This window comes from Pirellulales bacterium (genome assembly GCA_036267355.1).
Lineage (GTDB): Bacteria > Planctomycetota > Planctomycetia > Pirellulales > DATAWG01 > DATAWG01.
Genome location: DATAWG010000037.1, coordinates 1 through 45,758 on the forward strand (window position 1 = coordinate 1; position 45,758 = coordinate 45,758).

General features: G+C 62.0%; 23 protein-coding genes and 1 pseudogene. 11 read left to right on the top strand and 13 right to left on the bottom strand.

The genetic code is table 11. The annotated features are described in order from the left end of the window. Positions 1-473: 473 nt before the first annotated feature. The 3 genes from VHX65_06390 to VHX65_06400 form a co-directional block, all read right to left on the bottom strand. Entirely contained in the window at positions 474-1,532 is a 1,059-nt protein-coding gene (locus tag VHX65_06390; protein ID HEX3998159.1) for an EAL domain-containing protein, read from the bottom strand. A 289-nt stretch (positions 1,533-1,821) separates the two neighbouring features. Further along, a complete protein-coding gene (locus VHX65_06395) occupies positions 1,822-2,358 on the bottom strand; it encodes a hypothetical protein (protein HEX3998160.1) in 537 nt (178 codons plus the stop codon). Between the two features lie 36 nt (positions 2,359-2,394). After that, positions 2,395-3,177, bottom strand: coding sequence for a sugar phosphate isomerase/epimerase family protein (locus VHX65_06400; GenBank protein HEX3998161.1), 783 nt, complete (start codon positions 3,175-3,177; stop codon positions 2,395-2,397). A gap of 265 nt (positions 3,178-3,442) precedes the next feature. On the opposite strand from VHX65_06400, the gene VHX65_06405 reads away from it, so the two are divergent. The 3 genes from VHX65_06405 to VHX65_06415 all read left to right on the top strand — a co-directional run bounded on the left by VHX65_06405 (position 3,443) and on the right by VHX65_06415 (position 8,611). After that, positions 3,443-6,160 carry a hypothetical protein gene (locus tag VHX65_06405; protein HEX3998162.1) on the top strand — a complete coding sequence of 906 codons (2,718 nt, stop codon included), beginning with the start codon at positions 3,443-3,445 and terminating at the stop codon, positions 6,158-6,160. A gap of 161 nt (positions 6,161-6,321) precedes the next feature. Beyond that, entirely contained in the window at positions 6,322-7,143 is an 822-nt protein-coding gene (locus VHX65_06410; GenBank protein HEX3998163.1) for a Nif3-like dinuclear metal center hexameric protein, read from the top strand. A gap of 511 nt (positions 7,144-7,654) precedes the next feature. After that, complete coding sequence (locus VHX65_06415; GenBank protein ID HEX3998164.1) at positions 7,655-8,611, top strand: hypothetical protein; 957 nt, start codon at positions 7,655-7,657, stop codon at positions 8,609-8,611. Between the two features lie 132 nt (positions 8,612-8,743). On the opposite strand, the gene VHX65_06420 is transcribed toward VHX65_06415, so the two are convergent. After that, the gene (locus VHX65_06420) at positions 8,744-11,131 is read right to left on the bottom strand and encodes a PDZ domain-containing protein (protein HEX3998165.1); all 2,388 of its coding nucleotides are present in this window, start codon (positions 11,129-11,131) and stop codon (positions 8,744-8,746) included. A 258-nt stretch (positions 11,132-11,389) separates the two neighbouring features. Beyond that, positions 11,390-13,840 carry a VIT domain-containing protein gene (locus VHX65_06425; GenBank protein ID HEX3998166.1) on the bottom strand — a complete coding sequence of 817 codons (2,451 nt, stop codon included), beginning with the start codon at positions 13,838-13,840 and terminating at the stop codon, positions 11,390-11,392. A gap of 350 nt (positions 13,841-14,190) precedes the next feature. On the opposite strand from VHX65_06425, the gene VHX65_06430 reads away from it, so the two are divergent. Continuing rightward, a complete protein-coding gene (locus VHX65_06430) occupies positions 14,191-14,940 on the top strand; it encodes a hypothetical protein (GenBank protein ID HEX3998167.1) in 750 nt (249 codons plus the stop codon). Positions 14,941-15,050: 110 nt separating this feature from the next. On the opposite strand, the gene VHX65_06435 is transcribed toward VHX65_06430, so the two are convergent. Continuing rightward, the gene (locus VHX65_06435) at positions 15,051-15,908 is read right to left on the bottom strand and encodes a hypothetical protein (GenBank protein HEX3998168.1); all 858 of its coding nucleotides are present in this window, start codon (positions 15,906-15,908) and stop codon (positions 15,051-15,053) included. Between the two features lie 745 nt (positions 15,909-16,653). Between VHX65_06435 and VHX65_06440 the strand changes: the two genes are divergently transcribed. The 4 genes from VHX65_06440 to VHX65_06455 all read left to right on the top strand — a co-directional run bounded on the left by VHX65_06440 (position 16,654) and on the right by VHX65_06455 (position 32,031). Beyond that, complete coding sequence (locus tag VHX65_06440) at positions 16,654-24,369, top strand: hypothetical protein (protein HEX3998169.1); 7,716 nt, start codon at positions 16,654-16,656, stop codon at positions 24,367-24,369. 206 nt (positions 24,370-24,575) lie between these two features. After that, positions 24,576-29,834 carry a protein kinase gene (locus tag VHX65_06445; GenBank protein ID HEX3998170.1) on the top strand — a complete coding sequence of 1,753 codons (5,259 nt, stop codon included), beginning with the start codon at positions 24,576-24,578 and terminating at the stop codon, positions 29,832-29,834. Positions 29,835-29,970: 136 nt separating this feature from the next. Then, positions 29,971-30,768: an indole-3-glycerol phosphate synthase TrpC gene (gene trpC / locus VHX65_06450; GenBank protein HEX3998171.1), complete on the top strand. Its 798-nt coding sequence runs from the start codon at positions 29,971-29,973 to the stop codon at positions 30,766-30,768. A gap of 72 nt (positions 30,769-30,840) precedes the next feature. Continuing rightward, positions 30,841-32,031: a hypothetical protein gene (locus tag VHX65_06455; protein ID HEX3998172.1), complete on the top strand. Its 1,191-nt coding sequence runs from the start codon at positions 30,841-30,843 to the stop codon at positions 32,029-32,031. A 112-nt stretch (positions 32,032-32,143) separates the two neighbouring features. Here the strand turns inward: VHX65_06455 and aroE are convergent, their stop codons facing one another. The 6 genes from aroE to VHX65_06485 form a co-directional block, all read right to left on the bottom strand. Further along, positions 32,144-33,631, bottom strand: coding sequence for a shikimate dehydrogenase (gene aroE, locus VHX65_06460; GenBank protein HEX3998173.1), 1,488 nt, complete (start codon positions 33,629-33,631; stop codon positions 32,144-32,146). A 137-nt stretch (positions 33,632-33,768) separates the two neighbouring features. After that, the gene (locus tag VHX65_06465; GenBank protein ID HEX3998174.1) at positions 33,769-34,530 is read right to left on the bottom strand and encodes a PHB depolymerase family esterase; all 762 of its coding nucleotides are present in this window, start codon (positions 34,528-34,530) and stop codon (positions 33,769-33,771) included. Between the two features lie 627 nt (positions 34,531-35,157). Further along, on the bottom strand, positions 35,158-36,228 hold the full coding sequence (locus VHX65_06470; GenBank protein ID HEX3998175.1) for a DUF1559 domain-containing protein: 1,071 nt from the start codon (positions 36,226-36,228) through the stop codon (positions 35,158-35,160). 45 nt (positions 36,229-36,273) lie between these two features. Further along, a complete protein-coding gene (locus VHX65_06475; protein ID HEX3998176.1) occupies positions 36,274-37,293 on the bottom strand; it encodes a DUF1559 domain-containing protein in 1,020 nt (339 codons plus the stop codon). An 836-nt stretch (positions 37,294-38,129) separates the two neighbouring features. Then, positions 38,130-39,146 carry a lipoyl synthase gene (gene lipA / locus VHX65_06480; GenBank protein ID HEX3998177.1) on the bottom strand — a complete coding sequence of 339 codons (1,017 nt, stop codon included), beginning with the start codon at positions 39,144-39,146 and terminating at the stop codon, positions 38,130-38,132. Next, complete coding sequence (locus tag VHX65_06485; GenBank protein ID HEX3998178.1) at positions 39,136-39,876, bottom strand: hypothetical protein; 741 nt, start codon at positions 39,874-39,876, stop codon at positions 39,136-39,138. Before VHX65_06485 ends, lipA begins: the two co-directional genes overlap by 11 nt. A gap of 288 nt (positions 39,877-40,164) precedes the next feature. Between VHX65_06485 and smpB the strand changes: the two are divergent. Further along, a pseudogene (gene smpB, locus VHX65_06490) lies at positions 40,165-40,611 on the top strand (SsrA-binding protein SmpB). A gap of 168 nt (positions 40,612-40,779) precedes the next feature. Here the strand turns inward: smpB and VHX65_06495 are convergent. Beyond that, complete coding sequence (locus tag VHX65_06495; GenBank protein HEX3998179.1) at positions 40,780-42,924, bottom strand: M28 family peptidase; 2,145 nt, start codon at positions 42,922-42,924, stop codon at positions 40,780-40,782. A 436-nt stretch (positions 42,925-43,360) separates the two neighbouring features. On the opposite strand from VHX65_06495, the gene VHX65_06500 reads away from it, so the two are divergent. Both VHX65_06500 and VHX65_06505 read left to right on the top strand, forming a co-directional pair. After that, positions 43,361-43,840: a response regulator gene (locus tag VHX65_06500; protein ID HEX3998180.1), complete on the top strand. Its 480-nt coding sequence runs from the start codon at positions 43,361-43,363 to the stop codon at positions 43,838-43,840. A 125-nt stretch (positions 43,841-43,965) separates the two neighbouring features. Then, positions 43,966-45,758 (top strand): ATP-binding protein (locus tag VHX65_06505; GenBank protein ID HEX3998181.1); only part of this gene is annotated, 1,793 nt, incomplete at its 3' end.

The following is a 45,758-nucleotide window of genomic DNA, read 5'->3' on the forward strand; positions in this document are numbered from 1 at the left end:
ATAGCGGCCGCAATAACCTGCGATTGACGCCGTTGGCGACCTCGCTGTCTCCGCGTGGTCCAAGTCCGCGCCACAATTACACCGCGGACGTACGGCCCCGCCGCCCCGTGACCGATTTTTCACGCTTGCCGGAAGGACACAGTGCATCCAATCGGCACGCTGATTCCAAGCAGGAGGTACATTGGGCACAAGTACATTCTCCCTGCGACGCTTTTGTATCACGCGATGGGGTCCGAATCACGAACCAGAACGACTCAATCGGTGCGGCGCTTCCGTGCCAGCAATCGTTGGTGATTGGCAGTTAGTCTCCGTCTGGGGTGCCCCCAAATGAATTCGTGGCTAAGCAGAGACGTGCCGAAGACCTATTCGGCCATGCCGTTCACGACCAAAGACCGTGCAACGGGTAAACGCATTGCCCGTGCTTTTCAGCTTTGGATCAAATTCGAAAGCACCTAGCTTGCCCACGAGTGTGCTTACGTCCCCGGGAAGAACTGCGGTTGCGGAGGCATGGCGGCGGGGCGGGCGAATAGGTAGCCCTGGGCGAAATCGGCGCCGTGGTCGGCGGCCCATTGCCATTCGGCTCGTTCTTCCACGCCTTCGACCACCGTCGCCACCTTCAGATCGCGGGCCATCTCGAGCAGCTTCGCGGCGACACACGATTTATACGGATCGCGGTGTACGGCGCGGATCAATTGCATGTCGAGCTTGATGAAGTCGGGCTTGATTTGCGTCAGCGAATTCAGCGAGGCATAGCCGGAGCCCAGATCATCGAGGGCCACCCGAAAGCCCATCTGCCGATAGCTGGCGAGCACTTGCTTGAGCCGGTCGGAGTCTTCGATCTTATCGCTTTCGGTGACTTCGAAGACGAACCGCTCGGCGGGTATTCCCGACGCGTGGATCGCTGCCAGTGTTTTCGCAAGGCAAGCGTCGAAGTTGTGCGTGGCGCCAAGATTGAAATTGATGAAGATTTGCGTGGAGAGTGAAAACCGGGCGGCCGACTCGATGTGCGTGATCTTCGCGGCCTGGTCTAGCAGATCAAGCTGGTCCACGTCGCGAGCGGTCGAATAGAGGCGGTCGGGAGAAACGAATTGGCCATCGGTCCGCCGGCCGCGCAGCAAGCATTCATGCGCGAACACTTTCGACGGATCCCGGCACTCGACGATCGGCTGGAAGAAGGTCGTCAGCCGGCGGTCGCGAACCATGCCGGTAAGCCATTGGCCGCGCACCCAGGCAAAGAAGCTTTGCAACGATTCGGTCTGCATCAACTCGGCTTGCGAGGGCTCGGCCCCGAGGCGGCCGACGCAGCATTTCGTGTCTTGCAGCTCTTCGCGCGAGAGCACGGCGGCCAGCGGATCCGAAAGTTTTTCGAACCTGGCCGGGTGAAAATGGATCGCCAGAACACCTCGATACGGTTCGGCGGCGGCAAGTTCGTTTTGCTCGAACAACGATTCGAGTGCGTGCCGGGTCTGCGGCAACCGCGGCGCCACATACAGCACGTTCGAATCCGACAACGTTTCCAAATCGTTCAACATCTGAGGCTGCCCCCTCGATCGTTCTGCGAGGCGATTGCGCGGCAAACCGAATGGGAAGATCCCGAAGAATCGTCCGTTCGATTGCGGGATGCGAATCGCCGGTATCCAAGCTACATACAACGCTAGGACAGGTTTGGCAGAAACCATCGTTGAGGCCGAGCGAACTACACCCCCCGACTTAGTGAGACGCCACGCGGCGCGCGGGCAAAATCGCTACCACCCGCTCATCCTGACCGTATGGACGAGCGAGTTTGGAATGTTAAGGAGGTGGCGGCCGCGATTTGAACGGCTATTTCTGCGGCTTGGCGTCGGCTTTCGTTTCCGTTTTCTCGATCCGGCCGAACATCTGGCCCCCTTCATCGCCGTGGCTCCAAGTGCCGGCGTAGTTGTGGTTGTGGATCAAGACGCGGGCGGAAAACGTTCCCAACGCGGGGATCGAGATCTCCTCGACCGTGATCACCGGAGTGTCGCCGGCCCACAGCACCTTGAGCGGGATCGGCAGCGTCAGGTCTTGGCCCTCGACTTCGATGCGGGCGTTGAAGATCCAGGTGTCGTCCTTTTCCTTCGTCACCTTCGAGATCTCGTAGCGGTCTTCGGAAAGGTCTTTGCTCTTGTCGAGCGAACCGGTGATATAGTGGCCGATCATGGTCACGCCGCTCATCGAATCGGCAAACCGCTTCTCCAATTCGGCTTTCGTCGGAGTCTTTTCGGCCGGATCATCAGCCGACGCCGCGGAGACGGCTACGGTCGCCATTGCGATGCCAAGCGTCAACAAGGTGGAGCAGCAAACCCAGTTTGCAATCGGGAAAGCAATGGTGCGTCGCATGGCAAGCTCCTTCGAGAAAAATGGATCCGAGGAAGTTTACAGGCTTTGCAAGTATTGTACCGCAGCGCCGATCTCGGCGACGGGGTCGGCGGCCGCGCGGCGAAAAATCGTAAACCAGCCGCGATAACCCGATTCCTCGAGCCGGCTCAAAATGGCGGGGTAGTCCGCCGAGCCGCGGCCCAGCGGAACTTCCAGGCCTCGACCGCGCGCCAAATCCCGAACACCGTCGGTGGCATGCACATGAACGACATGTGGCCCGAGAGCTTCGACCGCCTCGATCGGCGAAAAATCGTTTGCGAGCAAGCTGCCGGGATCGAGATCGACGCCGATCGATGCGGCCGGCAATGCGGCGATCAGCCGGGCCAGATCAGCGCCGCTTTCGGTGCCGGTTTGCGCGGCAAGTTGGGCGCCCGTGTGTTGGCCAAAACGCCCCAAATCGGTGAGCGCTTCGACGAGCAAATTCCACTCCTCGCCGCTCGATTCGGCCGGAACGCGGCCCACTTGATTGACCACGACCGACGTGCCCAGCGCATACGCCAGCTTCATGGCCTCTTTGGTGCCGGCCACCCGGGCTTCGAGCTGCTCGGCGATCTGATAGCCGCGGCGAGTGGGATACGCAATCGCCGAAACCCGCAGCCCTCGATCGTCGAGCATTTTTCGCAATTGTCGAAGGCCGGTTTGCGATAATTCAGCCGGCTTTAGATCGGTTCGGGCGTCGATTTCGACGGCCGTTGCCCCTAAGCTAGCGGCGGTAAATAGCGCTTTCGCAAAGGGTTGACGCAAGCTTGCGATCGCGATGCCGATTTTCAGGGCTGGCACGGTTGTGGCCTTTGGGTCGTGACGGACGGCAGTGTGGTAGTGTTTGACGGCAGGCCGCGGAGACGATGTAGAGATGGTGTGGTGGCGATGGAGAGCAGGGGCCGCGGTCCGCGGGGTCATTATCAGACACGTGGTGGTAACGAGAGGACGAGAGTTGCCAAACGCGACGGGTTATTCCAGGCGTCGAATTGCGCATGCTGCGTCAAGCGCCGGTGTTTGCATGCGCGCCGCCGTCGGCTCTGGAAAAGCTCCTAAGTGGGCGAGTTTGCTCCGTCTGCTCATTGTAGCGAGCGTTGCTGCCGCGCCCACGGGCAGTAGCGCCGCCGGCATCGCAGACAAGGACCCCGCGGCGGCAGGTTCTCCGAGCGCGATCGCGGCGCGGGGCGGCGGAGCCACGAAAACCAGCCCGGCCGGCACAGCCGCCGTTGTCTCGGGCGAAAATCATTCCGACGCCGTCGAGGTGTTTCATTGCGATTTCGGTCCGCAATGGGACACCAATTTCGACCGCTGGCCCGATCTATGGACTCGCGAGTTGTCGCCCTCCTATCCGCATTACTTGCCGATTCGCATCACCGACGAGCCGGTTCCCGGCCAAGGGCGGCCCTTGCGGATCGATCTCGATGGCGGGGCGGCGGCCATGTTTGGGCCGCCGTTCAAAGTAAATACGATTTTCAGCTATATCGTCGAAGCCTACGTCAAGACCGATGGGCTGGTGCGCGACGAGGCATTCGTGACGATCACGTTTTACAACGCCAAGAAAAAGCCGCTCGACACGTTCACCTCCCCCCGGCTGCGGTTGAACAACGATTGGACGAAAGTGTGCATCGGCCCGATCGCTCCGCTCGGCGAGGCGGTCGATCATGCCGTGATCGGCCTGCATGTCGAACCGACCAAACGGGCCGACGTGCACGGCACGGCGTGGTTTGCGAGCGTGTGGGCCGGCCGGCTGCCGAGAATGACGATCGCTTCGGATCGGCGCGACAACCTGTTTGTCGAGCCCGACCTGCCGACAATCACGTGCACCGCCGCGGGCTTTTCAACCGAGAATTCGCGTGTGACCTTCGAACTTTCGGATGTGAATGGCAAAGTGATCGCTCGAGAAGACCAGGATTTGGAAGTCGCCAAGGGTACGGCGTCGGACCAGGATTCCGAGGCGGGCGGTTCATCGACTACCACCGAATTGCTGGGCACGGCCACCTGGAGCCCGCCAATCTCCGACGTCGGCTATTATCGCGTGCGTGTGTCGATGCCGGGGCGGGCGGGCGTCGTGCATCAGCGCGAGTTGTCGTTGGCCGTGATCCGGGATCAACCGAATCCGGATCGTGGCGAATTCGGTTGGACGCTTCCTGACGGCGAAAACCCACTCACACTCAATCAGTTGATCGATCTGGTGAACCATGCCGGCATCAATTGGGTGAAATTTCCGGTGTGGAACGGCTCGCAGGACACCGCGCGCAGCGAGCGGCTCGCCTGGCTTGCCGAGCGGTTGCACTTCCAGCACATCGAGATGGTGGGGCTGCTGCACCAACCGCCGCCGGAGGTGCAGCACAATCTAGGCGATATCACGCATCCCTGGGCGGCACAAATCTTCGCCACCGACCCCGACCGCTGGTATCCTTCGCTGGAACCGATTCTCACCTCGCTCTCGCTGAAAGTGCGCTGGTGGCAGTTGGGCTTGGATAAAGACACGAGCTTTGTCGGCTATCCCAGCGCCGGGGAAAAGATCGCGCAACTCCGCAAGCTCACCGCTCGATTCGGACAGAAGGTTTTTTTAGGAATCGGCTGGTCGTGGCTGAACGAACTACCCCCCACGCCGCAGGCTTGGGATTTCGTCTCGCTCTCGGCCGATCCGCCGCTCACCGCCCAGGAACTGAAAACGTATCTCGATGCCACCGCCGGCTGCAAAACCCAGCGCTGGGTGGTGCTCGAACCGCTGCCGGCCGACGAATATTCGATCGAAACCCGGGCCAGCGATCTGACTCGGCGGATGTTGGCCGCAAAAATCCGCGGCGCCGATGCGGCATTCGTCCCGCAGGTGTTCAACAGCCGGCAAGGATTGATGAACGACGACGGCACGGTCGGCGATCTGCTGCTCCCCTGGCGCACGACCGCTCTGACACTCTCGGGAACCGAATATCTGGGATCATGCGATCTGCCGAACGGAAGCGTCAACCATATCTTCAGCCGCGGCAAGGAAACGATGATGGTCGTGTGGAACGATCGGCCGACCCAAGAACGAATGCGCCTGGGCGAGGATGGCCGGCAAATCGATCTCTGGGGCCACTCCACCGCGCTCCAGACCGTCGATGGCGAGCAGGTGATCGAGGTCGGGCGAGTGCCCACCTTCGTCACTGGCTTGCAGGGCTCGTTGATTCGCTGGCGGATGTCGGTGCGGTTCGCCGAGACCCAACTCCCGGCCCGGTTCGGCGTTCGGCAGGAGAACATGCTGCTTGTAAAAAACGATTTTGGACAAGGCGTAAACGGCAAAATTCTACTGAATGTGCCGGACGGCTGGCGCACCATCCCGCGCGAATTCACCTTCAAATTGGCCGCCGGCGAAACTCTGCGCCAGCCCCTGGAGTGGACGCTCCCCCTCGATGCCGCGTCGGGAAAGCAGGATGTGCGCGTCGATTTCGATTTCAACGCCGACAGGCGGTATCAATTCAGCGTCAACCGCCAAATCGAAATCGGGCAGGACGACGTCACGGTGCAAGTGAACACGCGGCTCAACGAACACGGCGAACTCGAAATCGAACAACGCCTCACCAACGAGACCGACAAGGTGGTCAGCTTCAAATGTTATGTGTATATTCCTGAACGGCAACCCCTGGTCACGCAAGTCGTCGAACTCGGCCGCGGCACCGACACGAAGATGATGCGGGTCGCCAACGGATCGCAACTGATCGGCAAGCCGATGCTGCTGCGGGCCGACGAAATCGGCGGCGAACGAATCATCAACCACCGCTTCAACGCGCAACAATAAAACCACGGATCACACGGATTTACACGGATGAAAAGAGAAAAAAAGAGCGGGTAAGTCCGGCGCGTCGATCAACCTTCTTTTTTATCCTTGTAATCCGTGGTTTCTCTTGAACCGCGGCGGCAGCAAACTGTGCCGCACGCCCACGACCGTGTGGTCTCCGCATGACGACTGTCGCCACGATCGCCGAATTTCTCGAACACTTCGCTCCGCCGCGCTTGGCCGAGGAATGGGACAACGTCGGACTGCTGGTGGGGAGCAGAGACGCGCAAGTTTACCGCGTCATGACTTGTCTCACTCTCACTGCCGAAAGCGTCGCCGAAGCGGTGCGGGATCGGGCCGAACTTATCGTGACGCACCATCCGTTGCCGTTTCGTCCTTTGCGGCGATTGACGAGCGAAACGGTCGAAGGCCGCCTATTGCTCGAATTGATCGCGGCGCGCGTGGCCGTTTACAGCCCTCACACGGCTTTCGACTCGGCCGGCCGCGGGATCAATCAGCGACTCGCCGAAGGGCTGGAACTGCTGGATATCGCCCCGCTTGGGCCGGATGCATCCGACCCGACGATCGGCAGCGGCCGCTTTGGCCAACTCGATCCGCCCACGCCACTCGGCGAACTCGCATCGCGAGCCGCACGATTCTTGAAGATCGATGGAATGCATCTCGTCGGCGATCCGCGGCAGGCGATCCGTCGAGTGGCCGTCGCCTGTGGTAGCGCGGGCGAATTGCTGGGGCGGGCAATCGCTTGCAAGTGCGATTGTTTCGTCACCGGCGAAACCCGTTTCCACACCTCACTCGAGGCCAGGGCCGAGAAAATATCGCTCCTGTTGGTGGGCCATTTCGCCAGCGAACGATTCGCCGTCGAGCAGCTAGCGGAGTTGCTCGGGGTGCAATTTCCAGATCTGAAGATTTGGGCAAGCCGTGCGGAACGCGATCCGTTGCAATGGTTCTCGCCAAGCTGTCCGGCGAATCAGGCAGGCTGTTGAAAAAGGGGAGAGGCACCACGCGGCAGAGCGAGTTGAAGGAGGGATGTTTTGGCGGCGTCTGATCGCGCGCGAGGGCGAATCGGCATCGCCGCCGGCACACGGAGTGTGCCTACTACGTAGCAGGCATACTCCGTATGCCGTCGGCCACTTGAAACGCCTGCCATCATCCTGTTTGAGCGTTGTTCAAGCCTTTCGACCGCCAGCAAGCATGAGCGACGCGAAGGGGTGAAGGAGCAGCGATTTAGCGGCGTCTGATTGCGAGCGAGAGCGAGTCGGCGTCGCCGCCGGCACACGGAGTGTGCCTACTACGTAGCAGGCATACTCCGTATGCCGTCGGCCACTTGAAACGCCTGCCACCCTCATGCACGCTTTTCGCTCGGAGGTTGGCCATTCAGGTCGGACCCAGCGGCCGTGTGCCTTGCGTGTTGGCCGCCTGGCAATCAGACTGGTTCGAAACGCCGTCGGCGTTGTGACCAATGAAATTTAACGACACCCATCGGAGGTCCGTCCCTTGATCGCGAATGGCCGCTTCATGCTATTGCTCGGGTTATTTTCAACCTTGCCAGCCGCGATGGCGGCCTTGGTGCCTTCGGCGCCGGTCCAGGCTGCCGTAGCCGACCAGCCGGAAACCAGAATTACGCACTCATTTCTGGCAACGGGTCAGGAAACTTACGTGCTCGACGACGCCGGGAAGGTCACCTGGCGCTACCCGCGCAACACGCGCGACGGCTGGATCCTTCCCAGTGGCAATGCGCTTTTGGCAGTCACCAAATGCGGCGATTATCCGCACGGGGCGGTGGTCGAAGTCACGCATCAGGGCAAAACCGTCTTCGAATTCAAAGGAACGCAGTCGGAAGTGAACACCGTCGAGCCGCTCGAAGGCGATCGTGTTCTACTGACCGAAGCCGGCGATCATCCGCGGCTATTGGAGGTCGATCGGGCGGGCAAGATCGTGGTCGAGGTGCCGCTCTCGGCCCAAACCAAAGACCACCATTTGCAAACGCGCATGGCTCGCAAGCTGGCCAATGGCAACTATCTTGTGCCGCAGTTGCTCGATCGCGTGGTCCGCGAATATACGCCGAAGGGAAAGGTCGTTTGGGAAGTGTCGGTGCCCAGCCCGAGCATGCCCTTCACGGCGATTCGGCTCGACAACGGCAACACGCTGATCGACTGCACGCATGGCGACCGCGTGATTGAAGTCGACTCGGCGGGCAAGACGGTTTGGGAATTGACCAATGCCGATCTGCATGGCCCGTTAATTCACGACGCATGCGGCGGGCAGCGGCTTCCGAACGGCGACACGGTGATCACCAGCTATGCGATCGGCAAAGACCACCTGCATCTCTTCGAAGTGACACCGCAGAAGAACATCGTTTGGACGTATTCTCCGGCCGATAAGCCCGGCGTGCATGAATTGCAGATTCTTACCACCAACGGCAAGCCGCTCACAGGCCGGCCGCTGCGCTGACGAAGGCAGGTTCACGCGGAGTCGCGAGGGCACGGAGACGAGCAAGCAAGTGAATCGAGCGAGATCACAATTCGTCTCCGCGGCCGCGCGCGACTTCTTTGGCTGCCGACCATTCCCGCAGTCCGACGGGCCTTACTGGCTTACTCGTTTCGTTGGCGGAAGCGTCAGCTTGACTACGCTCTGATTTCGATACACTTCGACGACGAGCGGCTGGTCGTGGGAGGCGGACTTCCAGAGGTGTTCGAGGCCGGTCGCATCGGCGACTGTTTTGCCGCCGAGCGCGAGCACGACATCCATTCGCCGCAAGCCGGCGTTGGCGGCTGCACTCGGATCGGCCACTTCCAGCAGCAGCACTCCCTCGGCTCGCGGCAGACCCGTGGCCGACACTTCCTCGGGCGATTGCACGCTCTTGATCTGCGCTCCGAGCCAAAGCCGTGAAGACTCTGGCGCGACGGTTGCCTCCCGGCCGTTGCCGATCTGCGGCTGCCGCGCCAGTCGCCGCAGCTCGGGGCTCTCGACTCCGAAGTCGTTCATCGGAAAATTCTTGAAGCCGATTTTCAGCGCGGGCGAATCGGGTTTGACCTGGAAATCGCCGGCGGCCGCATCGACAAACAGCGGATCGCCGGCGATCGAATGGGCGTCGCCACCGAACTTTTGCGCCTGCTTCAGGGCCGCCGCATTCGGAAACAGATTCTCGTCGACTTTCTTGCCCCACACCGCCGGCATGCCGATCGGGCGATATTCGGTCATCACGATGTTGTGCGTAAACACGTCGCCGCTGTGGGCGTACCAGACATGCGGATGAAACGAATTGCCGACCATGATGTTGTTCGACACAATCCGCCCGTAGCCTTCGCGGTTTTTGAGGCCGCCGTGCAGGCACAGATTGTCGTAGATTTCGAAATTCGACGAGCCATCGTCGAGATCAATGTCCCAGCCGTGATCGCAGCGCCAGCGGTTATTGCGCAGCACCACCGGCGCGACGGCATCCATGAAAACGAATGTCGGTTTGCCGTCGATGGTCCTTGTTTCGGGCGGATGGGCGGCGTCCCAATTTCGATCGCGGCCCCAGGAGTTGAACGAACCGTGGTCGCCCGTCTCGCGCACCGTGTCGAACACGTCGCAACCCTCGACCACATCGCCGCCCCAGCAGCCGTCGCCGATATTGATTCCGGCCCGTGGTGTTTCGTAGATCGAGCAATGCCGGACGGCGATCTTGGAAGACATCGATATCTCGACGCCCGCCGCTTGTTTTTCGATCCGGCCGATGCGGTGGATCAAGCAATCTTCGACCGTGCATTCGGCGGGGTAGTTGTCGGTCTTCGGCCCGGGCGTTTTATCCATTGCCTGATAGTCATGGCCACGGCCATAGTCGAACACCGCTTCGCGCACCGCCGCCGGATCGCCGACAAAGGCCACGCCGCTGGCGCCGACCTCGTGGATATGGCAGGAGCGCACGGCAACGCGGCGGTTGTAGTCGCTCAGGAAAACGGCATTGCCGCCCAAATTGGCGAGCGTGCAATGCTCGAGCGCGCAATCTTCGCAGCCGGTGAACAACACCGCTCCGCCGCGGTAGATTCGCCAATCGCTGCGCAACAGCGGCTCGCGGGTTTCCATGAAGGTTCGCCGCGCATGCTCGAACGTCAATCCGCGGAAGGTGACGAATCGCACCGGCCGTTGCGGCGCGCCGCGCAGTTCGATCAAGTGCCGCAGCCGCACGCTTTCGATCCGCGCCTTTGCCGGATCGATGCCCGCGGGCGGATAGAAATAGAGCGTGTGGGTCTTGTGGTCCAGAAACCATTCGCCGGGGGCATCGAGTTCTTCGAAGATATTTTCGACGAAGCGATATTCGCCGTGCATCCCCGTGGGACGATTGTTTTGCCAGCCCCCTTCGTAGAGCAACTTGCCGCTTTTATCTTTGCCGGTGATGCGATAGTGCAGGCTGCCCCACATCGCGCCATGCGAGGCGTGGATGAAGCCGCCGGCGGGGTCGCTCCAACGGGCAACTCGCGCGGGGCTAAGTGCATCGGCTGCAAACCCGTTCCAATACTCGGCCGCTGCGTTGTAGTTTGGATACCGGGCCATCGGCTGCGGCTTGCCGTCGACGAAGAGCTGATCGGTGTCGAAATCGGCGGCAACCGCGGCTTGCAGGATATGATCGCGATAAGGCTTCCACGTCAGATGCAACTCATCGCCGCCGCTGATCACGGCATCTTGTCCCGGCGCCGCGGCATAGACGACCGGCCGATCCGCAGTTCCCGAATCTTCCGGCTTGAAAACGATCGTCTCGGGCAACGAATATGTGCCGGAGAGAAACCAGACGTGCACCGCTGCGCGGGCTTCCTTGGCGGCCGCTCGGGCGGCACGCTGCGCTGCGGCAAACGAGACGAGCGGCTGCTGGCGCGTGCCGGGATTCGCATCATTGCCGCTTGGAGCGACGAATATCTCGGCCCCGTGGAGCAACGAGCAAAGACAAAAGATCAGCGGCAGAGACAGCAGCGCGGCGGGCCGGCGAAGCATAATCGAGGTTCCAGGCGGGATCGAGGAGGGCGGGAATGCACTCACTTTAATCAATCATCGCCGGCGATCAACCACATTACGAAGGCATTCTCACGCGGAGACGCGGGGGACGCGGATACGAAGAAGGGAATTCAAATAAATGAAATCATTTCTTTTTCTTCTCCTCCGTCCTCCGCGTGAGTTCTTTGTTTGCCGAAAAACCCTCGCTTGCGGTGCGGGCAACCGGACAACCGCGAGCCCTCGCTTGCGCTGGGGGCTCTAGAAGGAATACGCTTTGCCGTCGATCTCGACGATCACGGGGTCGTCGAACGTCATGTATTTCGCCACGTCGTGGCCGAAGCGGTCGACCAAGTCGAAATAGTCGTGGCTGTAGCGCTCGATTTTGATCGGGTGCTTTTGCTGCTCTTCGCTGAGCGCCGAATCGACCCATTCCTTGCCGCGGCGATAGAACACTTTTGCGCCGACGTGGCGCACGTTTTCGGCGATATTCTGGGCGTCTTTTTCGACCGCTTCTTTCGCCTCGCCGCCGGCGACCGGCATCGCCGGCGCAGCGGAGGATTTTCCGCCCCCGAATGCGAAGCGCGACGCGGGCGCGAATGCTGCACCTCGGCCACCGCCGCCGTTGTACGTTCCCGAACCGCTCAACGTCAGGGTGCCCGCGTTTGCAGTAACGGGCCCGCTGTAGGATTGGGCGGCGTCGGCCGCTGCCGCGGTCTGTGCGTTTTGCAACGACGATTTCGCGGCGCGTTGCTCGACGCCGATTTCGCCATCCGTTTCCTTGAGCGCGTCGAGGCGGCGGTCGGCGGCTCCCACGTTTTCGCTGAAGGTGGAATGGCTTGCCGTTTCGTCGGCCAGAAACGACGTGTAGGGCGTGATGATGCCATGCTTAGTCGACAGCATCACCAATTCTTTCACCAGTTCTTCGTTCTTCCCTTTCAGGTCCAATTCGTCGAGGATTTCGCCGACCCGGCGCACGGCCCACAGTTTTTCGATAAACGCCAGGCCTTCATCGCCGCTGCGATCGACAAGGTTGGCCGCGAAACTGAAGCTCTCGGGTTTGCCGTCGACGGTACCTGAGATTTTCACTTTTGCCGCCCCGCCGTGCTTATACCGCCCGACGATCACCAATTGCTCGCCGGCAAATAGATCGTGGGCCGCGCGCGGATAGACACGGTTGACCGGCTTGCCGTATTCCGATTTGTCGGCGTCGAGATCCCAGACGATTTTCAAATCGCTGAGCACCGGCGCGCTGATGCGGCGATATAGTGCGCTAACAGTCGTTTCGATGTTTTCATTCGGTCGGACGAATTCGCTCTGGCCGAAATTCTCGCTCGATAGCCGATCCAAGAGCCGGCTATTCAGATCGAAACCGACGCCGAAGGTGAAAATCCGGGCATGCACCTTGTTGTATTCCTTCGAGTTGGCCACGATCTTGGCTTCATCCTGCTCGCCGTCGGTCGGCAAGCCGTCGGTCATGAAGAGGACGATATTTGGCCGGCTGGGATCTTTTAACTGCGTCAGCGCGGTTTTCAACGCCCCGTCGATATTCGTGCTTCCTCCGGCGTAGATGCCGTCGACGAAGCCGAGGGCCTTCTTGCGTGTCTCGTCGTTGAACCGTTGCAATTCGGGGCGCCAGCTTTCCACTTCGCTGTCGAAGGCGATGATGTTGAATAGGTCGCCTTTGTGCAGGTTATCGAGCACGAATTTCACCGCTCCCTTGGCCTGCTCGATTTTCGGACCGCTCATGCTTCCCGAGCGATCGACGACGAACACGACCGTCTTCTTCTGCCGCTCGGCGTCGGCCGCTTTGATTTCCGGGCTGGCGAGGAGCAGAAAATAGCCGTCCTTCTCGCCCTTGCCGTGTTCCTCGGGCCGATAGCTCAACACACTCGCTCCGACCGAGCCGCGGCCGATGTCGTAAAACAGGCGGAAATCGGAGTTCGGAATTTCATTCTCGGCGCGATAATCGACGACCGCATGTTCATCGTCGGGACGCTTGATATCGATCGATTGTGTCGGGCTATAAACATTCTTTATGGGGTTGATGCTTTCAATGGCGACATGAAATTTGATCGATTCGACGGGCGTCGAGGTGTATTTCGCGGTGCTTAGCGGGAACAAGAAATCGGTGACGCCGTCCGTTTTTCGGCAAAGTTGCGTGTAGCGCAGCGTAACCTTGCGTTCGCCGCCCGGCGGCACGGGGAAGACGCTCGTCTGAAACATTCCCGTTCCGACCCATTCCAGAAGTGCCGGATCGCGGTTCTTGCGCACGATTTCTTCGTAGCGAGAGCGAGCTTCCTTGGCGGGGAGCAGTTTGGCCGCCACTTCCTTGCCGTCGATCAGGAGCGTGAGTTGGTCGATGGCTCCGTCGTAGGGGAGCGGAAATACCAGCGACACTTCGATCGGACGGCTGCCGGTGTTCACAAACGCCTGGCTCACCTGCACCTTCGCCACTTGCTCGGTTAGGCGAACGTTGACCTCGAGCGATTTGATTTTGTAGCAATGCTCCTGCACGGGCACCGGCCAAGGGTGCGGATGCGGCCAGATAATGATCGGCCGCGGCAGGCGCACCTGCTCCGTGGGATTCACATTCACCAAGATGCCTTGCCCCCGGGCTGCGATCGGTGCTAGCAGCAGGCTCCCGAAGACCAAGCCAAAAACCGACAGCGGAATCGCGGCGGTTCGATAATAAGCGCGCGAGTGAGACATGGCGAGCCTCGGGAAAAGAGTGGGTTGCGAACGAGGGGACGACAAGAAAGCGACTAGCGCCGGTAATAGTTGGCGGCTATCCAGAATTGTTAGACGCTCCACCGGCCGCCTGAGTTCCGCCAAGCGTCGAAACAATTAAAAGCCGGCAATCTGCGTCGATTCGGCAATTCAGGCGGCGCGTCTCGCGCGTCCCGTCGCCTAGAATACCTCATTTCTTCATCCCCGCCTCTCTTGCATCACCGGCCTCATTTCGCGACACTATCGCCCCATTTCCATCGCCGTTTCGGCAAGTTCGAATTTCTTTTTCTCGGCAGGTGCTTGCGAGCATGCGGTCGCCGGTTTGTATCGCGATGTCGGTCGCCTTGGTGAGTTGCGGCTGCGCGCTTGGGCCGAGCGCTCCGGCGGAAAGCATTCAGCCGGCTCCGCCGGCGGTGCAGCAGGGCGCGGCATGCCCGTCGCCGGGAGTGGTCTACTCGTCGCCGTTCGGGTCGGGGGCGCCGGTCGTGCCGATTGCGAATCCGCTTCCCGTGCCCGTGGTCGATCTCGATTTCGCTTGGGAACAGATTGTCGCGGTGATCGAAGAGAATTTTAAAATCCAGCATGAAGAGCGGGTTCGGATGGCGGGCGATGTTCTCACGGAAGGCCGAATCGACACCATGCCGCTGGCTGCGTCGACATTGCTCGAATCGTGGCGGACCGATTCAGTCGGTTTTCACGATCGGCTGCTGAGCACGTTGCAATCGCGCCGCCGCCGCTGCTATGTTCGCGTGATTCCCGTGCAAGGTGCGTTTTTGGTCGATCTGCAAGTGATGAACGAACTGGAAGACCTGCCGAAGCCGACAACGGCCGTCAACGGGCTAGCGGTGTTCGATCAAATTCAGGGGGTGGATCGGACATCGGATCCGCTGCCGAGCCTGGCCAGCCCGCCGGGCGTGCCGCCGCGCCCGGCGCCGCCGGTTCCCGGCTGGATTCCCGAGGGGCGCGACGTTCCGCTGGAGCAGGTGATGCTGGCGAAGATTCAATCGCGGCTGGCCCCCTTCGCGGCCCCGGCCTTCGTCGCGCCCGGCGGCACGTTTGGCATTCCGCCCGCGAAGCAGTAGCCGGGCGCGCACGCGCTCCGACGCGCGAAACCGCAAGCGAGCCTCACTATCAAGCTTGACTGTGGGCCGCGCTTGCGGTTTCGCGCGTCTGCGAAATTCGGCCGCGCGCGCTACGGCAGAATGATCACCATTCCGACGATAAACGCGGCCTCGGCCACGCCGGCGGGAATGTTGATCGGCTCGACCTGCAATACCGGTGGGGCCGGGTCGCCGGGACGGCAGTAGCCGAGCGGATATTGGATTTCCTTCGGCGGGTGGGCCACGATGTGGTAGGGCAAGAAGATCACGTTGAGATAGAACCGCCCGCCCGAGATCCACGGCTGCAAGATACCGTGCGAGTAGCCGTAGCGTTCGAGGTTCACGTCTTCGAAGTACAATGGATTGTGGCCAACCGCCGAGGCGTTCCAGGAGTAGGAAAGCGTCGGCCAGTTGTGGCTTTCATTGATCGGCGCCGCCGCCACGCCTGCCCGCGCGAACACCGGTGCGGCCAAGTTGGCAGGCAATTCGCCGGGGGGCATCATGATTGACGCGCCCACCGCGCCGATCGGCTTCCAGCCGGTCGAAATCTTCTCGTAGCTGCCGGGGGGCGTGCCCGACCCGGGGGCCAACTGCGGCGTATCGGTGTGATTGCCCTGCGCGAGGCCCGGACCAATCGGTTCGGTTTGGGGAGCGGTGTTTTGCAACGCAATAGTTTGCAGCGCCGTGGCTTGCGATTCGCTCGCTTCGACAAATCGGATTCTGACGGCCTTCGCGACATCCGTGGATTCGGTGTCGACCAAGCGAAGCATGTTTTCGCGGCAGGCCGGATTCAGCGGCAAGGTTTGCACCGCTGGCGATGGAAATGGCGGCAAGGGGCTGATTGCCGGCCAAGGGCCAGCGGATTGGGCCACAACGTGTCCGCCGGTCCGAAGGCCGATCGCCAACACTCCGACGGCGGCAAGAATCCGAATCCCCGTGACGCGATCCATAAGGAAAACCCCTTCCTGCAAGCGTTAGTCCGACCGAGGCCGTTAAAATCGCTCCACAAGTAGTTTTCGACCGCTGGCAGGTGGTTCGTTCTCTCCGAACCGTCGCGGCGGCAATCCGTTTTTTGCGAACGATCGGCACGGCCGGAACAATCGCTACGGTTTGACACACCAACGTTCGGCGCGGCTTCGTACATCCGGCACAACCGGCACAGTATCCCGCCGATCTTGGCGGCAGTGCGGGCGCGCGATTTTGGGAGGTGTCCAAGAGGTTTGGTCGCGAGTGGCAGAGATTGCCGAGAATTCTTCGTGTGACGAAGTTAGCGAGCGAATGGGCCGATGAAAGGATACGAAACGATGGTGAGCGCTCGTGCGCCGGCCACGTGCTGTCACGCGAGAACTGCGCATCTGGACGCGATCGCCGGTTTTGCGACGGCTCGGATTCGCCGGCAATTTGACGCAGCAACGGCTTCAACTACCAGCGGCCGGGGATGATCCTCGATCCGTTCCGGCGGCGATTTGGCAGGACGATTTGACACGTTCGGAACCACGGCGAGATAATAGGGTCTACGGATTGTTTTGAGCTCTGATTTCCCGCTCAACTTGCCCAGCCGAAGCTGGTTTTGCCGCCGGCCGAGGGCCACGGGAGATGTTGGGCTTTCGAATGGCCTGACTGCAACAGCCGCGGTCGGGCATCGAGGCCAGCAAATCGCAACCAAGACGCGCAGCCGAGTGGAGTAGCCGAGCGATGCAATTACCAACATGGATGCGAAGCAGCCCGAAAAGCCGCCGCCACGCCATTTCAAAGGCCGAACGGCGGCGGCGCGATGAATTGCTGATTCCGCTAGAGGTGGGACGGCTGGAAGAACGCCGCGTGTTGAGCGCATCGCCCGCCTTTACCGGCACTCCAAAAAACCTGACGGGCATTACCCAAGATGGCACCAACACCGGCACGACGGTTTCCACGCTAATCAGCGGAAAGACCAGCAATGCCAGCGGCATCGCAATCACGTCGATGAGCAGCGGCACCGGCGCGGGCGGGACATGGCAATACGACAATTCCGGCATTTGGACGGCGATTCCGGCCCCCGGCTCGCAGGCCTTTGCCCTGTTGGATGCCGACTCGATCCGCTTCGATCCGAATCCGGGTTTCAGCGGCAACTCGGCCTCGATTACTTATTTGGCGTGGGATGGGAGCGGAAGCGACCAGACATTGCTCACGATCAATTCCAGCAACTTCAGCAGCGCCGGCAGCCCCTCGACCGAGACGTCGACGATCGACGTCTCCCCGCCTGCAGGTCCGCAACTGGCGAATGACGGCAACGGCGGAAGCCAACCGATCTTGGACGATCAGGCCACGAAGCCGTTCGACAACACGGCAACCGAAATCAGCGTCAACGAGACCGATCTCTCCGACACGCTCACCGTCACGGTTACGCAGAATATTGCCGCCAACGGCACGCTCTCCGGCGGCAATTTCTCGCCCCAGGGCGGCGGCGAATATCTAATCTCCGGCGTCACCGCGGCACAGGCCACGTTGGACCTCGACGCCCTGACCTTCACGCCCAACCGCGGTACCGCCGGCACGACGGTCAATACGAGCTTCTCACTTTCGGTCACCGATCTCTATGCGCAATCGGCGGGACCGGTTTCGGCGGTGGTCGCGACGACCGGCAATGTCACGCCCGTGCTGAAGGGAACGAGCGATTTCGCGCCGATTCCCGAGAATTCAACCAGCTCCTCCGTCACGGGTACGGCAGTTTCCTCGCTGTTGTTCAACGAAACCACCGACGCCAACGATAGCGCGCTGGGCATCGCCATCACGAACGTCGACAACACGAATGGCCAATGGGAATGGTCCAGCGACAACATCACATGGAATGACCTTTCCAGCAGCCTTAGCGGCTCGTCGGCCTTTTTGCTGGCCAACAGCGATTATCTCCGCTTCGTTCCCACGGCCCGCGCCAATTTTGCCGGCACGGCGGCGATCAGCTTTGTCGCGTGGGATGGAACCAGCGGAACGCTGCACACGACCGACGACACGGGGCAAGCTCCCGGCTCCGGCGCATTCAGTTCCGCCAGCGACCCTGCAACCGCCTCGATTTCGGTCGTCCCGACGCTATCGATCAGTGGCGCCGCCACAACCGATGTCGCGGCCGGTCAAGATCCGCAGCCGTTCAACGAAGTGACGATCGGCGATACGGCCAGCGCCTCGAGCGACGACACGATCACGGTCACGATCACGCAGCAGTTCGGCAATGGCGTCAACAGCGGCCAGACCGATCAGCACAGTCTGAATGGCTCGCTATCGCTCAGCGGTGCCAATAGTGCGGATCTTGTGAACAATCACAATGGCACCTACACGCTCTCCGGCTCGCTGTCGGATGTGCTCGCCGATTTGCAGCAGGTCACGTTCACGCCCGCCTCGCCGACGGTCGGAACTTCGATCACCACAAAATTCGGATTGGGTGTGACTGACACGCTCGGGGCAACCGGTGTGTTGAACGACAGCACGACGGTGATGGTCACCAATCCGCCGACGATAGACGGAGTGAATGGCTTTGCCGCGATTCAAACAGGCGGCATGCCGTCCGCCACGACCGTTTCAACCCTGATTTTGGGACAAACCGATCCCGCCGGGATCGGCATCGGCATCTCGGCGGTCGACGATTCCAATGGCAGTTGGAAGTACTTCAACACGACGACGAACGCATGGACGGCAATACCGACCGAGACCAGCGGGCATGTGTTTTTGCTCTCGGGAAGCGACCAACTTGAATTCGTGGCCAACTCGGGATTCGCCGGCACGTCGTCGATTACCCTTGTGGCTTGGGACGAGAATGTCGGCAGCGATCAGGCTAGTTATACGCTGGCAACATCCCCGAACGATTTTAGCACGACCAGCGAGCAGCCTCAGCTTTCGGTCGTGCCCGTGCTTTCGATCGGCGGCACCGCATCAACGACGGTCGCCGCCGGATCGACGCCATCGCCGTTCAGCAATGTGTCGATCGGCGACAACACGACGAACACCGATCCGGTAACGCTGACGATCACGCTCAGCAACAGCGCGAACGGCACCCTCGCTGGGAACGACTTGTCCGGCGGCGCGGGTGGGGTCTACACGCTTACCGGCCCGGCCGCTCAGGTGCAAACCGATCTGCGCGGGCTCGCGTTTACGCCGGCAACCGGCTCGGCGGGTACTTCAACCTCGACGACCTTCGATCTGTCGCTCGGCGACACGCTCGGCGCCACCACGGTGACGGACGACAGCACGGTCGTCGTCGTCGACACGCCGCCCACGCTCACAAGCGCAAATTCTTTCACCTCGATCCCGGCCGACACGACCAGCGCCGCGATGCAAGTGTCGAGCTTGATCAATGCCAATTCCAGCAGCGACGGGGTGGCCGTCATCGGGGTCGACGACAGCAACGGAGTTTGGCAATACTCCACGAACGGAACCAGCGGCTGGACGGCCATTTCGCCATCGCCGGCGCCAAGCAACACCCCGGTCAGTTCCACGAATGCCTTTTTGCTCGGCCCATCCGACTATATCCGATTCGAGTCGACGAGCGGCGCTTCCACCACGGCGACGATCACGTTGCTGGCATGGGCGCCATCAAACGGCGGCACGGCGCTTTCTTACGTGAATCCGGCGACGCTTCCCGGAGCCTTCAGCGGCAACAGCGCGCAGTCGTCGATCGTGGTCAATCCCGTGCTTTCGATCCTCGGCACGACGACGATCGATAGCACGTACGGCCAAACACCGGCACCGGCCGCTTTTACCGGCGTTACACTCTCCGATAGCGATTCGAGCGAGTCGCTGACCGTCACGATTACGCAGTTGAACTCGGGCGGCATCGACACGGGTTTTGCCGATGGTTCGCTTTCGCTTTCCGGCACTCACACGACAGCGACCTTCACTCCGAATAGCGGGGCGGGAACGTACGCGCTCACCGACACATCGCTGGCCAAGCTGCAGGCGGACCTGTTGGCATTGGTGTTCTCGCCGACGGCCGGTACGCCCGGAGCGTCGGTCACGACTTCATTCCAGCTCGCGCTCAGCGATGGTTCCGGCTCCGGGAACACGTTTACGACCTCGGCCACGCCCACCGACACCAACCAGATCATGGTTGTCAAATCGCCGCCGTTGCTGAACGGCTCGAATCCGCTTAATCCGGAATCTCCGACCTCGCTCGCGGGAACCGAAGTTTCGGCGTTGATCTACGATCCGACCCAAGTGACCGATTCGAGTGATTCGACGTTGGGAATCGCCATCATCGCCGCTACCGACAATACCGGCCTTACGGGCATCGGAGCGTTGGGCCAATGGGAATATTCGACCGCCGCCGATCCCACCGATTGGATCGCCCTCCCCGTCTCCTCCACGAGCGATGCCAGCAACGCATTTTTGCTTGCCGACACGGATAACCTACGATTCGTGCCGGTGCTCGGATTCGTCGGCACTCCGAGCATTACGTTCCTCGCTTGGGATGGATCGGCCAACACCGCTCTCAGCGTCGACAAGTCCTACAACGCGACCACGACCACATCGTTGGGTGCCTTCAGCACCGTCGCCACCGCCGCTACGTCCACGGTCACGGTGCGTCCCGTGCTTTCGATCACCGGCACCGGCGCCACCTCCATCAACGACGACCAGCAGACGACGCCTTTCGACAACGGAACGACAATTCAGACGGTCATCGGCGACACCAACAACTCCGAGAACATCACCGTTCTCATCACGCAATTGAACCCGGGCGGCATCGACACCTCGCTTGCCGACGGGGTGCTAAGCCTTCCCGGTCCCGATAGCGCCGACTTGGTTGAAAATACCGGCGCCGGCCCCATGGGCGCGGGAACCTACACGCTCACCGGCAATGCCGCCACCGTCACCGGCGAGTTACAAGCTCTGGTGTTCACGCCGAACCCCGGTACGGTAGGCCAAGCGGTCGTCACGACGTTTGGCCTCATGGTCACCGACGGGCCTCCCGGCCGGGGGACTGGCACCCCCGTTAGCGATTCGAACACGCAGGTCACGACACTTTCGATTGCGTCTCCAACGCTGACCGGCGCGAACAACCTAGAGCCGGTGCCTTTGAACGCAAATCCGCTGATTAACAGCGAAGATCCGGGAATCGAGGTCGCCAATCTGCCTGCCGCCGGCAGCTCCGCAGGCATCGGCGTCGCCGTCTCCGCGGTCGACGATACGCTCGGCACCTGGGAGTTTTCAACCGACGGCACCGCGGCAAGCCCCACTTGGCAGGCTATCTCGGGCGTCAGTTCTACTTCGGTGTTGCTGTTGGCTCCGACGGATTACATCCGATTCGTTCCGGCGACGGGCGATCTCGGATCCTCGACGATCACCTTGCAAGCGTGGAACCAATTCGCCGGCACGGTCGATACCGACAACACCGTATCGCCGCTTCTGGCGCGCGGTTTGAGCCCCACTCCCGCATCGACCGCGACGGTCGAAATCGTTCCGGTGCTCTCGATCGGCGCCACCCATGTCTCCACCAGCCTCGACGATCAAACGAGCAATCCTTTCAGCGCGGTCACGATCGGCGATACCGACGTCGCGGGCAACGCCTACAACGAGGCCCTGACAATTACCATCACGCCCACCGCGGGCCAAGCAAACGGCGTCCTCACCAGGACGGATTCCCTCGCCGGCGTTTCCCTTGCCAGCTTCGACAGCACGACCGGAACCTACACGCTCACCGCCGACAATGCGGTGGATGCCCAGACCGCACTGCGAGCTCTTTTATTCACGCCGACGCTTCATGAAACGACCGCCGGCGCGACGGTCCAAACACAGTTCACCCTGTTGCTCGCCGACTCTTTTGGCTCGGCCAACAACGTGACCGACTCCGCCTCGGTGCTCACGGTTACCGCCGACGCAACGCCGGTGCTCAACGGCGCGAACCCCTTGAGCCCGATTCCTGAAGGCGCATCGAGCGCCAGCAACCCCGGCACGCAGGTGTCGAACCTGATCAGCGGTCAGGCCACTGATTCCGATAACGATGTGCTGGGAATTGCGATTACGAACGTCGACAACAGCAACGGCCAATGGTCGTATTCCACCGGCTCCGGCTGGATACCGATCTACGATGCAGGCGCCGTTCCCGCCACCGCCAGCTCGCCGTATGTCGTCGTCAGCGCGACTTCGGCGCTGCTGCTGGCTCCGAGCGATTCCGTGCAGTTTGCGCCGAATCCGGGTTTCTACGATTCCGCAACCGCGGTGCTTCCGACCGTCCAATTCCAAGCGTGGGACCGGACCGTCGGTTCGGCCGGCACGACATTCGATCCGACGGCGTTGCCTTTCGCCGGGGCATTCAGTTCCGCGGCCTCCCCGGCGAGCGCATCGATTCAAGTCGTGGCTCCGGCGACAATCTACGCCGCTACGCCTCCCGTGCAGACGACCGATGCAGCCGATGTGAATGTGTTCCAGTCGGCATTTGGGCCCGCCGGTTCGCCCGCGCCTGGAATCAGCGATGCGAACACGCCGGCCCAGACGTACATCGTGACCGTTGAAATCGACACGGCGGCCAACGGAACGTTCGAGGCGTCGAGCCTGACGGCAGGCGGCTGGATTTCTGAAGGCCCGAGCACCTACCAATTCGCCGGCACGGCCGCCGCCGCGAATACGGCTTTGGACGCGCTGGTGTTCGTGCCGACGCAGCATCAGGTGGCGGGGGGCGATTCCGTCACCACCGATTTCACGATTACCGTCAATGACGGCGTGAATCCAGCCAATTCCACCGTCATCTCGCCGAGTTCGACCAGCACCCCAATCTCGGTGACGGCCACGGCCGTGATCGACCCGCCGACGTTTACCACTCAGCCGTCGACCGTGGCGAGTCTGCCGGTGTTGGCCCCGAACGGCACGAGAGTGGCCGGAACTGCCGCCCCCGCCACCGACATGGATGTCGATCCGAATATCCAGTATTCGATCACCGCAGGAAACTCGGGCGGTGCTTTCTCGATCGGGACCAACGGCCAAATTATCGTCGCCAACGACGCGGCGCTTTCGTATTCTTCCGCAGGCACGGTGCTGACGATCTCGGCCGAAAATATCGGCGCCAATCTAATCGCGTCGGCGCCGGTCTTCACGACACGGACGATTTACCTGTGGGAAGTGACGGCGTCGGCCACGCCGATTTCGGCCGATTCCTCGACGACGCTCACCTTGACGCTGCTGTATCCAACGGCGCCGCCGCCATCGTCTCCGTCGTCGCCGCCGCCGCCGGCGTTGAGTGTCGGGACGCTGGCTGTCGCATGGGGCGACGGCACTACGACGAGCACTACGGCGCTTACCTCGGCCACTCCAACCGTCTCGCTCGTCCATTTTTACGCCACGAATCCCGACAAAGACGATCCCGCGGCCGCCATCCCGATCGCGATCACCGGCACCGACGTCTCGGCGCAAACGTCGGCCGCGGTGGCCGGCACCGGTGTCGGCATCGCCGTCATTCCCGATACGACTTCCGATATCGTGGAAGCCGTCGTTCCGCCGGTGCTGGAAGTTACGCCGATGGTGCAGGCGCTCGACACGCCGGTTTCGGAACAAATAGATATTGGAGTTGCCCCGGGCCAAGCCACCACGGGCGGCGAGCGGCAAGTCCTGTTGAGGATCGTTTCGCCGTTGGGGAACGAGGAGGCCGGCCCGATCGTCGTGCCCGATCCCGACAAAACGCTGAATGATTTGCCGGGCTTGTTCAAAAACTTGCCCGACGGACGTTATCGCGTGTATCTCCAGCAGAGTGGCCGCTCGCGGCTGATGATCGACGTCATGGTGCGGCAAGGCCAGCCGGTGGATGCTGCGGAAGATTCGGGCGGTGCGGGAGATCGTCCCCCCACGAGTCAAAGCGAAACCGATCAGGCCAAGGGTCTAGCCGATAGCAATCCACCCGCTTCGAATGGCAATTCGACTGCACAACAAAACGCGGCGGCTGGCGATAACCGGCAAGCGAACGGGAATGGCAGGAGTGCCATCGCATCCCGTGCGGGCCAACCGTCGTCGGCCCCTGGCGAAGCGGTTCCGAATCCTGCGATTCCGAGCCAAGGGAATCCGGGGCTGCAAGTCTCGCCGCCCTTGAATTCGCCTGGCCCCGTTGCCGGCCACGGCAAACCGACCGCCGCGATGTTTCCGTTCGGGCTCCCGAATGCCGGTTTCGGTGGCGGCCGGACGGACGCTGGATCACTCCCTGCTACATTCGATCGCGGCAATCCGAATGTGGCGAGTGCGGGGAACGGAGCAAGCGGCGCCGCGAAGCAGCAAGCCTCCGACGTGCCTGCGACATCGCTGGCGGCCGCGGTTGGCATTGCCGCCGCGAGCACGCTGGCATCGGATTCCACTCGGACCGACTCGCTCATGGCGCGGTTGAGCAAGCGATCGCTTTCCAAGGGGGCTCGGTTGTCGCGCCGGCTGCGTCGTTCGACCAAGATCGATAGCGGCGTCGAATAATTTCGAGGCAACCGCCGAACCGCGTGGCCTTTTCCATCCCCAACCAATTTCCTACGGCGACCACTCCCATGTCGAACTGTCCTTTCTGCAACGCCGATCTTTCGGAATCGCCGCTGCGGGGCGGTCGCTGCCCATCGTGTGGCAACATGCTGGCGTGGCAAGACGCTGCGCAGAGAGAACCGGCTGGCGCACCGGTTTCGACGCCCATGAACTACGGCGCGCCGCCGCAGTCCGGCGCCGCGCCTGAATATGGCTCGCCGCCGCTTGGCTTCGGTGCGCCGCAAGTTCAGTTCGCGCCGCCGGAACAGGCCCCGCCGCCGGCACAAGATCCGTTGGCCGCCTTGAAGGCGACGATGGCCCGCATCGTCAACCGCGGCGCACTGGAAGCGGCCGCCGGAGCTCAACCGACGGGTCCGACGCTGTTGCCCCCCGGCGCCGGCACGGGCGATGGTGCTCCGGCTTGTCCGCCGCTGGTCGCGCCAAGCGGTGTTGTCGAGGGCGAAACGTCGCCAAGCAGCGTGCCTGCGGCCCCAACTCCCGCTTCGCATCCGACTCCGCCCACGCAGCCGAGCCCCTCGTCGCACCCGACGCCCATGATGCCGCGGTCCTACCCCACTCCGCGCGGCAACGTCGATCTGACAGTCGAACTAAACCCGGCCACGGCCGACCCAAGCCGAGTGACACCGCTCGACATCCGGCCAGTCGACCCTCACGCTGACGGCGGTCGTGGTCGCTCCGAAGATGCGGCGGGCCGGGCCGGGCCGAGCGGCCCGACAATCGACATTCCGGCGGCCAAGGTCAAGCAGCCAAGCACATTCAACGAGCGCCGTGTGGCTCAAACAATGGCCGCGGGGGGCGGCGGCGCCGAAGACACCGAACAGGTGGCAAAGCTGTGGCGCGGCACCTTCGATCCCAGCACGACGCCGCGAACCAGCCTCAAAGGCTCCGGCGGACCGACTGCCCGCGATTCGAAGCTGGTCATCAAGCATCGCGCGCTGCGCGATGTGCGCGAGCCGGCCCGCGCGGGGGCCGACTATGAGCTTCTCTCCGTGATCGGCGAAGGCGGGATGGGAGTTGTCTATGCTGCCCGGCAGGCCGCGATCGACCGCACCGTCGCCATCAAGATGCTCAAGGCCGACATCGCCCGAGACAACGATCAGCGCGAGAAGTTCCTTTCTGAAGCAGTCGTCACCGGCGATCTCGATCACCCGAATATCGTTCCGATTTACGATCTCGGAAGCAATGAGACCGGCGCGCTGTTCTATTCGATGAAGCGCGTGCAGGGCACGCCCTGGATGGCGGTGATCGATCGCAAGTCGAATCCGGAGAACATCGACATCTTGATGAAAGTGGCCGACGCGGTCGCGTTCGCCCATTCGCGGGGAGTGATCCACCGCGATCTGAAGCCGGAAAACGTCATGCTCGGCGATTTCGGCGAAGTGTTGGTGATGGACTGGGGATTGGCCCTCTCGATGGAAAGCTTCCGCAAGTCGGGAAGCATCACGCAAACGAGCAGCATGGGCGGCACCCCGGCCTACATGGCCCCCGAAATGGCCACTGGCCCGATCGACCGCGTCGGTCCGGCAAGCGACGTTTACCTGCTGGGTGCGATTCTTTACGAAATCATCGCGAAGAAGCCGCCGCATACCGGCAAGAACGTGATGAATTGCCTGTACGCCGCCGCGCGCAACGAAATCCAGCCGACCACGCAATCGGGCGAACTGTTGGAAATCGCCATGCGGGCCATGTCGACCGCCGTCGAAGCTCGCTACGCGAGCGTGCAGGAATTCCAATCCGCGATCCGCCAATATCAATCGCATTCCGAAAGCATCGTGCTTTCGACGCGGGCCCAAAACGATCTCGACGCCGCGGAAATATCGGGCGATTATCAGACGTACTCCCGGGCTTTATTCGCGTTTCAAGAGGCGGCCGCGCTGTGGGATGGCAACGTCAAGGCCCGCAGCGGCGTTTCCGCCGCGAAGCTGGCCTATGCGCGCCGGGCTGCGAAGAAAGAAGACTTCGATTTGGCCGCGTCGCTCGTCGATGCCAGCGATCCGGCGCATGTCGAGCTGCACAAGCAAATCGTTTCCGCTCAGCGCGAACGCGACACGCGCCAGCAGCGGCTCAAGAACATTCGCCGGATCGCCGTGGCGTTGGGTGTGGCGATCGTTTGCGGCGCCAGCATGGCCACGATTCAAATCAATTCGCAGAAGAATCGCGCGCTCAACGCGGAGATCGCGGCGAAGATCGAGCGCGACAACGCGCTCGATGCGCAAAACCGCGCCACGAAAGCCAAACTCGCCGCCGATGAATCGGCCAAGCAGGCGCAACATTCCGCGGCCGCGGCGCTCGCGGCGGAAGGTCAGGCCCGGGCCGCCGAAGGCCTGGAGCGAGTTGCCAAGCAGCAGGCCACCGCCGACGCCGATAGCGCGAAAAAAGCCAAAAAAGCCGAGGAATATCAGGCCTATGTCGCCCGCATCGGATTGGCGGCGGCACAGATCGATGGCAATGCCTTCGACACCGCCGAGCAGTTGCTGAACGATTGCCCGCAGGCGATGCGAGATTGGGAATGGGGCCGGCTGCGGTTTCTCTCGACGCAAAGCGTTCAGGACTATCCAGGCCAGGTGCCGGTCGACTCCGTCGCCTTCGATCACGAGGGCAAGCGATTCGTCTCGGGCAGTTGGGACGGCGAGGTGCGGGTTTGGGATGTCGCCAGCGGAAAAGTGCTGCGATCGATTCCCTACGGCGGGCTCTACGTTCATGCCGTCGCGTTCTCGCCCGACGATTCATTGATTGCCGCCGGTGGCAACGACAAGAACGGCTTTGTCAAGCTGTGGGACGCCAAGACGGGAACGCTTCTGCGAACCCTCGTCGGCCATACCGACGATGTGCTGAGCGTCGCTTTCTCGCACGACGGCAAGCGGCTGCTCACGGCGTCGTATGACAAAACAGCCCGCCTCTGGGACGTGGCGACCGGTAAAGAATTGCAGCGCTATCTGGGGCACAACTGGTGGGTTTGGTCGGCCGCGTTTTCCCCGGATGAATCGCAAATCGTCACCACGAGCCAAGACGGCACGGCCATCGTTTGGGCGACGGAAACCGGCAAGGCCGGTCCGCCGTTCACAGGACATTCCGGCCCGGTCTACACGGCCGCCTTCTCGCCCGACGGCCATTCGGTCGTGTCGGGCGGATACGACGATCGCGTATTGATTTGGGAGCCGGACAAGGTGCGTCCGTTCGATTATCAGTTGGCCGTTTCCGGCAACAAGAATCCGCCGCCCCCCTATCGGGCACTCGAAGGGCATTCGGGGCCTGTGCATACGGTCAGTTTCTCGGCCAACGGCAAATTGATCGTCAGCGGCAGCAACGACAACTCGCTCAAACTCTGGGATTTCGCCAGCGGCAAGCTCATCAAAACGCTCCGCGGCCACGGCGGCTGGGTTGATAGCGCCGCGTTTTCGCCCGATGGCCATTGGGTCCTCTCCGCCAGCCACGACAGCAGCCCGAAAAACATCAAGCTGTGGAGCATCAAGGGCTACGAGGAAGTGCGCGTGCTGCAAGGCCGGGTGTTAGCCGGCCACACCGATGCCGTGCTCTCGGCCGCCTGTTCGCGCCGCGACGGCAAACGAATCGTCACCGCCAGCCGCGACCGCACCGCGAAGATGTGGGATTTCGCCACGGGCCAATTGCTGCAAGACTTCGAAGAAGGACACGAATATCTCGCTTCGACTGCCCAATTCTTTCCCGACGGCAAGCGGCTGCTCACCGCCGCGGCCGACAACACGACGTGCGTTTGGAGTCTCGCGACGGGCACGGAAGAGTTCCGCCTCAACCATACCGGCCGCGCTTCCGTTGCCGTGCTCTCGCACGACGGCAAGCTGCTGCTCACCGGCAGCGATGAAAAGACGCTTCCGGCCGCGCTCGGTGAAAAAGCGGCCGAAGCCAACCAGCAAGACAATGCCCATTTTTGGATCGCCCAGCTTTGGGATGCAGCAACGGGACAACGGATCCGCGCCACCAAGCCGCTTTCGGCGGAGATCTCCGCGGTCGCCTTCTCGCCCAACGACCAGCAGTTTTTCGTCGGCGATGCGCATGGCCACTGCACGCTGTGGACATCGGAAACTGCCGCCGAAATCCGTTCGCTCGACACGCACGCCGGCAAAATCACAGCGGCCGAATTCACCGCCGACGGCCACCGCATCCTCACCGCCAGCGCCGATCGCACCGTCGGCCAGTGGAATCTCGCCACGGGCGAAGAACCGCTGCCGCTGATCCTGCGGCATCCGGGCCCGGTCGCTGCGGTGGCCATCGTTCCACATAGTTCGCAAGCGCTTTCGCTCGGCGACGATGGCTTGGTGCGGCTATGGGATGTCGATCGGGCGAAAATGCTCGGCGTGATCGGCGGCGGCGAAGGCACCAGCCAGATTGGGGTTTCCGCCGACGGGCGACTCGCGCTGTGGGTCGATTACAAGGAGCGAACGCTCCATCTTTGGAGCTTTGCCGATCATCGCGAACTGGGTCCGCCAGGAGCGAAAGATTCGAAAGAGCCGTTTCTCCAGTTGAAAGATGGCCTGATCTGGTCGGCCGCCTTCTCGCCCGATGCTCAATATCTGATCACGGTCGGCGGCAACGGCGCTCGCTTGTGGGATATCGCAACCGGCCGCCAGCGAATGACATTCACGCCGAATGGGGCCGTCGCCTCGGCAAGATTTTCTCCCGACGGCACCCGAATCGTCACCGGAAGCTGGGACAACTCGGCAAAGATTTGGAACGTCAAAACCGGCCATGCCGAGCTAAAACTCGTGGGCCACCGCGGATACGTCAACAGCGCCGAATTCTCCCCCGACGATAAAGGTAAATGGGTCCTCACCGCTAGCGACGATGGCACCGCGCGGATTTGGGACGCGCAGACGGGCAAGTGCCTCCGCGAATTCAAAGGCCATCAGGCCAATGTCACTTCCGCGACATTTTCACCAGACGGCAAGTACGTGCTGACCGCCTCCGGCGACAAAACGGCCCGCCTTTGGGATGCTCAGACGGCGAAGCAATTGCACATCTACAAGGGACATACGTGGGGACTGCTCTCGGCGGCATTTTCCCGCGACGGCCATCGCATCATCACCGGCAGCGCCGACACGACGGCCCGAATCTGGGATGTCGAAACCGAACAGACGCTGGCAACCCTTGCCGGGCATACTGCCGCCGTGACCTCGGTCGCCTTCTCCCCGGACGGTCGCCGCGCCATCACCGGCAGCCAAGACGACACCGCCAAAATCTGGGATGCCGTCGGCGGCACGCGGGGCGACGCGGAAGCGTCGCGGCAGCGACGCGGCAAGGAAATGCTGACCCTCAAGGGGCACACCCAGGAAGTCACCTCGGTGACGTTTTCCGACGACGGCTCCTACGTCCTCACCGGCAGCCGCGACGGCACCGCGATCATTTGGCTCGCCGCCCCCTGGAAATAACCCCAACCCTCCGCCCCGCCCCCAAGCCCAGGGAAGGCCTCCACCGTCCCTCCCACTTGCCACCCGCTTCCCCTGCCTTCCCTGGGCTTGCGCCACCAAACCCACCTCCACTCAAAAACCCCACTCTCCCCGCCCCATGCTCGACAGGATCGTCGCCTCGAAACGTCGCGAAGTCATCGCCGCGAAAGCTGCCGCGCCGGAAGCCGGCGTGCGCGACGCTGCCGCCCAGGCGCCGCCGCCGCGCGACTTTTTCGCCGCGCTGGCTCAAGGCGGGCCGATCCGCTTGATCGCCGAAATCAAGCGTGCCAGCCCTTCCGCCGGCGCGATCCGCACGGATTGCGATCCACTCGAAATCGCCGCGATCTACCAGCGCCATGGCGCGCATTGCCTGAGCGTGTTGACCGATGGCCCGTTCTTTCAAGGAAGCTTGACCGATTTGCAGCAAGTGCGCGCGGCGGTTCGGCTGCCGGTGCTGCGCAAGGATTTCATTCTCGATCCGTACCAAGTGTTCGAAGCCCGGGCGGCCGGGGCCGATGCCGTCTTGCTGATCGCCGAATGCCTCGACGACTGCGGTTTGCGATCGTTGCACGATGAAATCGTCGCGCTCGGGATGACGCCACTCGTGGAGATCTACGAGCCGGAGAATTTACAGCGTGTGTTCGACGCCGGGGCAACCTTGATCGGCGTCAACAACCGCGATCTGCGGACGTTCAAAACCGATTTGGACCATACGCTACGGCTCCGCGACCGCATTCCCGACCAATGTGTCCTCGTCGCCGAGAGCGGCATTCGCGGCCGTGCCGACGTGCTTCGCTTGGAAGCCGCGGGCGTCGATGCAATACTTGTAGGAGAGGCACTGATGGCCAGCCCGGATATCGGCGCCGCCGTCGATGCATTATTGGGCCACGAAACGGCTCCGAGCCCGCAGCGCTAGCAAGCAAGCGATCGTAGGCCGGCTCGACGAAACCCTTGCGCGCAGCGGGCTCCGGGAGACTCGCATTTCACCATGACCCGTCGCCTCGCCAATCATCGCGCGACTTTCCCGATCGGGTTGATTATCTGCGGCGCAATCGGCTTGCTGCTCTGCACGGCGGCGGTCGCTGGCGCTTGCCCGTTTTGCAATGCCGTCAAGCCGACGCTGGCGCAGCAGCGCGATGCGTCGGCAATCGTCGTGCTGGCGGAGGCGGTCGATAAACCCAGCGGCGCCCCGGGCTCCAGCGACACTCGCCGTCAGACGTTTCGCGTTCATTCACTTCTCAAAGGCGGGAAGCGGCTGGGCAAGATCGAATCGTTGCGGATCGTGCCGGACGCCCCGGTCAAAGAAGGCTCATTGAGCTTGCTGCTCGGCTCCGGCGCCGACGACACATCGCTCGATCAGTTCCAATGGACCGCGATCCCGCTGGATGAAACGGCATACGCCTATGTCTTCCGTGAGCCGGCACTGCTCCTGCCGAGCGGCGAACGTCTCAAATATTTCGCCCGCTATCTCGAAAACCGCAATCCATTGGTGGCGGGCGATTCGCTCGAGGAATTCGCCCACGCGTCGTTCGACGACACGGTGCAAGCGGCCCGCACGCTGTCGATGGCCGATTTGCGGCGTTGGCTCGTCGATCCGCAGGTGCCGCCGGAACGAAAGGGCTTTTACGGTTTGGCGCTTGGACTGGCGCCCGAGCCGGCCGACCGCCGCGTCAACGAGGAACTTCTGCATCGGCAAATCGTCGCCCCGGCCAGCGACTTTCGCGCCGGCTTCGACGGCGTGCTCGGCGGCTATATGCTGCTGACCGGACGCAAAGGGCTCGACCTGCTCGACAACCGCTACTTCGCCAATCCCAAGGCCGCGATCGGCGACGTGCAGCATGCGATGCGGGCATTGCGGTTCTACCATCAATTCGGGCACGGCATCGATTCGAATCTCGAGGCCGAGGCGCTGTCGCATGCTTTGGCGCGGCCTGAATTCGCGGCTGATGCGACGATGGATCTTGCGCGGTGGCAGTATTGGCCGGTGGAGCCACGCGTGGCGGCGATCTACACCGAACGAGGCTATGGCGATGCGGTGACTCATCGCGCGATCGTCGGCTATCTCAAAGCGTGCCCGAAGCCCGAAGCCGCCGCGGCGCTTGCGCATTTGCGCTCGGTCGATCCGCAGGGCATCGCCGAAGCGGAGAAATGGCTGGAAATTTTCAACGGCGCGAAATAGCTGTTTCCAGCCATTCCAGCGGCCCCAAGCCCAGGGAACGCCGCCAAATCATTCTCCAATTGGTACAATCTTCGTCGGCCTTCCCTGGGCTTGGAGATCGTGCGGGGAACCATTACACCTTTGCGGCGCCGATGGCGCGTTTGAGAACATCGCGCATCAGATCCCAAGGGCTCTCCTTGCCGGTGAACAGCGTGAATTGCAAGCTCGCCTGGCGGATGAACATCTCCACGCCGGTGATCACCGTGCAGCTCTGGCTTCGCGCCTCTTTCACCAACAGCGTGTTCTCCGGATTGTAGACTGTGTCGAACACGACCATCGCCGGGCGGAGATGGTGCTTTTCGAACGGCGATTCATCCATGTTCGGATGCATCCCCACGGGAGTGCAATTGATCAACACGTCGGGCGAGACGGTGTGCCGGGCGGTCCACTCGACCGAGCGGCATTGCATCTCGCCGGCAAGTTGTTCGGCGCGGCTGGTGGTTCGGCCGGCGACAACCACATTCGCTCCCCGCCGCTTCAAGCCGTAGACGATCGCCCGGCCGGCTCCGCCGGCTCCGAGCACCAGCACGGTTTTGCCGTCGATCGGTCCGCGGTCGTATTCCGGCGGCTGCATGGCTCGGTCGAGGCTATCGAGTGCCGCGCGATAATCGGTGTTGTAGCCGATCATCTGGTCGCCGTCGAAAACAATCGTGTTCACCGCGCCGATGCCCTTCACGGCCGGGTCGAACTTGGCCAACTTCCGGAGCGCCGATTCCTTGTGCGGAATGGTGACGCTCAATCCGCGAATGCCCCAGGCGCCGGCTTGCGCCAAGAATTGATCGAGCGATTCGGCTGGCACGCGGAACGGCAGATAAACCGCATTCACGCCCGCATGCCGAAACGCCGCGTTGTGGACCTGCGGGCTCAGGCTATGGCCGATCGGGTCGGCGATCACGCCATACACGGCCGTCGCGGCGTCGATCTGATCGTAGTGATACACCTCCGACATTTGTTGAAAGCTGAGCTGGCCGGGAGCGAGCACGCGCTCGTGGTGAAATGTGGCGTAGCTCCAAGGCGAGCCGAACCGCCCGCACAAAATTCGCGACGGAGTGCCGATATCGCCCATACAGAAGCCGACGGTCGGCTGCTTGCTCTGGCCGACGAGTTGCAGCATGCGCAGATTGTCGCTGGGATGGTTGGCCATCGTGGCCAGTTTGACCACGTCGGCGTTGAGGGCCGATAGTTGGGCGTGGATTTCGGCCAGATCGTCGGGTGTCTTGCGAAAGTTGTGGTAGCTGATAAGCCGCTTTGTCTTGCCGAACCGGGGGATGCTGCCGGCGACGTCGCCCTCGAGATCGATGTATTCGACTCCTTCGGCGATCGCCGTGCGCAAGAGCATGAGGCGCTCGGCCTCCGTTCCGGTCCATTTTCCGCCATCCGCTTCGCGGCGGCAGGCGATAATCACGGGGCCGGGCCGATCGGCCAGCAATCGCTTGAGATTCACCTCGCCGTTGATCCAATCCAAGCGCAGCTCGACAAGCTTCGCGCCGCCGTCGGCCAGGTGCCGATGTTCGGCAATCATGTGCCGATGCCGTCCGCGGCCGATACTAGCACAAATCATTGGTGGTCCATCAAGGGTGTGGTCAACGGCGGCCTTAGGTTCGGCCGAAAAATCGCTTCTCCGCAGCACTCTCTCCCCTTGCGGGAAAGGGCAGGATGAGGCGATGCGAAAAATGAAAGTTGTTTTTCGGCCGATCCTTACTTCTTGAGCGGATGATCGGCGAAGAACTGCCAGATCGTTTCGTTGACGTTGTATTTCGTGCCCCACATGTGGCCGACGCCGGCCAGCTCGACATACTTCACTTCGTGCCCTTCTTTCTGGTATTTGTCGCGATTGTCGCGGGCCATTTGCACGGGAAAGATTTTGTCCTTTTCGCCGTGGATGATCAGCACCGGGAATTTTCGCTCGGCGTTGATTCCCGGCAACGTTTGTTGCCCCAGCGGGCCGGAATGCGAGGCGACGGCCGCGACCACCTTCGAGCGTTCTTTCCCCACGACGTGGGCGAAATATCCGCCGTTCGACATTCCCAGCACGTAAATTCGATCGGGATCGATCTTGTAGTCGGCAGAAATCTTCGCCACGAGTGCGTCGAAAAATGCCAGATCGGCCCGCACCTTTTCCGGCTTCAGCCCCCAACTGCGATCGATGGCGTTGGGATAGGCGATGATGAACGCGTGTTGGTCGGCCGTCTCGTTCAGCTTCGTGTAGTGCGGCATGAGGTCCTTGCTGTCGATCAGCATCGCATGAAACGCGATCACCAGCGGAGCCGGCTTTGAGAGATCGACCGATTGCGGCACGACCAGACGGTAAATCCGCGTGACGCGGCCGACCTCGAGCGTCTCGGTGGCGAATTCCCCATGCCGCGGCTCAGCCGCCCACACCGCGCCGGACCAGAGGGCGAAACAAACGCCAATCGCGGTCCGTAGGCGGGCCGGAAAAACTCGACGAATTCGCGGCATCACGACATCTCCGAACGTCAATTCCAACGGCCCTGCCGTAGTATACCGCGGAAACCACGAAAAAGAGAAACCATGAAATACGGGATTTCACGAAATCGGAAAGGCGGAAGGAAACCAAGTCGCGTCATGGTTCCCTCTGGAAGGACTTCGAGCAAGCCTGGCTTCCGATTCACGTTGCCGGCGTCAATATCGCCCGGCGCGGGAAAGCGCAGATCGTGTTTGGCGTCCCCGATAGCGCGCCAAACGAACATGACAATGCCGAGGGCTCGTCGAACGACCGGAACGGACCGTGCCCAAGCTTAATGCTGGCTCTTTGCGCGCCCATCCTCGCTTACGCTTCGGGTTTGTGTGCTTCGCAACATTAGCCCGAAGCGTTAGCGAGGAAGGACCCGCCGTTTGATGGTCAACCGCCGTTTGTTCGTCGAGCGGCGTTTGTTCGTCGAGCGGCGTTTCGGACGGCTCTTCGGAACGGACAGTGCCGAAGCTCAATGCTGGCCCTTCGCGCGCCCATCCTCGCTTACGCTTCGGGTTTGTGTGCACGCTTCGCAACACTAGCCCGAAGCGTTAGCGAGGAAGGACCCGCCGTTTGATCGTCAACCGCCGTTGGATCGACAAGCGGCGTTTTGTTTATGGCAGTTTCGATTGATCGATCGGGAGCCCGTCGGAACGGTTCGACAACCGGCGATGGGTTTCCGGATCGATCGAGAAGTTGACGTCGCGGACCGAGCCGTCGCAATTCACGAAGTGAATCACCGTCGGATGGTTGCTGCCCCAGATGTTTGCCGTAGCGGCGGCCGACACTTGCGCGGTGCCGGCGATCTCGGGCTGTGGAGGTGTTCCGGTCGGTGGGGTGGTCGGTGGATTGCCGCCGCTGCCGCCGTAGCGGAAATTGTTGGTGTCGAAGCCGGTCATCGCGGTTTCATTGTCGCCGGGATCCGCGCCGGTCACGAAATTGTTCGGATCGAGATATTTTTCGCCGATCAGATACGTATTGCTTGGCCCGTCGGTGATGTGCGCCATCCGGATCTGGCTATGAAGGAAGGAAACGCCGCTCATCTGCTGCGTATTCGGCCAGGCGTAGGGAGAGGTTGAACTGGTGGCTGCGGAAATCGACGACGGGCCAGCAAACGGTTCGCCCGGGAAAGGGAAATCGCCGGCATTGATCGCGTAGTCGCATTTCATCACGCCGTTGCCGGAGAGCGAAGTCGTGTTGTTGGGAGATGTGCTGGCCGTGTAGGGATACAAGTTCGGCCGCCGCCCGCTGGGGCAATTGAGCCCGGGGACGACGATCGTCACTTGCTGGGCCAACACGCTTTGCCTGGCCGATACCGACTGTCCCTGGCCGATACTCCAGACCGTCTGTTGCTCCATGAAGGGCAGGATGCTGTAAACCCAGCCGCCGGGCTGCTTGGCTCCGAAGCCCTGATTGGGATCGCCGACCCAGCCCGATCCCCAGCCGCCGGATGGAAAATAGCCTTTGGCCTGCTCGTGGCGGAGCGCCGCGAGGCCAAGCTGCTTGCAATTGTTCTGGCATTGGGCCGAATGTGCGGCTTCGCGAGCTTGGTTCACAGCCGGCAGCAACAGGCCGACCAAGATGCCGATGATCGTGATCACCACGAGCAACTCGACGAGCGTAAAGCCGCGGCGCGACGGCCGCGAGGCCACGGATGGTGCTTGGCGATGGACGATGGCTTGCATAACTCCGTTCCTTGACCGAATCTGCGGCCGAATTTGCGAACCGGCTCACTGAACTTTCGTGGGATCGATGGCCACTTTGGTGCTGCGATTGGCGAGATTGCCGTGCGTGACCGAATCGATCGAATAACTGATATTGTGGACCGAGCCGTCGCAAAACGCCATATGGATGCCCGAGGGATGGGCACTGCCCCAGATGAAATCATTGTCGTAGCCGGGGGTGTCGGGCATGGGTGTGTCGCCATACGAAGTGTCGGCGGTGCGGAAGACGTCGTTGTCGAATCCGACCGTGGCCCATTCGTTGTCGGCGCCTTCCGAGCCGTTGGTGTAATCGTCCGGGTCGAGATATTTGTCGCCGAGAAGATAGGTATTGGTGGCGCCTTTCGTGGCAAGATGGCCCATCGTAATCTGGCTGCGCTGAAACGAAATGCCGGTCAGCGTGCTCGTCGAGCTCCAGGAGAAACCATTGTCGCCGTTCGATAAACCGCTCGGGCCGCCATAGAACTGATCGACGGCCGTATCGCCGGCGTTGATCGCATAATCGGTCTTGCACACGGACGATTCATACGCCACGTTGATCGCCTGATAGCCGGTGGGAACAAGTTGCACGGTCCGGCGGCTGGGGCAGTAGTAGACGGCGAGCGGCGTGGTGAGTTGGCCGGCCATGGCGGCCTGCTTCGCCGATGTTTGCGTATCGGAAGCGATTCCCGTTCCAAGGCTCCAGAGATTTTTCTGATCGAGAAACGGCAGGCAGCTATATAGCCAACCGCCGGGCTGCTTCAGTCCGTAGCCGCGGTCCGGGTCGCCGGCCCAGCTCCATCCCCAACCGCCCGAGGGAAAGAACCCCGCAACATCGACGTGCTCGAGTGCGGCAAGGCCGAGTTGCTTGACGTTGTTGGCGCACTGCGCGGCGCGGGCCGATTCGCGGGCCGATTGCACCGCCGGCAAGAGCAGCGACATCAGGATGCCGATGATCGTGATCACGACGAGCAACTCGACGAGCGTAAACGCCCGGCGCGTAGGGCGAACTCGGCGAGCCTGGAAATGACCAGCATGAAAGGCGTTCATTGGTCGATCTTTCATCGTTTGCCGCTTGGAATTCCGCGATGCCCAGCCATACGCTCAACGAACGATTGCCGGAAAGCCCCTCACTCCGAGAAACAGGCAGCCCGCGCAATCGAGTGGCGTGCCGCGTCGCTGAATGGCCGAACGGTTGGCTGAGAAAAGTCCCCGCGATCGATTCATCCGCCCTGGAATTCGCTGTGGCCTCCACGAACGAGGCGATGGTTCCACAGCAGCCTAAATCCTAAATGTTTGTGCCGTTTCTTGCAAACAAAAACCGAGGGCCGACGGCGAATTGGCGAATTGCCGAATTGCTGGATCGGCGAAGAGTCGTACGCGGAGCCATGGAGACGCGGAGAGCGAAAAGGCAACCGAAATCGAGGCCGGGCGATGATCGATCGACGAGCGGCGCGCCGTCAAGAACGCAGCATGGGTCAAAAACCTGGTCGATCGGTTCGCGGTCGGCGAGAGCCACGCCGATCCGAAGCTGTCGCCGCCTGTGTTCGCCTCTTGGACGATGCTCTGCAACGAACTGATGAAACATGGAGGAGGTGCTGGAAAAGCAAGGGAAAGGTCGCCTCGCGGCCGGCCTGAAAGGCCGATTCTGCCAGCCCAGGCCGGAGCCGCGCAAGCGGCGGAGGCCTGGGTCAACGGCCCCCACGACGCGCCGGCCCTGAAAGGGCCGTTCAATAAACGACGGGAACCCTGGAACGGCCCAGTCAGGGCCGGACAACACGTTGCATCGAGTTCCCAGGGCTACGCCGCTGGCGCGGCTCCGCCCTGGGCTGACGGAATGAGCCTTTCAGGCTCAGGCTTTATCCGCCTCTCGCCCCTCACCCCCACTAACCTTCCGCCATTTCGCGGGCGTGGTAGCTCGACCGCACGAATGGCCCGCTGGCCACTTGCTTGAAGCCAAGCAGCCGGGCCAGTTGGCCCAGTTCGTCGAATTCCTCCGGCGGCACGTAGCGCTCGACCGGCAGATGGGCCGGCGTCGGCTGGAGATATTGGCCGAGCGTGAGCAAATCGCAGCCGGCGGCCCGCAGGTCGGCGAGCGTGTCGAGCAGTTCGTCGTGCGTTTCGCCCAAGCCGAGCATCAGGCCGCTTTTGGTTTTGATCGACGGATCAAGCCGCTTGACTTGCCGGAGCAATTCGAGCGTCCAACGATAATCGCTCTTTCTGCCGCGCACGCGGCGATACAATCGCGGCACCGTTTCCGTGTTGTGGTTGAACACTTCCGGCGCCGCCGCAACCATCCGCTCGATCGCGCCCGGCTTGTCGAGAAAATCGGGCGTGAGCACTTCAATCGTCGCGCCGGTTCGCTCTCGAACGGCCAGCACGGATTGATAAAAATGCTCGGCCCCGCCGTCGGCCAGATCGTCGCGCGTCACCGAGGTGATCACGACGTGCTTCAGCCCCAGCCGAACGGCCGCTTCCGCGACGCGCTGCGGCTCGTTGGCCTCGAGGGCCTCGGTCTTTCCTTTCGGCACCGAGCAGAAGCCGCATGGCCGCGTGCACACGTTGCCGAGGATCATGAACGTGGCCGTCTTGGCCGACCAACATTCCATGCGGTTCGGGCATTTAGCGCTTTCGCACACCGTTTCCAGGCCCAGCTCGGAGATCAAGCCGGCCGTGAAATGCAGGCCGCCGCCGGGAGGTAAATTCCGTTTCAACCAACGGGGCAAGCGCGTTTGAGCTTCGGCTGGCGGGCCGGAAGCGCTGGCGGGGCCGGTCGCACACGATCGGTGAGTCATCGCCCGGCCGGCAGTCGGCAATTCGGCAGTCGGCAATTCGACGATCGGCAATTCGACGATCGGCAGTTCGACGATCGGCAGCGCGGTCTTGGAAAATTCAATGGGCACGGGCAGCACGCTCTCGCGTTTTCTCGGGCGAACGGGCCAACAGCGGATGGCTGGTGTGAATGTGGTAGCGAGCGGCGCCGAAGGCCTCGGCGAAATGCCGCACGATGCCGCTCCGCACCGCCGTCATTTTAACCGACCCTTGCCGTTCGACCATCAGGCTGCTCATCGGCTCGCCGTCGGCCGGATCGCTCACGACCCGCCGCACCAGCCGCATCGCCGGCGCGACATTCAAAAAAGCTCCGTGATAGGTGGTCCAATTCTTCACTGCCGCGCCGATCGCGGCAAGTTGGCCCGTGCGTCCCCAAACGCCCGGCCAGCCGTCGCGGCCGGTCGCGGGAATGGCCAGCTCGGCAAGCGTGTTCATGAGCCCGGCTTGCAAGCGGCCCAGATATTCGCCGACCGTCCAGGCGCATCGCTCCAGCGGCACGATGGGATAAATTGCCAGTTGCCCCGGCAAATGTGCGATGCATCCGCCGCCGCGATTCAGCCAGCGGACTTCGATCTGCTGGCTAATAAGTTCGTCGCTGCTGATATGGAGGTGAGTTCGCGAGCCGCTCCGTCCGACCGTGATCAGCGGCGGATGTTCGCATACCAATAGCGTGATCGCGCGATCGCCGGCCCCGCTGGCTTCGTAAACCAGCCGTTGCTGCAACGCCAGGCAGGCCTCGAAATCGATCGGGCCGAGCAAGAATGCCTGCATGGCGTCGGAAGTTGGTGCAAAGTGATCCATGGGGCGCTTAAGGTAGTAGGCATACTCCGTATGCCGTTTGCGGTCACATTCCGGCTACCATTATCAAGTGGCCGACGGCACACGGAGCTTGCCTGCTACATTGCCTCTTGCGATTGGGCGGCGGTTGTATACGATTCGGAATAACGCTCAGCAGTTCGCGTCAAGTCTTATCGAAAGCCAACCCCACTCTAGCAGTCGCCTCGGCGACGGGAAAGAGCAGCTACGGCCCCGACGAACCCCAACAAAAAGGCGAAAAAAAAGCCCCCCGTCGACCGCGAGCACGACAACGAACGGCTCATCGCGCAGAATCGCCGCGCCCGGCATGAATACGAGGTGATCGACACGCTCGAGTGCGGGATCGTGCTTGTCGGAAGCGAGGTGAAAAGCTTGCGCGGCGGCCGTCTTTCGCTCGACGAAGCCTACGGTCGGCTCGTGCGCGGCGAAGTGTTTTTGATGGGCTGCGATATTGCCGAATACGTGCAAGCCAACCGGCTGAATCATCAGCCCCGCCGCCCGCGCAAGCTCTTGATGCACCGCCGCGAGATCAAGAAATTCGCCAGCCAGGCGATGGAGAAGGGGCTCACCCTCGTGCCCTTGAAAATGTATTTCAAAGAGGGCCGGGCCAAGGTGCTCATCGGCATCTGCCGCGGCAAGAAGCTGCACGACAAACGCGAGTCGCTAAAAACCGCCGCCGTCAAACGCGACCTCCAACGCGCCATGCGCCGCGAACATTGAGGCCGAATAGCCGCACCCCAATCAATCGCTTTCGAAGTGCTTGCTCATATGGATGGCCGGGCGGTGATAGCCGCTGGCAAGATAGAAATCGATTGCCGCCCACGTCGGGCCTGGTGTGCGCACGGAGCGCTTCAAGAGCATTCCCGGTCGATGCTTCGCTCCCGTTAATCACCCCCGCGGCGGCTCGAGCGTTACTTCCAGTTGCACTTCCTTGCCGGCGCGTTTGACGCGCACGGGCACCTTGTCGCCGGCGCGGTGTTCGCGGAGCGCGGCGTCGAAATCCTCCAGGCCGGAAACCTTGGTGTCGCCGAGGCGGGTGATGATGTCGCCGGATTTCAAGCCGCCCACTTCCGCCGGGCCTCCCTTGGTGACGCCGGAGATCGCGTAGCCGCCGGGGTTTTCGACGCCGAAATCCGGAATGCTGCCGAAGTAGGGGCGATCGCCGCTCTGCTGCGTCGGGTGGCCGAACGACGCCGGCGATTCAAAGAAATGCGGCCGCTCCGGCGCGTCGGCAATCGCGGCCGCCACGTCGGTCACAAAATCGGCCACGCGACGCATGTCGGGCACATCGAGCTTGTCGGCCGTATCCGTCGGACGGTGATAATCGGCGTGCAGGCCGGTGAAGAAAAATAGCACCGGAATCTTCTTGCCGAAGAACGACGCATGATCGCTCGGGCCGAACCCACCTTTTTCGCCAATGATCTTGAAGCCGAACGGCTCGTCGAGCCGCGCGACCAGCGGGGCAAACTCCGTGGCCGTGTCGATGCCGTAAACGGTGAGCTTGTTGTCTTTCATTCGGCCGACCATATCCATGTTGAGCATCGCGATCGTTTTGTCGAGCGGAACGAGCGGATCGCGAACATAGCGGGCGCTGCCCAAGAGGCCCCGTTCTTCGCCGGTGAACGAGATGAACAGAAACCTGCGCGGGAATTTCTTCACCTTCGCCCGTTCTGCTAGTTGCCGGGCGACTTCGAGCAGTGCGGCAGTGCCCGAGGCATTGTCGTCGGCGCCGGGATGGATCACATGCACGGCCTGCGGGGCAAGCGAACCGAATCCGCCGTAGCCCAGATGGTCGTAATGGGCGCCGATGACGATCGTCTCGTCGGCATGCGGGCCATCCCCTTCGAGTTCGGCAAGCACGTTTCGGGCAGGCGTTTTGGTACGCACCAAGTCGGCTTCGCCGGCGACTCGCCAGCCAGAAAGTTCGCGTGATTGCGGTTTGCCGGCCGCATCGATCTCGTGCTCGATCGATGCCAGATCGGAACCGGTGGCCGCTTTGATCATGGCGTCGATCGGGCCGCGGCGGCAGAAGAACACGGCCGGGCGGCTTGGATCGTCTTCGTCGCCGGCCCGCTCGACTCCCAACAGCGGATCGATCTCGTCGGCAACCATTTTCGTGCGGTTGGCGATTTGGCCGGCCAGGCGCTCATCGTTTTTCACATGCGCGGCGATCTGCTCGAGCGCGGGGTGGGCGATCCTCAAGTACGCTTCATTTTCCTTGGCGAGATCCGCGATGGCCGATTGCATCGACGATTGCAGGCTGCCGACTGAGCGGCGAATGCCGTCGTCGTCGCTGCAGAAAATGATTGCCGCCGCGCCATGCTCGGCGGCGGTGGCCACTTTGCGGATGAAGGGGGCGTAGGGCGAATCGTGGTTGCCGAACAAGCCATGCGGATCGGACCGTTGCGGTTGGTGCCGCAGCACGATGACGATTTTGCCCTTCACGTCGAAACCGGCATAGTCGTCATAGTTCTCCTTCTTGGCGGTGATGCCGTAGCCGACAAACACGGCCGGGGCGTCGAATTTGTGCGAGCCGCCGATGGCCAGCGGATTGAAATCGGTTCCGAGCTTCAACGCAATCGTCTGCGGCTCTTTCTTGCCGGACGAATTCTTTTCGGATGCTGGCCCCACGAATTCAAGCCGATTCCGCTTTTCCGGCCCGAGCTCCGACCCGAGCGACAAATTGATCCGCTCGAATGGCTGACCGTCGTAGAGATCGGTCTTCAGGCCGAGTTCTTTGAACCGCCGGGCAATATAGTCGCCAGCCAATACCAAGCCATGCGTCCCCAACCCCCGGCCTTCGAGCTCCGGCGAGGCAAGATAACGAGTCGCGTCGGCTAGCCGCTGGTCGGCGGCCTTGGCGGCAGCGTCTTCCGGCGCGCCCGCGACGCGATCAACGGCGGATTTGGCGGGTGCCGCGGCGTAGGCAGCAGAGGTTTTCGCCGGCGTCTCGGCAAAGATGGGCAAATTCGCGGCAACGGCAAACCCGATCGCGACGACAAAACCACAAAACGTCAAAATCCGGCGGTTCACAATCGAACTCCAGCTTAGGAGGGCAACTTGGTGGGGAATATTTGGTGGGCTGGGCGGCTTTGGAAGGTCGGGGAGGGCAAAGCCGATTAGCGGCGCCTCCACCGTGGATCGGCGGTCTTATCCGACTGCGAATCCATCGCGGACACGCTGCCGTTTAATACCGCCGGCCCTTCGCTCATTCTTTCACCCGGCGGCGGCGACCGTCAAGTTGCGAATTCGATTATTCGATTTTGACACCGCGCGGTTTGCCGGATATTCTTCGCCCTCGCCACATTGGGACCACGGATGGACCCAGGGGGCAAATGCCGAGCGATGAAGCGCGATTGGCGAAACCCGCGGGGAAACTCGGTTTCGCACATTCGTCTAAGGCGTTCTTTCGTCGCTCGCCATCGGTGTTTAGCTACTCCCCCGAGGGGGTGCACATGGAGGTGCGCGCTTGGTTCAGAAATCGAATGTTCTGATCGTCGACCGGTCGGCCGAATCGCGCGAGGTGCTGAAAACCGCTCTCGAACGACGCGGGATGCGAATTTTCGAGGCTACGGATGTGGAAAACGGCGTGAAACTCGCCCGCCAACATCGGCTCGATTTGATCGTGCTGGATCTCGAAGCGTCCAATCTCGGCGACGAAATTTCGAGCGGCGACGCAAACAACGACCGGATCGCGACCGACGCGACGATGATCCACCGCGAATCGGTCTTCCGCCCATCGGCCGGCGATTCGGCGGTCGCCGGCTTGAACTTCGCCGGCAATGCTTCTTCGCCGCCAACGCCCATGGTGCTCTTGGGCGTGGCCCGCGGCCGCAATTGCTTGCCCGGCAATCGTGCCGAGCCGTTCTTCGCCAAACCCTATCATTACGGGCCCCTGATTCTTAAAATTGAGCAAATGCTGGGACAGGGGCGCGGGACGAGGAGCTAGGGACGAGCAGACAAAACACAATCGCGGACGCAGCCGACACGGCGAGCGTCTGCCAGCGTTTCACTCGCCCCTAGCCCCTCGCCCCCAGCCCCTATTTACTCCCCTTGTTCTGGGAGACGAATGGGGTGGCTGCCTCGTTGTTCGTGATTCAAGGCCGTGACCAGGGAACCCGCTTTGAGCTGGATAGCCAAAGCGTCGCGTTTCCGCTCGGCCGCGACACCGGCAATCGCATCCAACTGCACGACACGGAGGTATCTCGCCGGCATGCCGAGCTGAGGCGCAATGGCGAGACGTTCTCGATCGTCGACCTCGGCAGCTCGAACGGCACCTTCGTCAACAATCAGCGCATCCAACAGCAAGAGCTTGCCAGCGGCGACCAGGTGCAGATCGGCCGCACGGTGATGCTCTTCACCGGGCTTGGCGAGGCGCCCTCGTCGAGCCTCGGCGCGCAGGTGAATATCGGCATCGGCTCGGGCGACGACCGGTCGCGAATTCTGCATTCGGTAAGCCGCGAGGAGGGGAGCCGCATCTTCTCGCCCGATTTCGCCACCGCGGATTCATCGCAAGGGCAATGGCTGGCCCGAGCCCGCAGCAATCTGCAAATCATGTATCGCACGGCCTTGGCCGTCAGCCACACGCTCGATATCGATCAGCTCTTGCGGCGGATCATGGATTTGATCTTCGAGTGGGTCGAAGCCGACCGCGGTTGCATCATGCTGCTCGACCCGGAAACCAAGCAACTCCGCCCCAAGGTGCGCCGCGATCGCAAGGGATTGCGCACCGACGCTGCGTCGCAATCCGAAGAACGGATCACGATCAGCTCGACGATCCTCGACTACGTGATGCAGCGCAGCGAAGGCGTTCTCACCAGCGATGCCCGGCAAGACGATCGCTTCGACACCGCGGCCAGCATCGTGCATAGCGGAGTGCGCGAGGCGATTTGCGTGCCGATGCAAGGCCGCTACGACGTGGTCGGCCTGATCTACATCGACACCTCGACGCCGGCCAGCCGGGCCCTGGACCGGCTCACCGGCATTTTCAACGCCAACAAGTTTACCGAAGAGCATCTGAAGCTGATGGTCGCCATCGGCCATCAGGCGGCCCTGGCCGTCGAAGACACGAACTATTATTCGGCGATGGTGCAGTCCGAGCGGCTGGCGGCCATCGGCCAAACGATCGCCTCGCTGTCGCACCATGTGAAGAACATTCTCCAAGGTATTCGCGGCGGCAGTTATTTGATCGAGATGGGCCTGGCCGAGCACGATGAAGAAGTCGTCAGCAAGGGCTGGTATATCGTCGAGCGAAATCAGCGCAAGATTTCGGCCCTCGTGATGGACATGCTCACGTTCAGCAAAGAGCGCGAGCCCGAATTCGCCGCCGCCGATCTCAATTCCGTCGTCGGCGATGTGATCGAGTTGATGCAATCGCGGGCCGACGAATTGAAAGTGCAGCTCCGCTGGGAACCCGATCCGGCAATCCCCCGCCTGACGTTCGATTCCGAGGGCATCCAGCGGGCCGTGCTGAACATCGTCACCAACGCGCTCGACGCATGCGATCAACGCGAAGACGGCCTGGTGACGCTGCGCACGGAGCAATTGCCGGCGGCGGGCAACGTGCAGGTGAGCGTCGAAGACAACGGCACGGGGATCGATGCCGATAGCCTGAAGCAACTCTTCAGCCCGTTCTTTTCCAGCAAGGGTTCCCGCGGCACGGGCTTGGGTCTGGCGGTGAGCCAAAAGATTTTGAAGGAGCACGGAGGCCGGATTCATGTCGAGAGCCGGCCCGGCGAAGGCAGCCGGTTCACACTTGAATTTCCCGCGATGCCGGCCGAAGATGCCGCCTCGCATCATTCCCCCGGCGACACCAGCGCCACGGGCGCGACCACGAGCGACGGCCGGGTGCTCTCCGAACCCGCCGG

What these genes read in the sequence shown, in the direction of transcription:
- aroE (HEX3998173.1), bottom strand. Translation starts at nt 33,631, where the DNA reads ATGATTTGTGCTAGTATCGGCCGCGGACGGCATCGGCACATGATTGCC.
- VHX65_06430 (HEX3998167.1), top strand. Translation starts at nt 14,191, where the DNA reads ATGTCGGTCGCCTTGGTGAGTTGCGGCTGCGCGCTTGGGCCGAGCGCT.
- VHX65_06390 (HEX3998159.1), bottom strand. Translation starts at nt 1,532, where the DNA reads ATGTTGAACGATTTGGAAACGTTGTCGGATTCGAACGTGCTGTATGTG.
- VHX65_06410 (HEX3998163.1), top strand. Translation starts at nt 6,322, where the DNA reads ATGACGACTGTCGCCACGATCGCCGAATTTCTCGAACACTTCGCTCCG.
- trpC (HEX3998171.1), top strand. Translation starts at nt 29,971, where the DNA reads ATGCTCGACAGGATCGTCGCCTCGAAACGTCGCGAAGTCATCGCCGCG.
- VHX65_06425 (HEX3998166.1), bottom strand. Translation starts at nt 13,840, where the DNA reads ATGTCTCACTCGCGCGCTTATTATCGAACCGCCGCGATTCCGCTGTCG.
- VHX65_06475 (HEX3998176.1), bottom strand. Translation starts at nt 37,293, where the DNA reads ATGAACGCCTTTCATGCTGGTCATTTCCAGGCTCGCCGAGTTCGCCCT.
- VHX65_06435 (HEX3998168.1), bottom strand. Translation starts at nt 15,908, where the DNA reads ATGGATCGCGTCACGGGGATTCGGATTCTTGCCGCCGTCGGAGTGTTG.
- VHX65_06470 (HEX3998175.1), bottom strand. Translation starts at nt 36,228, where the DNA reads ATGCAAGCCATCGTCCATCGCCAAGCACCATCCGTGGCCTCGCGGCCG.
- VHX65_06465 (HEX3998174.1), bottom strand. Translation starts at nt 34,530, where the DNA reads ATGCCGCGAATTCGTCGAGTTTTTCCGGCCCGCCTACGGACCGCGATT.
- VHX65_06440 (HEX3998169.1), top strand. Translation starts at nt 16,654, where the DNA reads ATGCAATTACCAACATGGATGCGAAGCAGCCCGAAAAGCCGCCGCCAC.
- VHX65_06395 (HEX3998160.1), bottom strand. Translation starts at nt 2,358, where the DNA reads ATGCGACGCACCATTGCTTTCCCGATTGCAAACTGGGTTTGCTGCTCC.
- VHX65_06420 (HEX3998165.1), bottom strand. Translation starts at nt 11,131, where the DNA reads ATGCTTCGCCGGCCCGCCGCGCTGCTGTCTCTGCCGCTGATCTTTTGT.
- VHX65_06485 (HEX3998178.1), bottom strand. Translation starts at nt 39,876, where the DNA reads ATGGATCACTTTGCACCAACTTCCGACGCCATGCAGGCATTCTTGCTC.
- VHX65_06445 (HEX3998170.1), top strand. Translation starts at nt 24,576, where the DNA reads ATGAACTACGGCGCGCCGCCGCAGTCCGGCGCCGCGCCTGAATATGGC.
- VHX65_06455 (HEX3998172.1), top strand. Translation starts at nt 30,841, where the DNA reads ATGACCCGTCGCCTCGCCAATCATCGCGCGACTTTCCCGATCGGGTTG.